This is a genomic window from Comamonas aquatilis, assembly GCF_965139575.1.
Classification (GTDB): domain Bacteria; phylum Pseudomonadota; class Gammaproteobacteria; order Burkholderiales; family Burkholderiaceae_C; genus Comamonas; species Comamonas aquatilis.
This window is the reverse complement of record NZ_CBCSIW010000006.1, coordinates 55,775-110,237: the sequence shown is the minus strand read 5'-3', so window position 1 is coordinate 110,237 and position 54,463 is coordinate 55,775. Positions and strand designations below refer to the sequence as shown.

The 54,463-nt window shown below is 60.7% G+C and carries 63 protein-coding genes (2 of these 63 cut by a window edge); 14 read left to right on the top strand and 49 right to left on the bottom strand.

The annotated features are described in order from the left end of the window. Nucleotides 1-204, top strand: partial view of a TPM domain-containing protein gene (locus ACNAZA_RS10215; RefSeq protein WP_415796482.1) — the 3' end only. 333 nt of this gene lie to the left of the window's left edge; only the last 204 of its 537 coding nucleotides appear in the window; its start codon lies off the left edge, out of view; it ends in the stop codon at nt 202-204. A 55-nt stretch (nt 205-259) separates the two neighbouring features. On the opposite strand, the gene ACNAZA_RS10210 is transcribed toward ACNAZA_RS10215, so the two are convergent. Then, the gene (locus ACNAZA_RS10210; RefSeq protein ID WP_415796481.1) at nt 260-973 is read right to left on the bottom strand and encodes a DUF1294 domain-containing protein; all 714 of its coding nucleotides are present in this window, start codon (nt 971-973) and stop codon (nt 260-262) included. Between the two features lie 166 nt (nt 974-1,139). On the opposite strand from ACNAZA_RS10210, the gene ACNAZA_RS10205 reads away from it, so the two are divergent. Continuing rightward, nucleotides 1,140-1,406: a hypothetical protein gene (locus tag ACNAZA_RS10205; protein WP_120965922.1), complete on the top strand. Its 267-nt coding sequence runs from the start codon at nt 1,140-1,142 to the stop codon at nt 1,404-1,406. A 165-nt stretch (nt 1,407-1,571) separates the two neighbouring features. Here ACNAZA_RS10205 and ACNAZA_RS10200 read toward each other — a convergent pair whose 3' ends face one another. The 9 genes from ACNAZA_RS10200 to ACNAZA_RS10160 all read right to left on the bottom strand — a co-directional run bounded on the left by ACNAZA_RS10200 (nt 1,572) and on the right by ACNAZA_RS10160 (nt 8,713). Further along, nucleotides 1,572-1,988: a F0F1 ATP synthase subunit epsilon gene (locus ACNAZA_RS10200; protein WP_120965920.1), complete on the bottom strand. Its 417-nt coding sequence runs from the start codon at nt 1,986-1,988 to the stop codon at nt 1,572-1,574. Nucleotides 1,989-2,071: 83 nt separating this feature from the next. Further along, nucleotides 2,072-3,481: a F0F1 ATP synthase subunit beta gene (atpD, locus tag ACNAZA_RS10195; RefSeq protein WP_120965918.1), complete on the bottom strand. Its 1,410-nt coding sequence runs from the start codon at nt 3,479-3,481 to the stop codon at nt 2,072-2,074. 34 nt (nt 3,482-3,515) lie between these two features. Beyond that, entirely contained in the window at nt 3,516-4,382 is an 867-nt protein-coding gene (gene atpG, locus ACNAZA_RS10190; RefSeq protein WP_415796480.1) for a F0F1 ATP synthase subunit gamma, read from the bottom strand. Nucleotides 4,383-4,400: 18 nt separating this feature from the next. Beyond that, a complete protein-coding gene (gene atpA, locus ACNAZA_RS10185) occupies nt 4,401-5,960 on the bottom strand; it encodes a F0F1 ATP synthase subunit alpha (protein ID WP_120965914.1) in 1,560 nt (519 codons plus the stop codon). A 46-nt stretch (nt 5,961-6,006) separates the two neighbouring features. Next, on the bottom strand, nt 6,007-6,546 hold the full coding sequence (locus ACNAZA_RS10180) for a F0F1 ATP synthase subunit delta (protein ID WP_120965912.1): 540 nt from the start codon (nt 6,544-6,546) through the stop codon (nt 6,007-6,009). Between the two features lie 12 nt (nt 6,547-6,558). Then, complete coding sequence (locus ACNAZA_RS10175; RefSeq protein WP_120965910.1) at nt 6,559-7,029, bottom strand: F0F1 ATP synthase subunit B; 471 nt, start codon at nt 7,027-7,029, stop codon at nt 6,559-6,561. Nucleotides 7,030-7,064: 35 nt separating this feature from the next. Then, complete coding sequence (gene atpE / locus ACNAZA_RS10170) at nt 7,065-7,316, bottom strand: F0F1 ATP synthase subunit C (protein ID WP_003059376.1); 252 nt, start codon at nt 7,314-7,316, stop codon at nt 7,065-7,067. 45 nt (nt 7,317-7,361) lie between these two features. Next, the gene (gene atpB, locus ACNAZA_RS10165; protein WP_120965908.1) at nt 7,362-8,225 is read right to left on the bottom strand and encodes a F0F1 ATP synthase subunit A; all 864 of its coding nucleotides are present in this window, start codon (nt 8,223-8,225) and stop codon (nt 7,362-7,364) included. Nucleotides 8,226-8,239: 14 nt separating this feature from the next. Next, complete coding sequence (locus ACNAZA_RS10160; protein ID WP_415796557.1) at nt 8,240-8,713, bottom strand: ATP synthase subunit I; 474 nt, start codon at nt 8,711-8,713, stop codon at nt 8,240-8,242. A gap of 376 nt (nt 8,714-9,089) precedes the next feature. Between ACNAZA_RS10160 and ACNAZA_RS10155 the strand changes: the two genes are divergently transcribed. Genes ACNAZA_RS10155 through lipA form a run of 3 tightly spaced genes read left to right on the top strand, consistent with a single transcriptional unit; the run spans nt 9,090 to nt 11,147 of the window. After that, complete coding sequence (locus ACNAZA_RS10155; RefSeq protein WP_120965905.1) at nt 9,090-9,410, top strand: YbeD family protein; 321 nt, start codon at nt 9,090-9,092, stop codon at nt 9,408-9,410. 53 nt (nt 9,411-9,463) lie between these two features. After that, nucleotides 9,464-10,156 (top strand): lipoyl(octanoyl) transferase LipB, encoded by a 693-nt coding sequence (gene lipB, locus ACNAZA_RS10150; protein WP_415796556.1) that lies wholly within the window; start codon nt 9,464-9,466, stop codon nt 10,154-10,156. A gap of 10 nt (nt 10,157-10,166) precedes the next feature. Beyond that, on the top strand, nt 10,167-11,147 hold the full coding sequence (gene lipA, locus ACNAZA_RS10145; protein ID WP_415796479.1) for a lipoyl synthase: 981 nt from the start codon (nt 10,167-10,169) through the stop codon (nt 11,145-11,147). Nucleotides 11,148-11,235: 88 nt separating this feature from the next. Here lipA and ACNAZA_RS10140 read toward each other — a convergent pair whose 3' ends face one another. The 8 genes from ACNAZA_RS10140 to ACNAZA_RS10105 form a co-directional block, all read right to left on the bottom strand. After that, nucleotides 11,236-12,057: an alpha-amylase family protein gene (locus ACNAZA_RS10140; protein WP_415796478.1), complete on the bottom strand. Its 822-nt coding sequence runs from the start codon at nt 12,055-12,057 to the stop codon at nt 11,236-11,238. 12 nt (nt 12,058-12,069) lie between these two features. After that, the gene (locus ACNAZA_RS10135; protein WP_415796477.1) at nt 12,070-14,112 is read right to left on the bottom strand and encodes an NfrA family protein; all 2,043 of its coding nucleotides are present in this window, start codon (nt 14,110-14,112) and stop codon (nt 12,070-12,072) included. Next, a complete protein-coding gene (locus ACNAZA_RS10130) occupies nt 14,109-16,226 on the bottom strand; it encodes a glycosyl transferase family protein (RefSeq protein ID WP_415796555.1) in 2,118 nt (705 codons plus the stop codon). The genes ACNAZA_RS10135 and ACNAZA_RS10130 overlap by 4 nt, the downstream gene beginning before the upstream one ends. An 8-nt stretch (nt 16,227-16,234) precedes the next feature. Then, nucleotides 16,235-17,356, bottom strand: a complete 1,122-nt coding sequence (wecB, locus tag ACNAZA_RS10125) for a non-hydrolyzing UDP-N-acetylglucosamine 2-epimerase (RefSeq protein ID WP_415796476.1) — start codon at nt 17,354-17,356, stop codon at nt 16,235-16,237. A gap of 753 nt (nt 17,357-18,109) precedes the next feature. Continuing rightward, nucleotides 18,110-19,840: a phosphoenolpyruvate--protein phosphotransferase gene (gene ptsP / locus ACNAZA_RS10120; RefSeq protein ID WP_415796475.1), complete on the bottom strand. Its 1,731-nt coding sequence runs from the start codon at nt 19,838-19,840 to the stop codon at nt 18,110-18,112. 151 nt (nt 19,841-19,991) lie between these two features. Further along, nucleotides 19,992-20,261 carry an HPr family phosphocarrier protein gene (locus ACNAZA_RS10115; RefSeq protein ID WP_415796474.1) on the bottom strand — a complete coding sequence of 90 codons (270 nt, stop codon included), beginning with the start codon at nt 20,259-20,261 and terminating at the stop codon, nt 19,992-19,994. Beyond that, entirely contained in the window at nt 20,230-20,685 is a 456-nt protein-coding gene (locus tag ACNAZA_RS10110; protein ID WP_120965889.1) for a PTS sugar transporter subunit IIA, read from the bottom strand. The genes ACNAZA_RS10115 and ACNAZA_RS10110 overlap by 32 nt, the downstream gene beginning before the upstream one ends. A 96-nt stretch (nt 20,686-20,781) precedes the next feature. Continuing rightward, a complete protein-coding gene (locus tag ACNAZA_RS10105; RefSeq protein WP_415796473.1) occupies nt 20,782-21,339 on the bottom strand; it encodes a hypothetical protein in 558 nt (185 codons plus the stop codon). A gap of 191 nt (nt 21,340-21,530) precedes the next feature. Here ACNAZA_RS10105 and ACNAZA_RS10100 point away from each other — a divergent pair, with 191 nt between their 5' ends. Then, nucleotides 21,531-22,043: a TlpA disulfide reductase family protein gene (locus ACNAZA_RS10100; RefSeq protein WP_415796472.1), complete on the top strand. Its 513-nt coding sequence runs from the start codon at nt 21,531-21,533 to the stop codon at nt 22,041-22,043. 146 nt (nt 22,044-22,189) lie between these two features. Here ACNAZA_RS10100 and ACNAZA_RS10095 read toward each other — a convergent pair whose 3' ends face one another. Further along, on the bottom strand, nt 22,190-22,636 hold the full coding sequence (locus ACNAZA_RS10095; protein WP_415796471.1) for a c-type cytochrome: 447 nt from the start codon (nt 22,634-22,636) through the stop codon (nt 22,190-22,192). A gap of 190 nt (nt 22,637-22,826) precedes the next feature. On the opposite strand from ACNAZA_RS10095, the gene ACNAZA_RS10090 reads away from it, so the two are divergent. Both ACNAZA_RS10090 and ACNAZA_RS10085 read left to right on the top strand, forming a co-directional pair. Next, nucleotides 22,827-23,534 (top strand): cytochrome b/b6 domain-containing protein, encoded by a 708-nt coding sequence (locus ACNAZA_RS10090; RefSeq protein ID WP_415796470.1) that lies wholly within the window; start codon nt 22,827-22,829, stop codon nt 23,532-23,534. 90 nt (nt 23,535-23,624) lie between these two features. Beyond that, complete coding sequence (locus ACNAZA_RS10085; RefSeq protein WP_120965879.1) at nt 23,625-24,116, top strand: GNAT family N-acetyltransferase; 492 nt, start codon at nt 23,625-23,627, stop codon at nt 24,114-24,116. A gap of 156 nt (nt 24,117-24,272) precedes the next feature. Here ACNAZA_RS10085 and ACNAZA_RS10080 read toward each other — a convergent pair whose 3' ends face one another. The 21 genes from ACNAZA_RS10080 to ACNAZA_RS09980 all read right to left on the bottom strand — a co-directional run bounded on the left by ACNAZA_RS10080 (nt 24,273) and on the right by ACNAZA_RS09980 (nt 39,136). Continuing rightward, nucleotides 24,273-24,779 (bottom strand): peroxiredoxin, encoded by a 507-nt coding sequence (locus ACNAZA_RS10080; RefSeq protein ID WP_120965877.1) that lies wholly within the window; start codon nt 24,777-24,779, stop codon nt 24,273-24,275. Between the two features lie 117 nt (nt 24,780-24,896). Beyond that, on the bottom strand, nt 24,897-25,166 hold the full coding sequence (gene rpsQ, locus ACNAZA_RS10075) for a 30S ribosomal protein S17 (protein ID WP_003059401.1): 270 nt from the start codon (nt 25,164-25,166) through the stop codon (nt 24,897-24,899). A gap of 9 nt (nt 25,167-25,175) precedes the next feature. Continuing rightward, the gene (rpmC, locus tag ACNAZA_RS10070; protein WP_003059403.1) at nt 25,176-25,373 is read right to left on the bottom strand and encodes a 50S ribosomal protein L29; all 198 of its coding nucleotides are present in this window, start codon (nt 25,371-25,373) and stop codon (nt 25,176-25,178) included. A 10-nt stretch (nt 25,374-25,383) separates the two neighbouring features. Beyond that, nucleotides 25,384-25,800 carry a 50S ribosomal protein L16 gene (rplP, locus tag ACNAZA_RS10065; RefSeq protein ID WP_099739885.1) on the bottom strand — a complete coding sequence of 139 codons (417 nt, stop codon included), beginning with the start codon at nt 25,798-25,800 and terminating at the stop codon, nt 25,384-25,386. A gap of 2 nt (nt 25,801-25,802) precedes the next feature. Next, entirely contained in the window at nt 25,803-26,675 is an 873-nt protein-coding gene (gene rpsC, locus ACNAZA_RS10060; protein WP_120965875.1) for a 30S ribosomal protein S3, read from the bottom strand. Nucleotides 26,676-26,691: 16 nt separating this feature from the next. Beyond that, nucleotides 26,692-27,024, bottom strand: a complete 333-nt coding sequence (gene rplV / locus ACNAZA_RS10055; RefSeq protein ID WP_120965873.1) for a 50S ribosomal protein L22 — start codon at nt 27,022-27,024, stop codon at nt 26,692-26,694. A 10-nt stretch (nt 27,025-27,034) separates the two neighbouring features. Then, nucleotides 27,035-27,310 carry a 30S ribosomal protein S19 gene (rpsS, locus tag ACNAZA_RS10050; RefSeq protein ID WP_120965871.1) on the bottom strand — a complete coding sequence of 92 codons (276 nt, stop codon included), beginning with the start codon at nt 27,308-27,310 and terminating at the stop codon, nt 27,035-27,037. Nucleotides 27,311-27,320: 10 nt separating this feature from the next. Further along, nucleotides 27,321-28,145, bottom strand: a complete 825-nt coding sequence (rplB, locus tag ACNAZA_RS10045) for a 50S ribosomal protein L2 (protein WP_120965869.1) — start codon at nt 28,143-28,145, stop codon at nt 27,321-27,323. Between the two features lie 2 nt (nt 28,146-28,147). Beyond that, nucleotides 28,148-28,462, bottom strand: coding sequence for a 50S ribosomal protein L23 (gene rplW, locus ACNAZA_RS10040; protein WP_066483824.1), 315 nt, complete (start codon nt 28,460-28,462; stop codon nt 28,148-28,150). After that, nucleotides 28,459-29,082 carry a 50S ribosomal protein L4 gene (gene rplD / locus ACNAZA_RS10035; RefSeq protein ID WP_415796469.1) on the bottom strand — a complete coding sequence of 208 codons (624 nt, stop codon included), beginning with the start codon at nt 29,080-29,082 and terminating at the stop codon, nt 28,459-28,461. Before rplD ends, rplW begins: the two co-directional genes overlap by 4 nt. Then, complete coding sequence (rplC, locus tag ACNAZA_RS10030) at nt 29,082-29,756, bottom strand: 50S ribosomal protein L3 (protein ID WP_120965865.1); 675 nt, start codon at nt 29,754-29,756, stop codon at nt 29,082-29,084. Before rplC ends, rplD begins: the two co-directional genes overlap by 1 nt. 203 nt (nt 29,757-29,959) lie before the next feature. Next, entirely contained in the window at nt 29,960-30,271 is a 312-nt protein-coding gene (gene rpsJ, locus ACNAZA_RS10025) for a 30S ribosomal protein S10 (RefSeq protein WP_003059431.1), read from the bottom strand. A gap of 25 nt (nt 30,272-30,296) precedes the next feature. After that, the gene (gene tuf / locus ACNAZA_RS10020) at nt 30,297-31,487 is read right to left on the bottom strand and encodes an elongation factor Tu (RefSeq protein ID WP_415796468.1); all 1,191 of its coding nucleotides are present in this window, start codon (nt 31,485-31,487) and stop codon (nt 30,297-30,299) included. Nucleotides 31,488-31,656: 169 nt separating this feature from the next. Continuing rightward, nucleotides 31,657-33,765, bottom strand: coding sequence for an elongation factor G (gene fusA / locus ACNAZA_RS10015; protein WP_415796467.1), 2,109 nt, complete (start codon nt 33,763-33,765; stop codon nt 31,657-31,659). Between the two features lie 148 nt (nt 33,766-33,913). Continuing rightward, complete coding sequence (gene rpsG, locus ACNAZA_RS10010) at nt 33,914-34,387, bottom strand: 30S ribosomal protein S7 (RefSeq protein ID WP_120965859.1); 474 nt, start codon at nt 34,385-34,387, stop codon at nt 33,914-33,916. Between the two features lie 168 nt (nt 34,388-34,555). Continuing rightward, nucleotides 34,556-34,933 carry a 30S ribosomal protein S12 gene (gene rpsL, locus ACNAZA_RS10005; RefSeq protein WP_012202325.1) on the bottom strand — a complete coding sequence of 126 codons (378 nt, stop codon included), beginning with the start codon at nt 34,931-34,933 and terminating at the stop codon, nt 34,556-34,558. 195 nt (nt 34,934-35,128) lie between these two features. Further along, a complete protein-coding gene (locus ACNAZA_RS10000) occupies nt 35,129-36,301 on the bottom strand; it encodes a D-alanyl-D-alanine carboxypeptidase family protein (protein ID WP_415796466.1) in 1,173 nt (390 codons plus the stop codon). A gap of 178 nt (nt 36,302-36,479) precedes the next feature. Next, nucleotides 36,480-37,115, bottom strand: a complete 636-nt coding sequence (locus ACNAZA_RS09995) for an alpha/beta hydrolase (RefSeq protein ID WP_415796465.1) — start codon at nt 37,113-37,115, stop codon at nt 36,480-36,482. A gap of 78 nt (nt 37,116-37,193) precedes the next feature. Then, a complete protein-coding gene (locus ACNAZA_RS09990) occupies nt 37,194-37,538 on the bottom strand; it encodes a (2Fe-2S) ferredoxin domain-containing protein (protein ID WP_415796464.1) in 345 nt (114 codons plus the stop codon). A gap of 12 nt (nt 37,539-37,550) precedes the next feature. Next, nucleotides 37,551-38,606 (bottom strand): VanZ family protein, encoded by a 1,056-nt coding sequence (locus tag ACNAZA_RS09985; RefSeq protein ID WP_415796554.1) that lies wholly within the window; start codon nt 38,604-38,606, stop codon nt 37,551-37,553. Between the two features lie 113 nt (nt 38,607-38,719). Next, nucleotides 38,720-39,136 carry a CopD family protein gene (locus tag ACNAZA_RS09980; RefSeq protein ID WP_120965851.1) on the bottom strand — a complete coding sequence of 139 codons (417 nt, stop codon included), beginning with the start codon at nt 39,134-39,136 and terminating at the stop codon, nt 38,720-38,722. Between the two features lie 148 nt (nt 39,137-39,284). Here ACNAZA_RS09980 and hemB point away from each other — a divergent pair, with 148 nt between their 5' ends. Both hemB and ACNAZA_RS09970 read left to right on the top strand, forming a co-directional pair. Next, nucleotides 39,285-40,298: a porphobilinogen synthase gene (hemB, locus tag ACNAZA_RS09975; protein WP_415796463.1), complete on the top strand. Its 1,014-nt coding sequence runs from the start codon at nt 39,285-39,287 to the stop codon at nt 40,296-40,298. A 124-nt stretch (nt 40,299-40,422) separates the two neighbouring features. Then, nucleotides 40,423-41,655, top strand: a complete 1,233-nt coding sequence (locus tag ACNAZA_RS09970) for a magnesium transporter CorA family protein (protein WP_415796462.1) — start codon at nt 40,423-40,425, stop codon at nt 41,653-41,655. A gap of 70 nt (nt 41,656-41,725) precedes the next feature. On the opposite strand, the gene ACNAZA_RS09965 is transcribed toward ACNAZA_RS09970, so the two are convergent. After that, the gene (locus ACNAZA_RS09965) at nt 41,726-42,418 is read right to left on the bottom strand and encodes a dienelactone hydrolase family protein (RefSeq protein WP_415796461.1); all 693 of its coding nucleotides are present in this window, start codon (nt 42,416-42,418) and stop codon (nt 41,726-41,728) included. 135 nt (nt 42,419-42,553) lie between these two features. Between ACNAZA_RS09965 and ACNAZA_RS09960 the strand changes: the two genes are divergently transcribed. Then, nucleotides 42,554-43,321, top strand: coding sequence for an SDR family oxidoreductase (locus ACNAZA_RS09960; protein WP_415796460.1), 768 nt, complete (start codon nt 42,554-42,556; stop codon nt 43,319-43,321). After that, nucleotides 43,321-43,968 carry a MarC family protein gene (locus ACNAZA_RS09955; protein ID WP_120965843.1) on the top strand — a complete coding sequence of 216 codons (648 nt, stop codon included), beginning with the start codon at nt 43,321-43,323 and terminating at the stop codon, nt 43,966-43,968. The genes ACNAZA_RS09960 and ACNAZA_RS09955 overlap by 1 nt, the downstream gene beginning before the upstream one ends. A 36-nt stretch (nt 43,969-44,004) precedes the next feature. On the opposite strand, the gene ACNAZA_RS09950 is transcribed toward ACNAZA_RS09955, so the two are convergent. From ACNAZA_RS09950 to ACNAZA_RS09930, 5 genes are all read right to left on the bottom strand, one after another. Beyond that, nucleotides 44,005-44,502: a hemerythrin domain-containing protein gene (locus ACNAZA_RS09950; RefSeq protein WP_415796459.1), complete on the bottom strand. Its 498-nt coding sequence runs from the start codon at nt 44,500-44,502 to the stop codon at nt 44,005-44,007. A gap of 154 nt (nt 44,503-44,656) precedes the next feature. Continuing rightward, nucleotides 44,657-45,346, bottom strand: coding sequence for an ABC-type transport auxiliary lipoprotein family protein (locus tag ACNAZA_RS09945; RefSeq protein WP_415796458.1), 690 nt, complete (start codon nt 45,344-45,346; stop codon nt 44,657-44,659). Nucleotides 45,347-45,366: 20 nt separating this feature from the next. Further along, a complete protein-coding gene (locus tag ACNAZA_RS09940; protein ID WP_415796457.1) occupies nt 45,367-46,320 on the bottom strand; it encodes an MlaD family protein in 954 nt (317 codons plus the stop codon). Continuing rightward, nucleotides 46,320-47,180: an ABC transporter ATP-binding protein gene (locus ACNAZA_RS09935; protein ID WP_415796553.1), complete on the bottom strand. Its 861-nt coding sequence runs from the start codon at nt 47,178-47,180 to the stop codon at nt 46,320-46,322. Before ACNAZA_RS09935 ends, ACNAZA_RS09940 begins: the two co-directional genes overlap by 1 nt. A 12-nt stretch (nt 47,181-47,192) precedes the next feature. Further along, a complete protein-coding gene (locus ACNAZA_RS09930; protein ID WP_415796456.1) occupies nt 47,193-48,320 on the bottom strand; it encodes an MlaE family ABC transporter permease in 1,128 nt (375 codons plus the stop codon). A 322-nt stretch (nt 48,321-48,642) separates the two neighbouring features. Here ACNAZA_RS09930 and ACNAZA_RS09925 point away from each other — a divergent pair, with 322 nt between their 5' ends. Next, nucleotides 48,643-50,364: a GMC family oxidoreductase gene (locus ACNAZA_RS09925; protein ID WP_415796455.1), complete on the top strand. Its 1,722-nt coding sequence runs from the start codon at nt 48,643-48,645 to the stop codon at nt 50,362-50,364. A gap of 480 nt (nt 50,365-50,844) precedes the next feature. Next, nucleotides 50,845-51,603 (top strand): sulfite exporter TauE/SafE family protein, encoded by a 759-nt coding sequence (locus ACNAZA_RS09920; RefSeq protein WP_415796454.1) that lies wholly within the window; start codon nt 50,845-50,847, stop codon nt 51,601-51,603. 33 nt (nt 51,604-51,636) lie between these two features. Here ACNAZA_RS09920 and mrdA read toward each other — a convergent pair whose 3' ends face one another. The 3 genes in view from mrdA to mreC are tightly spaced (at most 26 nt apart) and all read right to left on the bottom strand, a layout consistent with a single transcriptional unit that may run on beyond the window. After that, a complete protein-coding gene (gene mrdA / locus ACNAZA_RS09915) occupies nt 51,637-53,589 on the bottom strand; it encodes a penicillin-binding protein 2 (protein WP_415796453.1) in 1,953 nt (650 codons plus the stop codon). A gap of 26 nt (nt 53,590-53,615) precedes the next feature. Next, nucleotides 53,616-54,134 (bottom strand): rod shape-determining protein MreD, encoded by a 519-nt coding sequence (gene mreD / locus ACNAZA_RS09910; RefSeq protein ID WP_415796452.1) that lies wholly within the window; start codon nt 54,132-54,134, stop codon nt 53,616-53,618. Further along, nucleotides 54,131-54,463: the final stretch of a rod shape-determining protein MreC gene (mreC, locus tag ACNAZA_RS09905; protein WP_415796451.1), read on the bottom strand. The gene runs 678 nt beyond the window's last position; only the last 333 of its 1,011 coding nucleotides appear in the window; its start codon lies off the right edge, out of view; it ends in the stop codon at nt 54,131-54,133. Before mreC ends, mreD begins: the two co-directional genes overlap by 4 nt.

Below are 54,463 nucleotides of genomic sequence, written 5' to 3'. Positions count from 1 at the left end.
ATGGGCCAGGAGCAGTGGCAAACGCTGATCAGCGATATGCGCTCGGCCTTCCAGGGCGGTCACTATGCCGCGGGCCTGCGAGGCGCACTGGAGCGCGTCAGCCGCCAGCTCGAAGAACGCTTTCCCCGTCTGCCGGGCAGCAGCACTGCAGCACAGGATGGACTGCCCGACAGGCCCGTGGTCGAGCGCCATCTACCAGGCTAACAAGTTATCAAATTCAATAGCTGCCAGCGCAATACACACAATGGCTTCAGGCCATTCAAGCCTGAAACAAGCCCAGCAGATGGCGTCCGTAAGGCGAGCATAGCCACAGCACGGCCGCCACATTGATCAGCACCACCAGCCAGAACAAGGCCTGAAAGCGGGCCTTGCTGGATTTGTGTCGCAGCCATTGCTGGGCCAGCACGGCACCTGGCCAGCCACAGGCCAGGGCCAGGGTCTGCAAGGTTTTTTCCGGCGTGCGCCAGCGGCCTTGCTGCGCCGCCCATTTGTCCTGCCAGTAAGCCATGAAGGTCAGCAGGCTCATGCCGCCATAGGCCAGCCAGATCAGGCGCGGAACGCCCCATTGCACAGCGGCCAACAGCATCAGCCCCAGCCAGAGCAGCAAAGCGCCATAGCTCCAGCGGCTGGGTATGCGCAAGGTGCCCGCAGCTGCGGCCTGGCGCGAGCTGTTGCGTTCAGCGGCGCGCTGCGCACGCTGACGAGACGGGGTTGGGCTGGCGAAGGTGGTGCGGCTACCTGCACGAGCGCCCGATGCATTCAAGCGCCAGAGCACCTGCTGCGCCCGCTTTTTGCCGGCATCCATTCCCACGCCAAACAGCAGACGCTGGCCTGTTTGCGGGCGCTGGTCGGCCGGCGGACGCGGCTCAAAAGCGCTGATGTGCACAAAGACGCGCTCGCCACCCTCATCGGCCTCTATCCAGCCAAAGCCGCGCTCGTCATTCCATTGCGCCAAGGTTCCGCTGTAGCGCATGCACGCACTCCACTGGTTCAAAGCGCCGGATTGTCGCAAATCAACGACCAGCTGCCAATCCAGCCACCGCCCTCGGCGGCTTGCGCCACAATTCGTGGTTTGCTCCGAACACCGGCCGACTGTGATAGCGTCGTGGCGGCAACGATTTACCGACGAAAGCACCAACATGAAGAAATCTCTGTTCTCTCTCGCCATCATCGGCTCGGCTCTGGCACTGAGCGCTTGCTCGTCCATCAGCCCCCGGGGCGCTGCAACGCCCGAGGAATACGACTACGCTTTGAGCTGCAAGCTCAAGGTCGATGATCCCAAGAAGTGCGAAGCCCAGATCCGCAATCTGTGCCCCGCTCCCGCCAAGGCCGTGACGCACAAGTCACGCACGGTCGATCCGATCGACAATTCCGTGGTCTATGTGTACCAGGCCAGCTGCAACTGAGCTGCCAAACAGCTAAACCCAAGGGCTTGAAGGAGAAACACCTTCAAGCCCTTTTCTTTTGTGCATCAACAGCTATTTAATCAATAGCAGTACAAGCATAAAAAAAGCCACCAGAGCTGGTGGCTTTTTGGCATCCGCACAAAGCCGAGCCTTGTGCGAAAGCAATCAACGCTTTTGGCGGAACTTGCGCAGAGCAGCGATCTGAGCAGCCATGACGGCCAGCTCGGATTGGGCCTTGGCCAGATCCAGCTCGCTCTTGGCGTTCTTCAGGGCTTCCTCGGCAGCAGCCTTGGCCTTTTGCGCCTTTTCGTCGTCCAGATCCTTGCCGCGGATGGCGGTGTCGGACAGCACGGTCACGCAGTTGGGTTGCACTTCCAGAATGCCGCCGGCAACGAAGACAAACTCTTCCTTGCCATCGGGCATCTCGATGCGAACCGAACCCGGCTTGATGCGGGTGATCAGCGGTGTGTGGCGGGGATAAATGCCCAACTCGCCCGCTTCACCGGGCAAGGCGACAAAGCGCGCTTCACCGGAGAAGATGGACTCTTCGGCACTGACCACATCAACGTGGATGGTGTTCATCTTGGCTCCTTGGAAAAGGTGGGAATCTGGGCTTCAGGTGTACAGGCAGGAGACGCTTGCGCGCCTCTTGCCCGTGTTTCACCTTAGGCGGCCAGCTTCTTGGCCTTCTCGAAGGCTTCGTCGATGGTACCAACCATGTAGAAGGCCTGCTCGGGCAGGTGATCGGCTTCGCCGGCGCAGATCATCTTGAAACCACGGATGGTTTCGGCCAGAGCCACGTACTTACCAGGAGCGCCAGTGAACACTTCGGCCACATGGAAAGGCTGCGACAGGAAACGCTGGATCTTGCGAGCGCGGGACACGGTGAGCTTGTCTTCAGGAGCCAGCTCGTCCATGCCCAGAATCGCGATGATGTCACGCAGTTCCTTGTAGCGCTGCAGCGTGCCCTGCACTTGGCGGGCCACGGTGTAGTGCTCTTCGCCCACCACTTGGGGATCCAGCTGGCGGCTGGTGGAGTCCAGAGGATCCACAGCGGGGTAGATACCCAGCGAAGCGATGTCACGGGACAGCACGACGGTGGAGTCCAAGTGAGCGAACGTCGTAGCAGGCGAAGGATCGGTCAAGTCATCGGCAGGCACGTAAACGGCTTGGATGGAAGTGATCGAACCGACCTTGGTGGACGTAATACGCTCTTGCAGCTTGCCCATTTCTTCAGCCAGGGTAGGCTGATAGCCCACGGCGGAAGGCATACGGCCCAGCAGAGCGGACACTTCGGTACCGGCCAGTGTGTAGCGGTAGATGTTGTCCACGAAGAACAGCACGTCCTTGCCTTCGTCACGGAAAGCTTCAGCCATGGTCAGGCCGGTCAGCGCAACGCGCAGACGGTTTCCTGGGGGCTCGTTCATCTGACCGTACACCATGGCAACCTTGGAGTCGCCCAGCGACTCTTGGTTCACCACGCCGGCGTCCGACATTTCGTGATAGAAGTCGTTACCTTCACGGGTACGCTCGCCCACACCAGCAAACACCGACAGACCACCGTGGCCCTTGGCAATGTTGTTGATGAGTTCCATCATGTTCACGGTCTTGCCCACACCGGCGCCACCGAACAGGCCCACCTTGCCGCCCTTGGCGAAAGGAGAGATCAAGTCGATCACCTTGATGCCGGTTTCCAGCAGTTCTTGCGAAGGCGACAGTTCGTCGTACGCAGGAGCCTTGCGGTGGATAGGGGCCGTCAGGGTCTGGTCCACGTCGCCACGTTCGTCGATGGGGTTACCCAGCACGTCCATGATACGACCGAGAGTCGCCTTGCCCACGGGCACGGTGATGGGGTTGCCGGTGTTGGTCACCATCAGACCGCGCTTGATGCCGTCCGAAGAACCCAGGGCAATGGTACGCACCACGCCGTCGCCCAGCTGTTGCTGAACTTCCAGGGTCAGGGCCGAACCTTCCAGCTTCAAGGCGTCATACACCTTGGGCACCTGGCCGTGAGCGAACTCCACGTCCACCACGGCGCCGATACATTGAACAATCTTGCCTTGTACTTGAGCCATTCTTTGCTCCAATCTGTTTGTTTGTTAAAGCCGTTTACACAGCGGCGGCGCCTGCCACGATTTCCGACAATTCGGTCGTAATCGCTGCCTGACGCGTCTTGTTGTAGACCAGCTTCAACTCACCAATGACACTGCCAGCGTTGTCGGTTGCGGCCTTCATGGCCACCATGCGCGCCGATTGCTCGGACGCCATGTTTTCCGCCACTGCCTGGTACACGAGGGATTCCACGTAACGAACCAGCAGTTCGTCAATGACGCTTTGGGCGTCAGGCTCGTAGATGTATTCCCAGGTTGCACCCGTCTTCTCGGCTTGCAATTTTTCGGACGACAGTGGAAGCAATTGCTCCACCACCGACTCTTGCTTCATGGTGTTGATGAACTTGGTGTACGAGAGGTACACAGCGTTCAGCTTGCCTTCAGCGTATTGATCCAGCAGCACCTTGACCGGCCCGATCAGCTTGTCGAGATGGGGCGTGTCACCCAGGCCTGTAGCGTGGGAGACCACCTTGGCACCGACGCGGTTCAGGAAACCCAGTCCCTTGCCGCCGATGGCCACTGCTTCTGTCGAAACACCCGCATCCTGCAGCTCGCGCAACTTGGTCGTGACGACACGCAACACGTTTGTGTTCATGCCGCCGCACAAGCCCTTGTCGGTCGTCACTACGATGACGCCGGCCTTCTTGGCATCGTTCACTTGCATGAACGGATGCACATATTCAGGGTTGGCTTGACCAAGGTTGGCTGCAATGTTGCGGATTTTTTCGCTGTATGGACGGGCAGCCAGCATCCGTTCCTGCGCCTTGCGCATTTTGGATGCAGCCACCATTTCCATGGCTTTGGTGATCTTCTTGGTGTTTTCCACCGATTTGATCTTGCCGCGTATTTCCTTACCTGCTGCCATGATGGCTCCTCGTCCGGATTAAGCGAACGACTTCTTGAACGCAGCAACAGCCGCGGTCAATTCAGCTTCGTCCTTGCCTTCCTTGTCGAAAGCACGTTTTTCGTTCAGGCGGTCCAGCAGGGCACCGTGGCTGGTCTTCAGGAACTGGTGCAGACCAGCTTCGAAGGCCAACACTTGCTTGACTTCGATGTCGTCCATGAAACCCTTGTTCACGGCAAACAGCGATGTACCCATCAAGGCGGTAGACAGAGGGCTGTACTGAGCTTGCTTGAGCAATTCAGTCACGCGGGCACCACGGTCCAGTTGCTTGCGGGTTGCTTCGTCCAGATCGGAAGCGAACTGCGCGAACGCAGCCAGTTCACGGTACTGAGCCAAGTCGGTACGGATACCGCCGGACAGGCCCTTGACCAGCTTGGTCTGAGCAGCACCACCCACGCGCGACACCGAGATACCGGCGTTGATAGCGGGACGGATACCGGCGTTGAACAGGCTGGTTTCCAGGAAGATCTGACCGTCGGTGATCGAAATCACGTTGGTAGGCACGAAGGCAGACACGTCACCGGCTTGGGTTTCGATGATAGGCAGAGCGGTCAGAGAACCGGTCTTGCCCTTCACGGCGCCCTTGGTGAAGGCTTCCACGTAGTCGGCGTTCACGCGAGCGGCGCGTTCGAGCAGACGGCTGTGGAGATAGAACACGTCGCCGGGGAAAGCTTCGCGGCCTGGTGGGCGGCGCAGCAGCAGCGATACTTGACGGTAAGCCACGGCTTGCTTGGACAGATCGTCATAAACGATCAGTGCGTCTTCGCCACGGTCACGGAAGTATTCGCCCATCGTGCAGCCGGAGTAGGCAGACACGTACTGCATGGCAGCAGATTCGGAGGCGGTAGCAGCCACGACGATGGTGTATTCCATCGCGCCAGCTTGCTCCAGAGCGCGCACCACGTTCTTGACCGAAGAAGCCTTTTGGCCGATCGCAACGTAGATACAGGTAACGCCCTGACCCTTTTGGTTGATGATGGCGTCGATAGCCACGGCAGTCTTGCCGGTCTGACGGTCACCAATGATCAGTTCGCGCTGACCACGGCCCACGGGCACCATGGAGTCGATGGACTTGATACCGGTTTGCAGAGGCTGATCCACGGATTGACGTGCGATCACACCAGGCGCAACCTTTTCGATCACGTCGGTCATCTTGGCGTTGATGGGACCCTTGCCGTCGATAGGCTGACCCAGAGCATTCACCACACGGCCGACCAGTTCGGGGCCCACGGGCACTTCCAGAATACGGCCCGTGCACTTGACGGTAGCGCCTTCGGAGATGTGCTCGTAAGCACCCAGGATCACGGCGCCAACGGAGTCGCGTTCCAGATTCAGAGCCAGACCATAGGAAGGTTGGCCATCGGCGCCTGCGGGGAATTCCAGCATTTCGCCAGCCATCACGTCGGACAGGCCGTGCACGCGCACGATACCGTCGGTAACCGACACTACAGTGCCTTGATTACGGACGTCAGTGCTTGCAGCCAGCCCTTCGATGCGGCTCTTGATCAATTCAGAAATTTCTGCGGGATTGAGTTGCATGACTCTTTCCTTCTTTCTTGTGTTTAGCCGAGACCTCAAGCGCGCATTACGCGGTGAGGGCCGCTTTCATTTGTTCCAGACGGGCTTTGACGGAAGTGTCCAGCACTTCGTCGCCCACCACGACGCGAACGCCACCGATCAGCGATTCTTCCAGCTTCACAGTGAGGTTCAGCTTGCGGCCAAAGCGCTTTTCCAGCGAAGCGCCCAGCTCGGCCAGCGCTGCATCCTCAATGGGGAAAGCGCTGAACACCACGGCGTCCGAAGAGCCGCTCTTGCTGTTCACGAGGCTGCGGAACTGAGCTGCCACTTCAGGCAGCACGTCCAGACGGCCGTTTTCGAGAACTACGCGCAGGAAATTGTGCGCAGTCTCGGGCAATGCCGACTTGGCGACACCCGCGATGACATCGAACACCTGAGTCTTCGACACATTGGGGCTGTCAGCCAGTTGGCGCAATTGCGGATTGGCGGCAATCGCCGCCAATTCCTCCACCCAGGCGACAGTGCTGCTCAAGTCTGCGCCCTTGTCGGCGCAGGCTTTGAACAATGCTTCGGCGTAAGGGCGGGCAATGGTGGCGAGTTCGGCCATTTTTGCGGTTCCTTACAGCTCTGTCTTCAGGCGGTTCAGCAGATCAGCGTGGATGCCGGCATTCACTTCCTTGCGGAGGATTTGCTCGGCGCCCTTCACAGCCAATGCAGCCACTTGCTCACGCAGGGCTTCACGGGCAGCAATGGCTTGCTGTTCAGCTTCGGCGCGGGCAGCAGCAACAATCTTGTTGCCTTCTTCTGACGCACGGGCCTTGGCCTCTTCGATGATGGCCTGGGCGCGGCGCTCGGCGTCCGCAAGCCGCGATGCTGTTTCGTTGCGCGTCTGGCTCAGTTCCTGCTCGACACGCTTGTTAACAGCGGTCAGCTCGGACTTAGCCTTGTCGGCAGCAGCGAGGCCATCGGCGATTTTCTGGGCTCGCTCATCCAGTGCCTTCGCAATCGGGGGCCACACGAACTTCATCGTGAACAGCACCAGGATCAGGAAAACAATGGCCTGAACGAACAGGGTCGCGTTGATACTCACGGCAACACCTTTCTATTTAGGGCGTTGAACGGAGCTTAGGCCACCAGTTGGAAGGGGTTGGCAAAAGCGAACAGCAGAGCGATAGCCACGCCGATCAGGAAGGCGGCGTCGATCAGACCAGCCAAGATGAACATCTTGGTTTGCAGTTCGTTGATCAGCTCAGGCTGACGTGCCGAGGATTCCAGGAACTTGCCACCCATCAGGGCGATACCGATAGAAGCGCCGATAGCGCCCAGACCAACAATCAGACCGCAAGCCAGAGCGACGAGACCGAGAACGTTTTCCATGATGACTCCTAGAGATGAAGGGAAAGTGAAAGTGAAAGGGAAAGGTCAGTGAGCTTCATGTGCTTGGCCGAGATAAATCAGCGTCAGCATCATGAAAATGAAGGCTTGCAGGGTAATCACCAAGATGTGGAAGATCGCCCAGATCGTGCCTGCAATGATGTGCCCCACGGGGAGCAACACACCAGAGAGCGACATAGCCGCCGCACCACCCATCAGGGCAATCAGCATGAACACCAGCTCACCAGCGTACATGTTGCCGAACAGTCGCATACCGTGCGAAACCGTCTTGGCAACGTATTCAATAATCTGCATCAGCAGATTGACCACGCCCAGGATCAGGGCGAAGACAGGATTCTTGGAGGTGCCGAACGGTGCGGACACCAGTTCGTGCGCCCAGCCGCCCAGGCCCTTGATCTTGACGCTGTAGTACAGGCACAGGATCAGCACGGCAGTCGACAGGCCCAGCGTGGTGGACAGGTCGGCCGTAGGCACGACACGCAGATAAGCGTGAGAGTCAGCAGTAGCGCCTTGCCACAGCACAGGCAGCAGGTCCACGGGCAGCATGTCCATGGCGTTCATCAGGAAAATCCAGACAAACACGGTCAGCGCCAGAGGAGCGATGAATTTGCGAGATTCGGCGTTGTGGATATTGGCCTTGGCTTGGTTATCCACCATTTCAACCAGCATTTCCACGGCAGCCTGGAAGCGGCCAGGAACACCGGAAGTCGCCTTGCGGGCAGCCAGCCAGAGCACAAAAATGCCCAGCAGACCCAGAATGCCAGCTACTGCGATGGAGTCGTAGTTGATAACTGAGAAATCGATGACGGACTTCTGCTTGATGTTTTGCAGGTGTTGCAAGTGGTGAACGATGTATTCACTTGCAGTTGGGGCGTGCGCATCAGCGGCCATCGTCAACTCTTTTCTTAAGCTTCAGTTTTTCGAACACCGGATCGCACCAACAGCGCAATCCAATACGTTTTCATTACAACAATCAAGCCGGCCAGCAAAGCCAACCAGCTCAGGTTGGGAACCAACTTGGGCGCTGCAGCCAACATGGCAATGCAGAGCACCAGCTTGACCAGTTCCCAGCCAAAAATTCTGACCATGGCGCTTCCGGCGTCTCCCGGACGCTGGCGGGCCATGCCTCTCGCAAACAATGCTGCCGGGATCACCACGGCCAGCGCGCCATAAGCCGCCGACCAACCCACGGAAGCACGCCCTGTCACCAGCCACGCGATCAACGCCACCACAGCGCCGACCACCGCCTGAACCCAGACGATGCGCCACACCGAGACCTGCGGGAAGCGCTGGCGCCATGCCGAGGCTTCTTGTGCAGTCAGGGGCTTGAAATCGTCGACTTCAACCTCATCCTGTAGCTCAGTGGCGCTATTTTTCATTGATTTCTCTGGTGCCACCAAGCTGCAAGAACCGGACTAGACTTTTTAACAAAGCCTCTGATTATAAGTAAAAACCCCTGCCGAGCGATAGGGGTTGTTACTGTCATGCATAAAAGCATACATACACCGCGTTTCGTGTCGCTGATGACCAACAAATGTCGCCAGCGGCGTCTAAACGGGCGCAAGTGTGCACTGAAATGCATTACGGATTGCCCTGAAATTCCGGCAAATTTCAAGGGCTTTTGGCCGTTGACGACCGTCAATAGGCGCACACAGCGCAGGCTACAGGGGCAGCAAGCACAATGGACGCCAATATTTTTGTCCTGCGCAGCGCTTGCCTTGCGCCATACAGATAACAACTCACGGAATCCATCCTATGAGCGACACCACACCGAACACCCCGACTCCCGCTGCCGGCGAGAGCGTTGAAGACTCCCGCAAGGACTCGCTGATCGAGTACCCGTCCCAGTTCCCCATCAAGGTCATGGGCCTCAAGGACGAGCACTACGTAGGCGAGATCACCAAGATTGCCGAGCAGTTCGATCCTGACTTCGATGCCAGCAGCATTGAGCTGCGCCCCAGCGCCGGCGGCAAATACCTGGGCGTGACCATCACCGTCACGGCCACCAGCCGCGAACAGCTGGACAACCTCTACCGCGCACTCACCTCTCACCCGCTGGTGAAGGTGGTGCTGTGATCGACGCGGCAGTCGCTCACAGCACACCCGCCGACCTCAGCCCCCCCGAGCCCATGGATCTGCGCATCCTGGGCCGCACGGGCTATGAAAGCACGGTCGCAGCCATGCAGGAATTCACGCGCACGCGCAATGCGGCTACGCGTGATGAGCTATGGATTTGTGAGCATACTCCGCACTTCACTCAAGGGCTTGCAGGCAAAGTCGACCATTTGCTGCAGCCCGGAGACATTCCCGTAGTGGCCACCAATCGTGGCGGGCAGGTGACTTATCACGGCCCGGGCCAGGTGGTGGCCTATCCGCTGCTGGATCTGCAGCGCACCGGCTATTTCGTCAAGGAATACGTGTACCGCCTGGAAGATGCCGTGATCCGCACCCTGGATCACTTTGGCGTGACCGGCCACCGCGTGGCGGGAGCTCCCGGCATTTATGTGCGCCTGGATGACCCGCGCAGCCATGCCATCCTGGAGCAGCGCCCGCAACACCGCGAGCCGGGCAGCCCTGCACCCGAGCCGCATTTCGAGGGCCTGGGCAAGATTGCAGCCCTGGGCATCAAAGTGAGCCGCCACAGCACCTACCACGGAGTGGCCTTCAATGTCGACATGGATTTGGAACCTTATTTGCGAATCAACCCTTGCGGATATGCAGGACTGAAGACAGTGGACCTTTCTACAATCGGCATCAAGACAACCTGGGATGAGGCCGCGCACGTGCTTGGCCACCAGCTGCAAAAACGGCTATCCCCGTAGAGGCAAGATCATGAGCACCAACGAAGTCGTGCGCGAAGCGCAGTCCGCCGAAAACTACAACCCGCTGGCCAAGCAAAAGGCTGCCGCCAAGCTGGCGCGCATCCCCGTGAAGGTGGAGCAGGCTGAAGTTCTCAAGAAACCCGAGTGGATCCGCGTCAAGGCGGGCAGCCCCAGCACGCGTTTTTACGAAATCAAGGACATTCTGCGCAAGAACAATCTGCACACCGTGTGCGAGGAAGCCAGCTGCCCCAACATCGGCGAATGCTTTGGCAAGGGCACGGCCACCTTCATGATCATGGGTGACAAGTGCACGCGCCGCTGCCCGTTCTGCGACGTGGGCCACGGCCGTCCCGATCCGCTGGATGTGAACGAGCCGTTGAATCTGGCGCGCACCATTGCTGCGCTGCGCCTGAAATACGTGGTGATCACCAGCGTGGACCGCGACGACCTGCGCGACGGTGGCTCCGGCCACTTTGTGGAATGCATCAAGAACATCCGCGAACTCTCTCCCACCACGCAGATCGAGATTCTGGTGCCCGATTTCCGCGGCCGCGACGATCGTGCGCTTGAGATTCTCAAGTCGGCTCCACCCGATGTAATGAACCACAACCTGGAAACCGCGCCCCGTCTGTACAAGGAAGCGCGTCCCGGCTCGGACTACCAGTTCTCGCTGAACCTCTTGAAGAAGTTCAAGGAACTGCACCCCGATGTGCCCACCAAGAGCGGCATCATGGTCGGCCTGGGTGAAACCGACGAAGAAATCCTGCAAGTGATGCGCGATATGCGTGCCCACAACATCGACATGCTGACCATCGGCCAGTATCTGTCGCCCACCAACAGCCATCTGCCGGTGCGCCGCTATGTGCACCCGGACACCTTCAAGATGTTCGAAGAAGAGGCCTACAAAATGGGCTTTTCCCACGCGGCCGTGGGCGCCATGGTGCGCTCCAGCTACCACGCCGACCAGCAGGCCCATGCCGCTGGCGTGTGATTGCAGACGCTCCATAAAAAAGCAGCCCACGCGGCTGCTTTTTTATTGCCAGATCGGCTGCTATCGCTTAATGCACAAGCGCAAGCAGCTATGGTTTTGATTGCACTAGCGCTTCCACCAGCGCCGGCGTCAAATAATGCGGCCCGTCAAACACCAGCACCGGCCAGCCCGCATAAAACGAGAGCTGGGCGCGCAGCTCCTGCGCCGTGGCACTGCGGAAATGCCCGGCGCCATCGGGCCTGAAGGCCTCTGCAATCACCTTCAGCCGCTGCCAGCCCACGGCATCAGCCAGCGCCAGCGCATAGCGCGCCGCCGTGGCAGCACTGCGGGTGTGCAGACCCACGCCATCCTGAAAGAACAGCCCCACATCCGGCGGCAGCCAACGCTTGACCCAGCGGGCAAAAGCCTTGGGCCCCAGATTGCTGTTGTCGTATGCGCTGACCCACAGCGGGCGCGGCAGATTCTGCAGGCTCTCGGCCAGGCGACTCACCTCCTTCCAGCTGGGGTCAGACTCCACCGGAAAATACCAGCCCACTGGCTGAAAAGGCAGGGCTTCCTTGGCCAGCCGGGCCGAAGCCTGCGCCAGCAGCTCTACCCGGCGGCGCGCACGCGGCTCGTCGTAATCTCCGACTAGGCCGGCAATAATGCTTTGCGCCCAGGGCTGGCCGGGCAGGCTCTCCAGCGCGGGCGTGCGCCACAGCTTGCCGCTGCCATCATCGGTAGCCAGCCACTGGATCAGCAGCGTTTGAATACCCAGGCGCTGCCACTCGCCCTTGGGCCTGGACGTGGCGTTATCGGGCTGCCAGACCATGCCTGAAACCTTGACCGGCGGCATGGGCGGCGCTCTCTGGGCTATGCCTAGGCTGGGCAGCAGCAAGGCAGCAGAGACTGCGGTTCTACGTGTGTACAAGTGAGGGCCTTCTCAGTAATACCAGGAGGCACGGGCGACCAGCCCGCTGGCTCTGTCATCGCCCCCCATGCGCACACGATACTGCACGGTGAAATCCACCCAGGAGCGACCCGCATGTGTGCGGTCTTCACGCAACCAGCGCCTCAGGCTCACGCCCACACCGACGCTGCCGGCCCCGGTGCGCCTGTAGCTGCTGTTGTACTCGGCAGCCGCCACGCCATAACCCCACAGCCCCCAGTTGCCAGAATCCGAACCACGCAGCCGCCACTGCGGGCCGTAACGCAGCTCGCCCGTGGCGTATTTTTCGCCCGATTGCAGATAGCGCCCGGCCTCCAGATACAGATCGCCAGTCATCCAGCGCTCGCGGTTCACCGGGCCATACATGTCCTTGGTGTAGGAGTACGCGGCGCGCAACAGCCAGTCATTGCGGCTGGCTGCACCCAGCTTTTGCCAGCGCTCCGCCGCCACGATCAGGTTCTGGCTGCCAAAAGGCTTGGCGCGAATCCCCAGCGCCAGCTGCGATGACTCAGGCCCCGTAGCCTCTTGCGGTGCAGCACGCAGATTGCCCATGTAACGGCCATACAGATCGACAAACGTGCCGTCGCCACGCAGTTGCTGCGGCCGCCAGAACACCTCGCCCACGGTCTGCAGGCTGCGATAGCCGCTCGAACCGCTTTGCCCACCCGGCAAGGTGCTGCCGCGGCTGCTGAAAACCCCGGCCGAGCTGCCCCACTGCCGATCCAGATCGCCCACGGCAAGGCGCACATCCTGACGCTGCTGGGACGTGAAGCGGATCTGCCCGGTATCGGCGCTGTCGAGAGCCGCCACATGGCGGCGTACGGCGGCACGGCTGTCGCCCACATGCTCGGCGGCAAATGCCGCATCTTCAAGTTGAGCCGCTGGCAGCGCATGCCCCTGCTCGGCCGCGGTGTAGAAATCGGCTTCGGCCTGCTTGTCGCCCGCAGTATGGGCGATCTGGGCCAGTTCGGCAGGCTTCAAGCCGGAGTCCTGGCCCGCCATGGCCTGCAAGGCCTGCTGCGCCTGGGTGCGAGCCACATCGCCCTGCCCCTGGCCTTGCAGCGCCGCAATCAGCAGCTGCCAGCAAGCGCCTTTGGCGGGCTGCAGCTTCAGCAATGTCTGGGACAAGCTCTGCACCTGCGGCCACTGCTGCAGCCGCGCCGCCGCATAAGCAGCATTGGCCAAGCCGTTTTCAATATCAAATGCATAGCTGGCTGTGCAGACTGCCTCTGCATTGCAGCTCAAATCGGGCGCTGGCATGGACAGTTGGAAAGAGAGGCCAGATTGCAAGAGCTGCAGGCGCACTGCCGCGTCTTGGGCCGCATTCTCGGCAGACATAGTCTGCAATTGCCGGGCCCACTCACGTCCTTGTGCCAGCTGCCCGGCTGCCAGTGCCGTATCCGCCCCCTGGCGCAACAGGCCGGCCCGCGCATCGGCACTCAGACCGGAAGCGCTGCTCAGCGTCTGATCAAGCACCTGCAGCGCCTGCACGTCCTGGCCTTGCTGCAACAATGCATAGGCTTTGGCTTGCAGCAGAGCGGACTGATTTGGATGGATTTGCAGGCCTGCATCCACCTCGCTCCAGCGCTGAGCGCTCAACAGCAAGCGGGCCTGCAGCACATGCCAGGGCAAGGGCTGGGGATTGAGCTGCAAAGCCTGACGGATGAGAGCGACCGCCGCATCCACTTGCTCAGGCTGCTGCGCCTTGGCATATGCCTGCTGGGCCAGGGCCTGGGCGCGCCGGGCTTTCTCTTGAGCAGCGCTGGCCGCATTGGCGGCATCTACCGTCGCCCGCGCCTGCTCTTCCAACGCCTGCAGACGTGGCACATCGGGGCGCAGGCGGCGTGCGGCCCGAGCCTCTTGCAAGGCATGGACATAGTCGCCCTTGGCATAGGCCTTGTAGGCACGGTCGGCATGCTGCCAGGCCGCGCCCGTGAGAGCGCGTTCCTGCGCCTGCACGCCGGCCGCGCTGCCTAACAGAGCGACAAAAATGGCCGACATCAGCGCCGGCATAGGTCCGCGAGTTCTCTCTGTCATTCACCCTCCTCCTCAGACGGTTTGAGTCGCGCTCTTTGCTGCTCCAGCAAAGCCTTGTCGAGCTGCTCTGGCGTCACCAAACCCTGGAGCACCAGATGGCCACCCAGGCGCCCATGGCGGGCTGCGTCATAAGAGTCCAAAACCTGGTCCAGTGCCTCGCGGCTGAGATCCCCCTGATAGATCAGGCAGTCGCCCAGCAAAGCGGCCGACGCACCGCCCTCTTCCTCGGCCATCCCGCTCAACTGGCGCAAACCTGCGGCAATGTCGCCCTCACGTACCACCAGCTGACGCAAGGGGCGCTTCAAGCGCGCTTGCAGCTGCGCCTGTACGGTCTCGGGCAAGACCGAGGCCACCGCCACATGCAGGGCGCTTTCATCGCTGCTGGCCAGCGGCAACATGCGCCAGCGAATCATGTCTCGCGCCGGCAGCAGACTCAGGTCGATACGCTCCTGGCCATCGGTCAGATGCAGTCGCGGCAGATCGGCCTGATAGGCCCGGGCTTCCGCCAGCAGGTCCTCATCCACCCAGCCGTTCTGGAGCAGCACCTGGCCCAGCAGCGTACCGCCGGTCTGGGCCTGCTGCTCCAGAGCAGCATCCAGCGTTTCGGCATCAATCGCCTGCCAGCTTTTGAGCAGATCGCCCAGATGCTGTTTCTGCTCTGCCAGCTGCTCCACCGTGGGGAAGTCGTGCATGGTCTTGTCCCAGACCAGCTTGCTGCCAAAGAGCTTGTGGCTCAGATACTGCTTCCAGGCGCGGCCTGCGGCTGCGGCATTGATGAAGTTGCCCACCACCATGCGCGGAATGGACAGCAGCGCATGCACGCCGCCATAGATACGGCCCACAAAATAAGCGCGCTGCGCCATGCGCAACAGTAAGGCCATGAAGTTCAGCGCAATCACCACCTGCACCCAGTGCGCCAGCGACTGGATGGGAGGCAGGCCGTCACTCCACCAGCCCATGACACCCAACAGCGCCAGCAACATGTAATTGAAAAAAATCAGATACGCAGCAATCGCCACAAAGGCCGTGATCAGGCCTTTGCGGTCCCGGAACAACAGGTATTTGACGGCGGCATTGCCCTGCCAGCCCACCTGCTCCCAGCCTTGCAGACCTATGCCCAGCGTCCAGCGCGCTTTTTGTCTGTAGGCCGTGCGAAAAGTATTGGGAAAGAACTCGCGCACGCCCAGCGGCATGGTGATCTCGATCTGCTTTTCCTTGCCCGTCCAGCCTTTGCGCTTGACACGGTACTGCACCGGGAACTTGCCAAAAATCTGCCGCATGCCCATGCGCGCCAGACGCGTGCCCACGTCGTAATCCTCGGTCAGCGTATCGGGGTTGAAGGGTTGGCCATCCGTTTCGGCAATCAGCGCCAGCATGGCTTTGCGCGAGAAACAAGTGCCGACGCCGGCCGAAGGCACCATGCCACTCATGCTCTCGCGCACCACCAGATCCTTGGCGTGCCATTCGGCAAACTCATCCATGTAAACGCCGGCCACCCATTCATTCCAGTTGCGCTCCAGCGAGGTCACGGGCAGCTGGATGAAGTCGATGCGCGGCAGCAGGTAGTTGAAGTATTTGAGTTCCAGCGGGTGCAGCACATCCTCGCTGTCATGCAGCACCATGCCGGCAAACTCTATGCCGCGCTTGTGCGCGGTCTGCTCAATGCTTTGCACAATCGAGTTCAGGCAATCGGCCTTGCAGGTGGGGCCGTCATGCGGCACCTGCACCCGTACCAGCTGCTTGTAGCGGCGGCGCATGCGCTCCACCTCGTCGATCGTGCGCTGGTCGTTGGGGTAAGTACCCACAAAGACCATGAACTCCCGATATTCCAGCGTGGCCACCATGTTCTCGATCATGGAGGCGATGACGTCGTGCTCCTGCCAGGCCGGCACCATGATGGCAATGGGCTTTTCGGGCACGGAGCGCAGCTGCGCAGGCGTGAGCGCCGTGTGCAAAGGCTTGACGCGCAGATGGCGCCAGATTTCGCGAATCCAGTACCTGGCGTCAATGAACAGATCGTCGATGCTGGAGATCAGCACCACCACGGCGACAAAGGCCGTGGCGATCTCCAAAGCACGGTAGTTGGCGCTGAAAAAGTCGGAAAACGGCTGCATCTCCACCATCACGCGGCCTTCGCCTTCAGCAGGATCTGCACGATCTTCTCGCTGGCGTCGCCGTGGCCGTAAGGATGGGCGGCACGGGTCATGCGCTCATAGGCGACACTGTCGTGCAGCAGCTCACGGACGGCCGTCACAATGCGCTGCCTGTCGGTACCCACCAGCTTGACCACACCGGCCTCCACCACCGAAGGGCGCTCGGTCACATCACGCAGCAGCAACACGGGCTTGCCCAGCGCTGGAGCTTCTTCCTGAACGCCTCCGGAATCGGTCAGCACCAGGAATGCACGCTGCATCAGGCGCACAAAACCCAGATAGTCCTGCGGCTCGATCAGATGCACGCCAGTCACCCGGCCCAGGCGCTGCTGCACCACATCCAGCACCAGCGGATTGAGGTGGACAGGGTAGACCACCTCCACCTCGCCACCGGCCACCAGCTCGACCACCGCATCGCAGATCTGGCCCAGGCCATCGCCATGGTTTTCGCGGCGGTGGCTGGTCAGCAGCACCATGCGTTTGCCTTCGGTCAGCTGCGGCAGGCGCGCATCCACGCTCTCGCGCAGGGCCGCATCGTTTTCAAAGCGCCGCGCCACCCACTGCAGGGCATCGATCACGGTATTGCCGACCACATGAATTTCGCCCTGCAGGTTTTCGGCCAGCAGATTGGCCTTGGCTTTTTCGGTGGGGGCAAACATCAGCTCGGCCATCACATCGATCACGCGGCGGTTCATTTCCTCGGGCCATGGCTCGGCCAGCGAACCGGTACGCAGCCCGGCCTCCACATGCACCACGGGGATATGACGGTGAAACGCTGCCATGGCGGCGGCCATGGCCGTGGTGGTATCGCCGTGCACCAGCACGCGATCCGGCTTGAGCTGCACCAGCAGCTCGTCCATACCTTGCAGAATGCGGGCCGAGAGGCTGTTGAGCGTCTGGCCTTGCGCCATCACCGACAGATCATGCTGGGGCTGGATGTCGAACAGCTCCAGCACCTGCTCGAGCATGTGGCGGTGCTGGCCGGTCACACAGACCACGGAGTCCATACAGGGGGTGGCGGCGAGCAAACGCACCACGGGGGCCATCTTGATGGCTTCGGGGCGGGTCCCGATTACAGAAAGAAGCTTCATGCATGCCTTTCAGGCCTGCCGGTGAGTCGCAACACCGGTGCGGCCATCTAGCGCTTGCGTGTGAGCTGGTAGACGCGTGTTGGCGACTGTTTGCGCTACCAGAAATCCAAGGGCCTGAGCTTTTGACAGGTGTGCATCACACGAAAGTTTGCGCACACTCCACAGACCCAACGACTATAAAAAAGTTCTGCAACGTGAGCAGTTGTTACGACCAAGTCCATGTAATTACTGCATCAACTGGACAGCCAAGACGATTGAGACTATCGACTTGTCGATTCTGAAATGCAAAAAAGCGGAGCAGCTACCGCTATCTCCGCTTGAATTTCAATCAATTTTTAATCAATAAACCAGAGCCAGCACACGCTGGCAGCTATCAATATTGAATATCCAGAGTCATCGCAAAAAAAGCCTGGCTAACCGGCAAACCGCTGGCTGGCAAAAACGACTGCAGGCTGAACTGGCCTGGCGAGTCGCCCCACGATGAAACTGAGCTGTGTAGCGCATGAACCCCACCAGAGTGATTCGCTACAAGCTGGATGCAACTATAACAGCAAATGAGAATCAATCGCAATTAAATTTGTAAATGCGCGTTTCGACCGCTGAGGGCCTGAACTCGGGCCGTCATGTTGCCGCCAGGCAACGCCACATCGTCAAGCATTGCAAACAATTCCAGGCCATGGCTTCCCGGCCTCCGAAGCACGAAGGCCGCCAGCCGCCCTGTGCACCTTGTGGCGGCGTGCCAGCCATTGCGGGCTAGGGTGCCAGCAGTTCCGCCGGGTCTTCGCTATTCATCACTTGCTGCGCCCAGGGAGCCAGTTTTTGCGTATCGGCTCGCAGGATTTCCTGCTTGACGGCCAGGATCTGGGCGGGATGCATGGAGAAACTGCGCAAACCCAAGCCCAGGAGCAGCCGGGTCATGCTTACGTCGCCGGCCATTTCGCCACAGACACAGACTGGCTTGCCGGCCGCATCGGCCGCGGCAATCACTTCGGACACCAGGCGCAGCACCGCCGGGTGCATGGGGTCGTAGAGATGGGCCACGGTTTCATCGGCACGATCAATGGCCAGCGTGTACTGGATCAGGTCATTGGTGCCTATGGAGAGAAAGTCAAAGTACTTGAGGAAGGTACGCACCACCAGCGCAGCAGCCGGTATCTCGATCATGGCTCCCAACTTGACCGGGCCATAAGGCAGACCACGCATATCCAGCTCGCTTTGCGCCTGGCGCAGCTGGGCCAGGGTCTGCTCGATCTCGCTGCGGTGGGCCAGCATGGGAAACAGCAGGTGAATCTGCCCGTACGCCGCCGCACGCAAAATGGCACGCAGCTGGGTGCGGAACATGGCGGTATCCGCCAGGCTCCAGCGAATGGCGCGCAGACCCAGAGCGGGGTTCAGGTAATAGTCCTTGGGCTGTGCTTTGTCCAGCGGCTTGTCGGCGCCCACATCCAGCGTGCGTATGGTGACCGGCATGCCTTGCATGCCGTCAATGGCTTCGCGGTAGGCGCGGTATTGCTCTTCCTCGCCGGGCAGATTGCCGCCCCGTCCCATGAACAGGAACTCGGTGCGAAACAGCCCCACGCCCACGGCCCCGGCATGCACGGCAGCCGGGCCATCGCCGGGCTGCTCGATATTGGCCAGCAACTCCACTTTTTGTCCGTCCATGGTGAGCGAGGGCGTGAAGCGCAGGCGCGACAAACGCTCGCGCTCCAGCTCGTTCTGGCGTTGCCTGAAACCGTACTCGGCCAGAATGATGGGCGAGGGATCGACGATGACCACGCCTTCGTTGCCGTCGATGATGACCCAGTCGTCCTGGCGGATCAGCTGGCTGGCCGCGCGCGCGCCCACCACCGCTGGAATGTCCATGCTGCGCGCCACGATGGCGGTATGGCTGGTCTTGCCGCCCACGGCGGTGATGAAACCGGCAAACACCTTGCTCTTGAACTGCAACATGTCGGCAGGCGAAAGATCCTGGGCCACCAGCACCAGCGGCGATTCATGGACGCCATCCTGGGGGGCAACCTGAGGCGCACCGACCGGATTGGGCACGCCTTTCATATGGCGCAAAATCCTGTCCACCACCTGTTCCAGGTCGGCCTTGCGCTCACGCAGATACTCGTCATCCATCTCGTCAAACTGACGCGAGACGATCTCCAACTGCGTAGTCAATGCCCATTCGGCGTTGTACAGGCGGTCCGATATCCAGTGACGTATGGCTTCTGCCAGTGCATCGTCCTGCAGCAGCATCAGGTGCACGTCCAGCAAAGCATCCAGCTCGCCGGGTGCATCCTTGGGCATTTCTTCCTGCAGACGCCTCAACTCGTCGATGACCGAGTTGCGCGCACTGCGTGCCCGCGCGATTTCAGACTCGATCTGCTCCGGGTGAATGAAGTAGTGCACCACCTCCATGCGGCTGGAGGCCACCACCACCGCACGCCCAATCGCAATACCCCGTGACACGGCCAGGCCGTGGATTGCAAATGTCATAGCGACTGCCCTTTCGCGAATGACGCGATTGTTTTTGCTTGCTCCGGATCGCCAGGCGGCCATTCGCCTGCTGCATCGAAATGCAACAAGTGTCCCGCCCCGCGCCCAGAAGCTCCCCCGTCACACTGTGGCGGCAAAGCGATCTTGCTACTTACTGGCCTTCGCCAAATTTGTCATTGATCAAGGCGACCAAGGCATCCAGGGCTTCCTGCTCGCGTTCGCCATCGGTCTCCAGCTCCACCGCGGAGCCAATGCCTGCAGCCAACATCATCACGCCCATGATACTTTTGGCGTTGATGCGACGCTCACCCTTTGTCAGCCAAACTTCGCAAGGGAAACTGCCGGCGAGTTTGGTGAGCTTGGCCGAGGCGCGGGCGTGCAGGCCCAGCTTATTGCTGATGGTGATATGAGTCTTGATCATGAGAAGGTCGTGCGCTTTGATTTTGCAATGAACTGCTGGCCACCTGCATGACGCCCTGGCTGCCGCCCACCATGGCACGCGACACCAGCGCATCCAGCGCTTCCTGCCTATAGCCTATGGAGCGCAACAGCATGGGCAGGTTCACCCCGGCCACCAGCCGCGCGGGCAGCTGCGCCACCAGACGCTGAGCCACGTTGCAAGGCGTGGCGCCGAAGAGATCGGTCAGCACCAATGTGGGCAGAGACATACCTCCATGCGCTTCCAACATCTCCCGAGCCCGCTGCAGCGTGCTTTCCGGCGGCTCCTGAGCCGGCACATCCAGTGCCAGCACATCGTCGGCGCTGTCGGCAAACACGTGCAGCGCGCATTCGCGCAGCGCGGAGGCCAGCGGGGCGTGGGTGAGCAAAAGAATGCGCGTGGTCATGTAGTCACAGTTCTTGATGGCAAATTATGGCGCGCCGGCGGGAGATCTTGCACATTGGCGCGTACAGCATGGTGAATATGGGGACGATGACGGCCGCTACTGCAGCTGCAGCCCCGCAAAAAAAACCTGCGCAGCTTCCGGCCTGGGTTTGTCGGCATAGATCACGGCATGGTAGATGCGCACCCCTTTGTCATCCTCCAGCCGCGCAAACCATGCGCCGTGGCCTATGAGTTTTTGGCCCTGTGGCCCCACGCCCTCCAGCCTGCTGCGTATGGATTGCGGCAAATTCAGCGCGCCTTTGGGCACAAATACAGCATCACCTCCGGCCTGCAACGGCTTTGATGCATGCAACTGGGCCAAGACGGCCTCCTGCCAGCGCGCCAAGGTCTCGGCAGCCTGCGCAGGCTCTTTGAGCAGAAAGTGAGACACCGCATAAGTGGCATGATCCGCCTCGCAGCCCACCATGGCCATGGATACCTGCTCGCCCCCCATGGGCACATCGCGGCTGGCGGTTTGCGCGTCGCAGGGCAACAGAATTTGTAGCGGTGCATTCTTGAGCTGCACGGTGCGCCAGTTGAGCGCCGGGCTGCAGCCAGACAGCACTATGGTCAGCGCAAGCCAGCGCGCAGCAGTGCCCGCCCTGGTCTTCAACATATGCCCGTCCATGCCTGTTGTGTCATGTCTGCATTATCTGGAGCCGCCATGCCCGCCCCAGCCGCCAACGCCTAGGGATGACCCGTAGAGAAAAGTCTTTCTCCCACTCGCAGGCTGAACTTTTGCGCCAGCACAGGCTCCAATGACCTAGAACAGCAATGTGCTTAATTTCTAGGCACAATCAAGATCTTATGGCAAGCAAAACTTGGATCGCAGGCCTGGCGGCCGCAGCCGTCATCGGCGTCGGGGCATGGGTGTATACCGGGGCCGGCCAATCTGCGGCACCTCAGTCTACTTTTGTGCTGCTCGACGGCAGCCAGAAGACGACATCCGACCTCAAAGGCCAGGTCACGCTGGTGAACTTCTGGGCCACCAGCTGCACGACCTGCGTGGCAGAAATGCCCGAGATCATCAGCACCTACAACAAGTACAAGGACAAGGGTTTCAACACCCTGGCCGTCGCCATGAGCTACGACCCGCCCAGCTATGTGGTGAACTTTGTCGAGTCGCGCAAGGTTCCTTTCCAAGTGGCGCTGGACAACACGGGCAACGTGGCCAAGGCCTGGGGCGACGTCAAGCTCACGCCCTCCACCTTTATCGTCAACAAGCGCGGCGAGATTGTGAAGAGCTATATCGGTGCGCCTGACTTTGCCGAACTGCACAAGCTGATCGAAAAACTACTGGCAGAACCCGCAAGCGCCTAAGCCTTATCAAAATCAATAGCTGCCAACGCTTTATCTGCATTGGATTCAAGGCAAAACAGCCTGAAATCCAAGTCCAGCAAGCGCAGGCACTGTAAAAAACAAAAACCGGCAATTTGCCGGTTTTTTCATGCCTGCCCCCTCAGAGATCATTTGTTTCTGAAGCTGTCGTGGCAGCTCTTGCAGCTGTTGGCCGCAGGACCAAAGGCGGCTTTGAGGTTGTCCAGATTGCCGGTCTTGGCCGCCGCATTGAGCTTGACGGTTTCCGCCTCCATCTTGCCGCTCAGATCATGAAACTTGGCCTGCTCCTTCCAGATCTCGGGCTTGGCCTTGCCGCCATCGGTGCCGGTACCAAAACCCGACCAAGGCAACTTGGCCATGAAAGCCACGATCTCGGCGCTTTCCTGCGCACTCTTGGCATCAAAAGGGATCTTGCCATTGGCCATGGCACCCAGGCGGCCGAAGTGCGTGCCCATGACACTCAGGGCACTTTGACGGTATTTGATGGCATCTTCGGGTTTGGAAAATTGCGCCGAAGCCGGCAGGGCCACGGTGGCGATCACGGCAGCCAGAGCCAAGGTAGAGAAAGCTTTCATCGGGGTATCCTTTCTTTTGAAACAACAATCTACCGTCGGTAGCGGCCAGCGCAGTATCGCAGAGGAGACTCACAAGGCAGGAGCTCCAAATCCAGGCATGGACGCGCCAGACAAGCCCTGGACACTCCTCACGGCACAATGCAGACAGTCGCAATCCACATTTCTCAATCCACCCGGATGGAGCACCTCCATGAATGAGCCTGCCAAGCACACTCTCAGCCATAGCTCTCACACCGTTCGAATCTGGGATTTGCCCACGCGTCTTTTTCACTGGCTGCTGGCCCTGTGCATTGTGGCCCTGGTGGTGACGGCCAAGCTGGGCGGCAATGCGATGAACTGGCATTTGAGCCTGGGGCATGCCGTGCTGGCCCTGCTGATTTTTCGCCTGCTCTGGGGTCTGGTCGGAGGTTACTGGTCGCGCTTCGGTAATTTCTTCCATTCACCTGCTGCACTGCTGCGCCATGTGCGCGGCAAAGGCCGTGTGCAGGACAGCGCCGGCCACAGCCCGCTGGGCGCCTTGTCGGTTTTTGCCATGCTGCTGGTCTTGATTGCACAGGTTGCCAGCGGCTTGCTCAGCGACGACGAAATTGCCTTCAGCGGCTCGCTGACCCGCTTTGTCTCAGGCGACACGGTTTCTCTGGCCACCAACTACCACGTCCACTGGGGCCAGTACCTGATTTACGCATTGCTGGGCCTGCACCTGGTGGCCGTGGCTTACTACAGCCACAAAAAACGCGGTCTGGTCACGGCCATGGTGACCGGTGACAAAACCCTGGCATTGCCCGTCCCCAGCACCCGCGATACAGCAGCCAGACGCCTGCTGGCCGCAGCACTGGCCGTGCTGGCATCCGGCCTGGCCTGGTGGGTGAACCAGCTGGGTCAAAGTGCAGGATTTTGAACCCGGTCAGGGCAGAGTTGTCAGCCAGGCTTTAACCATGCAAGGCGCTTGCCGCTACACTGACTCTTCTTTCATCATTGCCAAGTTGCCGTGGACAAGCCTGCCGTGGACTTGCTGAATCCCACTCAACCGGAAGAAATGCACCAGGTGCGCCAGATCTTCCGAGAGTATGCGGACAGCCTGAGTATCGACCTGGAATTTCAAGGATTCGAGTCAGAAATCGCCGATCTGCCCGGTGAATATGCCAGCCCTCGTGGCCAGCTTCTGCTGGCATGTGTGGACGGAGCCCTTGCTGGCTGCTGTGGCCTGCGCCCGCTTGACGACTGCGACTACCCCAATGCGGCAGAAATGAAGCGCCTTTTTGTACGCAAGCCCTTCAGAGGTTTTGGCTTGGGCCGTCAGCTGGCAGAGGCCATGCTGGATGCCGCCAGACAAGCGGGATACGACCATGTGCTGCTCGACACGCTGGACGAGATGGAATCCGCGCGTGCCCTCTACGTGGATCTGGGCTTCGAGCCCATCGAGCCTTACTATCACAATCCCTTGCAGGGCGCACACTACCTCAAGGTCGCTTTGTACTGAACGCACCTATCCGTCCGATTAGACCCCGCACCAGCAAAAACGCCCAGACCATAGGTCCGGGCGTTCTGCATTTCGGCACCAGCTCCGCTGCATGACAGCGAGGCTTTGTGGCAACCGGAGCCGGCCTCAGAGGGGCGCGAACTCCGGCAAGCCGCGTTAAGCCTTGACTTGTTGCAGCAGTGTGTCGGCGTCGCTGACTTCAAACTTACCAGGACCTTCCACGTTCAGCGAAACCAGCTTGCCATCCTTGACCAGCATGGAGAAGCGATTGGCGCGCAGGCCCAGGCCCTTGCCGTTCAGATCCAGCGTCAGGCCCACGGCCTTGGCGAAAGCAGCATCGCCGTCGGCAATCATGCGCACCTTGCCGGCCACCTTCTGGTCGCGACCCCAGGCACCCATCACGAAAGCGTCGTTCACGGACAGGCACCAGATTTCGTCCACGCCTGCAGCCTTGAATTCCTCGGCCTTGGCCACGTAGCCAGGCAAATGCTGTGCGGAGCAGGTGGGCGTGAAAGCACCGGGCAGTGCAAACAATGCAATGGTCTTGCCGGCCAGCGCTTCAGGCAGCTTGACGGGGTTGGGGCCAATGCTGCAGCCATTGCCTTCCACTTCCACATATTCCATCAAGGTCACTGCGGGCAGGGAGTCTCCAACTTTGATCATTACTATCTCCTTTTGGGTGCAAAACAGGCCCACCGAAATGGCGGGTCCGGAAACGAAAAAACGACCCACATTGTGGGTCGTTTTCTAGGGCTTTGCAGCCGGCGGGCCTAGTTAGGCTTACACCAGAGCAGCCTTTTGTACCAAGCGGGTAGCAACCCAGTTCTTGGTCTTGGAGAGAGGACGGCTCTCGGTGATTTCAACCACGTCACCCAGCTTGTACTCACCTTGCTCGTCGTGAGCGTGGTACTTGCTCGACTTGATCATGATCTTGTCGTAGATAGGGTGCTTGACGCGGCGTTCAACCAGAACGGTCACAGTCTTGGCACGCTTGTCGCTGACCACCTTGCCAATCAAGGTGCGCTTGAGGGATGTTTTAGCTTCCGTCATGTCGGCTCCTTACTTAGCGGCTTGCTTTTCAGCAAGGATGGTCTTGGCACGAGCGATGTCACGGCGTGTAGCCTTGATAGTCGCAGTGTTGCCCAGTTGTTGCGTGGCTTTTTGCATGCGCAGACCAAAGTGAGCCTTTTGCAAGGACTTCACTTCAGCTTCCAGACCGGCCACGTCTTTTTGGCGGAGTTCAGCAGATTTTGTCATGTTGATCTCCTTAAGCACCAATGTGACGAGACACGAAGGTCGTACGCAGAGGCAGCTTTGCAGCAGCCAGGCGGAACGCTTCACGAGCCAGCTCTTCAGGCACACCTACGATTTCGTAGATCACCTTGCCGGGCTGAATTTCGGCCACGTAGTACTCGGGGTTGCCCTTACCGTTACCCATACGCACTTCTGCGGGCTTGGTAGAGATTGGCTTGTCCGGGAACACGCGGATCCAGATACGACCACCACGCTTGACGTGACGGGAAATTGCACGACGTGCAGCTTCGATCTGGCGGGCCGTCAGACGGCCGCGGTCAGTGGACTTCAGGCCGAAGTCACCGAAAGCAACGGAGTTACCACGCGTTGCGATACCGGTGTTGCGACCCTTTTGCTCCTTGCGGTATTTGCGGCGAGCAGGTTGCAGCATCTTTATTCTCCTTTACCGTCCGCTGCAGCTGCAGCGGGCGCGTCAGTCTTGCGAACGCGCTTAACGGAATCAGCACCAGCGCCGGCAGGCTTATCGCTGCCATCGGCAGGAGCCGCATTGGTGCCAGCGGGACGACGACCACCACGGCCAGCGCCGTCGCGGCTATCACGACGACCATCGCGACGGGGGCCGCGAGGACGGCGTTCGTCGTCAGGACGAGGCGTTTCCACAGCGGGCAGGTCGTTACGGCCCAAGGTATCACCCTTGTAGACCCAGACCTTCACACCAATGATGCCGTACGTCGTCTTGGCTTCGGAGAAGCCGTAGTCGATGTCAGCACGCAGTGTGTGCAGTGGCACGCGGCCTTCACGGTACCACTCAGTACGAGCGATTTCGATACCGTTCAGACGGCCAGAAGACATGATCTTGATGCCTTGAGCACCCAGACGCATGGCGTTCTGCATGGCGCGCTTCATGGCGCGACGGAACATGATGCGCTTTTCCAGCTGCTGAGTGATCGAGTCAGCGATCAGCTTGGCATCGATTTCGGGCTTGCGCACTTCTTCGATGTTCACAGCAACAGGCACGCCCAGGCGAGTAGCGAGTTCCTTCTTCAGGGCCTCGATGTCTTCACCCTTCTTGCCGATCACCACGCCCGGACGAGCCGAGAAAATGGTGATGCGGGCGTTCTTGGCAGGACGCTCGATCAGAATGCGCGAAACGGCAGCATTCTTCAGCTTGGCCTTCAGGTACTCACGAACCTTGATGTCTTCGGCCAGCATGCCGGCGAAATCACGGTTGCTTGCGTACCAACGGCTTGCCCAGTTGCGGCTCACCGCCAGACGGAAGCCGGTAGGATGGATTTTCTGTCCCATATTCTTCCTTTAGGCCTCAGTTACCCACTGTCACATAGATGTGGCAGGTAGGCTTGCTGATGCGGTTGCCACGGCCTTTGGCGCGAGCAGTAAAACGCTTGAGCGTGGTGCCTTGCTCGACGTAGATGGTCGTAACCTTCAGTTCGTCGATGTCAGCGCCGTCATTGTGCTCAGCGTTAGCGATAGCGGATTCCAGAACCTTCTTCAGGATCACAGCAGCTTTTTTCTGTGTGAATTGGAGAATGTTCAAGGCTTGATCCACCTTCTTGCCACGGATCAGATCCGCGACGAGGCGACCCTTGTCAACCGACAAGCGGACGCCACGGAGAACAGCACGTGTTTCAGACATGTTCTATTCCTTACTTCTTGGCTTTCTTGTCCGCTGGGTGTCCCTTGAAGGTACGAGTCAGCGCGAATTCACCCAGCTTGTGGCCAACCATCTGGTCAGTCACATAAACCGGCACGTGTTGCTTGCCGTTGTGCACAGCAATGGTCAGACCGATGAAATCGGGCAGGACCATGGAACGACGCGACCAGGTCTTCACTGGCCTTTTGTCCTTGGTGGCAACGGCCTTTTCGACCTTGGCCAGCAAGTGATGGTCAACAAACGGGCCCTTTTTGAGAGAACGAGTCATTTGCTACCCCTTACTTCTTACGACGCGAAACAATCATCGATTGAGTGCGCTTGTTGTTACGGGTGCGGTAGCCCTTCGTCAGGTTACCCCATGGGTCAACTGCGTGACGGCCTTCACCGGTCTTGCCTTCACCACCACCGTGCGGGTGATCCACAGGGTTCATCACCACACCGCGAACGGTAGGACGAATACCCATCCAACGCTTCACACCGGCCTTGCCCAAACGGCGCAGGCTGTGTTCTTCGTTGGCAACTTCACCGATCGTGGCACGGCACTCGATGTGCACCTTGCGGACTTCGCCCGAACGCATACGTACTTGAGCGTAGATGCCTTCGCGAGCCAGCAGAGTGGCAGAAGTACCAGCCGAACGGGCGATCTGAGCACCAGCACCGATCTTCAGTTCGATACAGTGAATGGTCGAACCCACGGGGATGTTGCGGATAGGCAAAGTGTTGCCCACGCGGATAGGAGCTTCGGAGCCGCTAACGATAGTGGCGCCCACTTCCAGGTTGCGAGGAGCAATGATGTAGCGACGCTCACCGTCTGCATAGCACACCAGAGCGATGTGAGCAGTACGGTTTGGATCGTATTCAATGCGCTCGACCTTGGCGGGAATACCGTCCTTGTCGCGCTTGAAGTCCACCACGCGGTAGTGGTGCTTGTGACCACCGCCCTTATGGCGAACCGTGATGTGACCGTTGTTGTTACGACCGGCCTTTTGGAACTGAGGTTCCAGCAGAGCGGCGAAACCTGCACCCTTGTGCAGATGGTCACGTGTAACCTTTACCGCGCCACGTTGGCCGGGGGTCGTAGGTTTGAGCTTGATAACAGCCATGATTACGCTGCCTCCCCAGACAGGTTCAGCTCTTGACCGGGCTTGAGCATCACGTAAGCCTTGCGCACATTGTCGCGACGGCCAACGGTCTTGCCGAAGCGCTTGGTCTTGCCCTTGGTGTTCACCACGGAAACGCCAGCCACTTCAACCTTGAACATCAATTCCACAGCGGCCTTGATTTCGGGCTTGGTAGCGTTCTGCAGCACCTTGAATGTCACAGCATTGGACTTTTCAGCAACCAGAGTGGCCTTTTCGGACACGATGGGAGCGACCAGCACTTGCATCAGACGACCTTCGTCAAACTTGAGTGTGCTCATGCGAACATCTCCTTGAGTTTGTCGATCGCACCCTTGGTGATGAGCACTTTCTTGTAGTGCACCAGCGACACGGGGTCTGCATAGCGCGGCTCAACCACGAACACGTTCTTCAGATTGCGGGATGCCAGGTACAGGTTTTCGTCGATTTCGTCGGCGATCACCATGACCGAAGACTCCAGGTTCATGGCCTTGAACTTGTCGGCCAGCACCTTAGTCTTGGGTGTATCCAGCGTCAGCGATTCCACGACTGCCAGACGGCCTTCACGGGCCAGCTGCGACAGAATGGCTGTCATACCAGCGCGGTACATCTTCTTGTTGATCTTCTGCGTGAAGTTTTCTTCAGGCAGATTAGGGAAGATGCGACCGCCGCCACGCCACAGAGGCGAGGAGGACATACCAGCACGTGCACGACCAGTACCCTTTTGTTTAAAAGGCTTGGCAGTGGTGTGACGGACTTGTTCACGATCCTTCTGGGCGCGAGTGCCTTGACGTGCGTTGGCACGGTAGGCGATCACCAGCTGGTGGACCAGGTCTTCGTTGAATTCACGACCGAACACGGTCTCGGGTGCATCGAACTTCGATGCAGCCTGGCCTTGTTCATTCAGGAGTTCGAGCTGCATTAGTTCGCTCCTTTAGAAGCTGTAGCCTTGATGGCGGGACGCACTGTCACAAAGCCACCCTTGGAGCCAGGAACAGCGCCCTTGATCAAGAGCAGTTGGCGTGCTTCGTCGATACGAACCACGTCGAGGTTTTGTGTAGTAACGGTTTCGTCGCCCATGTGGCCGGTCATACGCTTACCGGGGAACACGCGACCTGGGTCTTGTGCCATACCGATAGAGCCGGGGACATTGTGCGAACGGCTGTTACCGTGCGAAGCGCGCTGCGAACTGAAGTTGTGACGCTTGATGGTACCGGCGTAGCCCTTACCAATGGAAGTGCCTTGCACGTCCACCTTTTGGCCAACGCTGAACAGTTCTGCCACGGGCAGAACAGCACCAGCGGCGTACTTGCCAGCAGTTTCGGCAGTCACTTGGAATTCGCGGGTCACTTCACCGGCTTCCACACCTGCCTTAGCAAGGTGGCCGGCTTGAGGCTTGGTCACGCGAGAGGCCTTGCGTGTACCGAATGTGACCTGCAGGGCCACATAGCCATCGTTCTCTTGGGTTTTGACCTGAGTCACGCGGTTGTTAGATACATCCACCACTGTGACAGGCACTGCGTCCCCATCATCAGTGAACAGACGCATCATGCCCACCTTGCGACCCAGCAACCCCAGGGAGTTGCTCAGACTCATTTGTTTGCTCCAAAACTTCCGCCGCTGAAACTGCAATTGGCCCAGCGTTGCGCTCCGCTGCTCAGAGCAACTTGCGCACGAAAGAAGGTTAATAAAACTTCGCATCAAAGGCGAAGCCCTAAAGTTTAACGCGAACTGCTTTTTCAAGCAAGTTCGCGTTAAGTAAAGACCCTTAAAAGCCCCCTAGAGGGCCTTCAAAACTCTTATTGCAGTTTGATCTCGACGTCCACACCTGCGGGCAGGTCCAGCTTCATCAGAGCGTCAACCGTCTTGTCAGTCGGATCAACGATATCCATCAGACGCTGGTGCGTACGGATTTCGAACTGGTCGCGGCTGGTCTTATTGACGTGAGGCGAACGCAGGATGTCGAAACGCTTCATGCGTGTCGGCAGGGGCACGGGACCCTTGACGATAGCGCCGGTACGCTTGGCGGTGTCAACGATTTCAGCTGCAGACTGGTCGATCAACTTGTAATCGAAAGCCTTCAGGCGGATGCGGATTTTTTGCTTGGACATTGTTAATTCCCAGTGTTTCTAAGAATTAGGCAATGACCTTGGCAACCACGCCAGCGCCCACGGTACGGCCACCTTCGCGGATAGCAAAGCGCAGACCTTCTTCCATGGCGATGGGGTTGATCAGCTTCACAGTGATCGACACGTTGTCACCAGGCATAACCATTTCCTTGCCTTCTGGCAGCTCGATGGAGCCGGTCACGTCAGTCGTACGGAAGTAGAACTGAGGACGGTAGTTGTTGAAGAAAGGAGTGTGGCGACCGCCTTCGTCCTTGGACAACACATACACTTCAGCGGTGAAGTGGGTGTGGGGCTTGATGGAGCCGGGCTTGGCCAGAACTTGGCCACGTTCCACGTCTTCACGCTTGGTGCCGCGCAGCAGCAGACCCACGTTGTCACCAGCTTGACCTTGGTCCAGCAGCTTGCGGAACATTTCCACGCCGGTAACGATGGTCTTGACGGTGTCCTTGATACCGACGATTTCGATTTCTTCGCCGACCTTGACGATACCGCGCTCGATACGGCCAGTCACCACGGTACCACGACCGGAGATCGAGAACACATCTTCCACGGGCATCACGAAGGCGCCGTCGATAGCACGCTCGGGAGTGGGGATGTAGGTATCCAGAGCTTCAGCCAGGCGCAGGATAGCGGGCTCACCCTTGTCGGATTGGTCGCCTTCCAGGGCCAGCTTAGCGGAGCCGCGGATGATGGGGGTGTCGTCGCCGGGGAAGTCGTACTTGGACAGCAGCTCGCGCACTTCCATTTCGACCAGTTCCAGCAGTTCTTCGTCGTCCACCATGTCAGCCTTGTTCAGGAAGACGATGATGTAAGGCACGCCAACTTGACGCGACAGCAGGATGTGTTCGCGAGTTTGGGGCATGGGGCCGTCAGCGGCCGAGCACACCAAGATAGCGCCGTCCATTTGAGCAGCGCCGGTAATCATGTTCTTCACATAGTCAGCGTGACCGGGGCAGTCAACGTGAGCGTAGTGGCGATTAGCGGTTTCGTACTCAACGTGCGAAGTGTTGATCGTGATACCACGGGCCTTTTCTTCAGGCGCGTTGTCGATCTGGGAGTAATCCTTGGCTTCGCCGCCGAAGTGCTTGGACAGCACGGTGGCGATAGCAGCTGTCAGAGTGGTCTTACCATGGTCCACGTGACCGATGGTGCCAACGTTGACGTGGGGCTTTGTCCGTTCGAACTTTTCTTTTGCCATTGCAATTTCTCCAAATAAAAGAGCAAACCTGTGTGATGTTTAAGGTCTGCACCGCATTGCTGTTTCGCCCCGCACAGGCAACAGGACGGCATGCGATCGCAGACCGGCAACTAAAACCCGAAAACCGGCATGCGGTTTTCGGGTGAACTTCGGATTATGACCGAAATGCTTACTTAGCGCGAGCGGCCACAATGGCTTCCGCCACGTTACGAGGAGCTTCAGCGTAGTGCTTGAACTCCATCGTGTAGCTGGCGCGGCCTTGCGTCATCGAACGCAGCGTAGTGGCGTAGCCGAACATTTCCGACAAAGGCACTTCTGCCTTGATGGCCTTACCGCCACCAACCATGTCGTCCATGCCCTGCACCATGCCGCGACGGGAAGACAAGTCACCCATCACGGTACCGGCGTAGTCTTCAGGCGTTTCCACTTCCACAGCCATCATAGGCTCGAGGATGACGGGGCTGGCCTTGCGAGCAGCTTCCTTGAAACCGAAGATAGCGGCCATCTTGAACGCCATTTCGTTCGAGTCCACATCGTGGTACGAACCGAAAGTCAGCGTGACCTTCACGTCCACCACGGGGTAGCCAGCCAGCACGCCGGAAGTCAGGGCTTCGATCACGCCCTTTTCCACCGCAGGGATGTATTCGCGAGGAACCACACCGCCCTTGATGGCGTCCACGAACTCAAAGCCCTTACCGGCTTCTTGAGGTTCGACAGTGAACACCACGTGACCGTACTGACCCTTACCGCCGGACTGACGAACGAACTTGCCGTCCACGTCAACAACCTTCTGGCGAATGGTTTCGCGGTAGGCAACCTGGGGCTTGCCCACGTTGGCTTCCACGTTGAATTCGCGCTTCATGCGGTCAACAATAATTTCCAGGTGCAGCTCGCCCATACCGGCGATGATGGTCTGACCGGATTCTTCGTCGGTACGCACGCGGAAGGAAGGATCTTCGGCTGCCAGGCGCGACAGGGCGATACCCATCTTTTCCTGGTCAGTCTTGGTCTTGGGTTCCACAGCCTGTGCAATCACGGGCTCGGGGAAGACCATGCGTTCCAGCACGATAGGAGCATCCAGAGCACACAGCGTTTCGCCGGTGGTCACGTCCTTCAGACCCACGCAGGCAGCGATGTCGCCGGCGCGAATTTCTTCGACTTCCACGCGGTCATTCGCCATCATCTGCACGATACGGCCGATACGTTCCTTCTTGCCCTTGACCGAGTTCAGCACGGTTTCACCCTTGCTCAGAACGCCGGAGTACACGCGCACGAAAGTCAGCTGGCCCACGAAGGGGTCGGTCATCAGCTTGAATGCCAGTGCCGAGAACTTCTCTGCATCGTCAGCCTTGCGCGACAGCTTCTTCTCTTCGTCATCGGGATCGGTACCGGTAACGTCAGGAATGTCCACAGGAGCGGGCAGATAGTCGATCACGGCGTCCAGCATGCGCTGAACACCCTTGTTCTTGAACGCGGTGCCGCACAGCATGGGCTGAATTTCGGTGGCCAGGGTACGGGTACGCACGCCGAGCTTCACTTCTTCTTCAGTCAGAGTACCTTCTTCCAGGTACTTGTTCATCAGCTCTTCGCTGGCTTCAGCAGCGGCTTCAACCAGGTTTTCACGCCACTTGTTGGCGGTTTCCACCAGCTCAGCGGGAATCTCTTGGTATTCGAACTTCATGCCCTGGGAAGCTTCATCCCAGATGATGGCCTTCATCTTGACCAGGTCGATCACGCCCTTGAAGTTGTCTTCAGCGCCGATTGGGATCACCACGGGCACGGGGTTGGCGTTCAGACGAGTCTTCATGCCTTCATAGACCTTGAAGAAGTTGGCACCGGTACGGTCCATCTTGTTCACGAAGGCCAGACGAGGCACCTTGTACTTGTTGGCCTGACGCCACACAGTCTCGGATTGGGGCTGCACGCCACCCACGGCGCAGTACACCATGCAAGCACCGTCCAGCACGCGCATGGAACGCTCCACTTCAATCGTGAAGTCCACGTGGCCGGGGGTGTCGATGATGTTGAAGCGGTGCTCGGGGTAGGACAGGTCCATGCCCTTCCAGAAGCAGGTCACTGCAGCGGAAGTGATGGTGATACCACGCTCTTGCTCTTGCTCCATCCAGTCGGTGGTAGCAGCGCCGTCGTGCACTTCGCCCAGCTTGTGAGTCACGCCGGTATAGAACAGGATACGTTCGGTGGTAGTTGTCTTACCTGCGTCAATGTGAGCAGAAATACCGATGTTGCGGTAGCGCTCAATGGGAGTCTTGCGAGCCATGATGATCCTTGATTGATCGAGGAGAAAGTTTGCTACCACTAGCCTCTTGGGCATGCAGCGCAGCAACTTAAATGGGGATGCTCTTAATCGAGACAAGGCCGCAAGCAAACATTGCGTGCGGCCTGTCAGCTTATCGAGCGAAGGTCGATTAGAAGCGGAAGTGGCTGAATGCCTTGTTGGCTTCGGCCATACGGTGCACTTCGTCACGCTTCTTCATGGCGCCGCCACGGCCTTCGGTTGCTTCCAGCAACTCGTTGGCCAGACGTTGAGCCATGGACTTTTCACCGCGCTTGCGGGAGGCTTCCTTGATCCAGCGCATGGACAGAGCCAGACGACGGACGGGGCGCACTTCAACGGGCACTTGGTAGTTAGCACCACCAACGCGGCGGGACTTCACTTCGACCATGGGCTTGACGTTGTTGATAGCAACCACGAAGGCTTCCAGAGGATCCTTATCGGGGTGCTTCTTGGCGATCAGGTCCAGAGCACCGTAAATGATGCGCTCTGCAACAGCCTTCTTGCCGCCTTCCATGATCACGTTCATGAATTTGGACAGCTCGACATTGCCGAACTTTGGATCCGGCAGAATTTCACGTTTGGGGACTTCGCGACGACGTGGCATTTTTTACCTCTATCTTTGCTTCAGTTGGCGTTGTTTCCAACACCGCGAGAGCCAATCAAGGACTCCCACTTACTCGACCCACGCAAAACACTTGCGTTTGGGGTCACTTCGCTGAATCTCGCGCCACGCGGGATACAGCACCTGTTTTTTTGTTCAAAGGAACAGTGCTTACTTAGCCTTAGGCTTCTTGGCACCGTACTTCGAACGGGATTGCTTACGGTCCTTGACGCCTTGCAGGTCAAGCGAACCGCGCACGATGTGGTAACGCACACCGGGCAAATCCTTCACACGGCCGCCGCGCACGAGCACAACGCTGTGTTCTTGCAGGTTGTGGCCTTCACCGCCGATGTACGAAATAACTTCGAAACCGTTGGTCAGACGAACCTTGGCCACCTTACGCAGAGCCGAGTTAGGCTTCTTAGGCGTGGTGGTGTACACACGGGTGCACACGCCACGGCGTTGGGGGCAGTTTTCCATAGCAGGGCTCTTGGATTTAACAACTTCTACCGTGCGGCCCTGACGCACGAGTTGGTTAATGGTTGGCATTAAATAACGTCCCTAAACGTGAATTTGCTTCGTGAAAAGCGAAAACGTGAATCCCTTCGGAAATTCCGAAAAGCCCTCGAATGTACCAGCTTGCGAAACCTAGCACAAGCACTAGCTTGCGATAGCCTCAGCTTGCGCAAGCTTTAGAGCCCAAGCCCGCCGACCCAGAGGCCGCGCGGGCGCGGGCTCTGTGAATTACTTGATCCAAAGGCGGATGGTGTCCCACAGGCGGCCGAAGAAACCGGCTTGCTCCACCGCCTCCAGCGCCACCAGTGGCACTTCCGCCACAGTGTCGGTACCGATCTTCACCTTGAGCGTACCCATGGACTGACCCTTGGCAATGGGCGCAATCAGCGGGTCCTGGCGCACCACTTCGGTGCTCAGCTTGCCGCCGCTGCCCGAAGGCACGGTGACGACAATCGGGCCGCCGGCACGGCCGATCTTGACCGTATTGGCGGCGCCCTTCCAGACGGCAGGCGTTGCCACGGGCTGGTCGCCATCGAACAGTTTGACGGCGTCATAGGCGGTATAGCCCCAGTTCAACAGCTTCTGGCTTTCGTTGGCGCGCGCCTTCTCGCTGGCCGTGCCCAGCACGATGGACAGCAGACGGCGCTGACCCACGTTGGGCAGATCGCGCTTGGCCGTGGCCACCAGGCAGTAACCGGCCGCATTGGTGTGACCGGTCTTCAGGCCGTCCACGGTCGGATCGCGGAACAGCAGCGAATTGCGGTTGCTGCCGTTGGAGGCTGGCGTGCCCGGATAGGCGTAGTGCTTGGTCGCGTAGTAGTGCATGTACTCGGGGAAGTCATGCATCAGGCGCTGCGCCAGGATGGACAGGTCGCGTGCAGTGGTCAGGTGACCAGGCTCCGTCAGACCTTCGGGATTCTTGTAGCTGGTGTTCTTCATGCCCAGGGCCTTGGCCTGGTCATTCATCATCCTGACGAAGTTCTCCGCCGTGCCGCCCACGGCTTCGGCCAGAGCCATGGTCGCGTCATTGCCCGACTGGATGATCATGCCGCTGACCAGATCGTTCACCGGCACCTGCATCTTGGGGTCGATGAACATGCGCGAGCCAGGCATCTTCCAGGCGCGCTCGCTCACGGGCATGGTCTGCTCCAGCGTGATCTTCTTGGCACGCAGGGCGTCAAACACCACATAGGCGCTCATGAGCTTGGTCAGCGAGGCTTGCTCGACAGGCGCGTCAATGTCCTTGGCACCCAGCACCTGACCGGCGGTCACGTCCACCAGCAGATAGTTGCGGGCGGCAATTTCGGGAGGAATGGGAGCGGCCACCTGGGCCATGGCGAACACGGGAGCGACTGCGGCAGCAACCGCCAGCACGCGCAGTGTGGAATAGATGGGCTTCATAAAGAAAACTCTCGCTAAAGCAAAGGTATACGCGGTCAATCACCGGCAAAAATGGCTGAAGCTCAATGGGTAATTGGACTCAGCGCTATGAAAATACAGGGACCGAATACCGAAGGCGTTTCACGGACTCAGCCCCTGCTTGGGCGCCTGCAACGCGGGCGACCAGGGCAATTGCTGTTTACGAGTTCAGATGGCGAACCACCAGATTCTTGAGCAGCGGCAATTGTCCGTGAAAGAAATGACCGACCTGGGGGATGACGGTAACAGGCAGTATCTGCGGGCCCGCCCAGCCCATGACGGCAGACAGGGCCACCGTGTCATCGGCCTCGCCGTGGATGACCAGGGTGCGGTCGTGGGCCTCGGGCGGCACCGGGGCCACATCGAAGCGACTGGCGGCTGTGCCGACAAACACAGCTTTTTCCACCCGACCCTCGGCCCAGAGAGCAGCCAGGGTGTGGCTCATGACGAAGGCACCAAACGAGAAGCCGGCCAGAGCGATCTGGCCTTCAGGCGCAACCTGGCGCACCACGGCCAGCATGTCCTCGAACTCGCCGCGCCCGGCATCATGCTCACCAGCGCTGGCGCCCACGCCACGGAAATTGAAGCGCACCGCCGTATAGCCGCATTGCACAAAAGCACGTGCCAGGGTCTGCACCACCTTGTTATCCATGGTGCCGCCAAACAGCGGATGGGGATGGGCAATGATGGCCACGCCGCGCGAGCTCTGGCCAGGGGCCAGTGCAGGCGCATCGCGCAGGGCTTCGATGGCTCCGGCGGCGCCGGTCAGCATGAGTCGTTCGGTTTGCGAATTCAATTTGCTATCCTGGTTGTAGCACTTGGCGTCTGCATTTATTGGATAGAGGCATCAAACAACCTCAAGTTCCTTGAAAATTCAGCGTCCCACGCTATCAGGAAGTTGAAGGCGCTCCACCACCTTGCCGTTCTTGAGGTGGGATTCGACGATCTCGTCGATATCGCTGTTGTCTATGAAGGTGTACCAGACCCCCTCGGGGTAGACCACGGCCACCGGGCCGCCGGCGCAGCGATCGAGACAGCCGGCCTTGTTCACCCGCACCTGGCCCTTGCCCGCCAGGCCTTCTTGCTTGACGCGCTGCTTGCAGTGGTCAAAACCCTCTTTGGCGCCGTGCAGGGCGCAGCAATCCTCGCCGTTGAGGCGCTCGTTGAGGCAAAAGAAGATGTGGCGCTGGTAGTAGCCAGAGTTTGGGGTGTCGCTCATAGTGCGGCCATTCTAGGCAGAGCGTTCGGGCCTTGACACGTTCACCACCACATATGCAAGCGTCACGTAAGGCCAGAGCCAGCCCAGCCACTGACCCAACCCGTAAAAGCGGATAAAGCGGCCCTGCTCCCAGGCCTGCAATGTCTGTGAGAAATAGGCATTGGTGGGCGCCTGATTGAGGATGCTCAGATGCAGCACCAGCACCAGCAGCAGCAACACGCCGCAGATGCGTCGCGGTAGCGGCAGCGCCACCAGCGCCAGACCCAGCCCGCCCCAGGTGCCCAGGCGCACGGGCAGATCCACCCACTCCCAGGCATGGGCAGGCCCCCAGCTGAGTGCGGCAGACAAGGCCGTGGCCGCAACGCCGGCACTCATCAACACGGCGGCGGCCAGTGCCCGCCGTCCCATATGGCGCATGGCGCAATAGGCCAGCAGACAGGGAATCCACAGCCCCAGCGTGACGCAGAGCATCTCGGTCACCAGGGACAGCGGCATCGCCGGCGTCATGTTCAGCGGCAACCAGACTTCGAACGGCGTGCCCAGCAGCAAATCCTGCACCCAGTCATCGAGCCGCTCCAGCACCTGACCCAGGCTGAAAGGCACGGCTGCCGGAAACAGCAGGGCAAACGGCCACAGCGCCAGCAACACCAGCACGCCGGCCCCGCCCTCGCCCACCCAGCGGGCACGAAACGCGCTCCAGCGCGAAAGCGCACCCAGTTTCTCCAGCAGCATGGCCACCAAGGCACCTATCAACGTACCGGCCGCGTTGAGCAGCAAATCCATGTTCGAGGGCACGCGCCTGGGCAGATAAATCTGCAAAAACTCCATGCACAGCGACAGCAGCGTGCCCGCGACAAACGCCAGCGGTACCGCCGTCCTTGGCTTGCCCGAACGCATCAGCGCCAGCGCCAGGAAAAAGCCCAGCGGCGCGTAGCCTACGATGTTGGTATTGACGTCAAACCAGGTCCAGTACGGCGGCGGCACCTTGGCCAGCAAGAACACCTGCGGCTCAATTCCCTGGGCGCGCCAGCCCTCGAACGGAAACAGGCTGGCAAACACGATCAGCATGGCATACACCGCCGCCAGCGGCCAGGCCGTGGTGTTGCGAATGGAGATAACCGGCACCGACGGTACGGACTGTGCGCTCTCAGACACGATAAGCCCCAGCTTTCAGCAAGCCATCAAAACGGTTTGACCACCACCAGAATCACCGCCGCCACCAGCAGCAGCACCGGCACCTCGTTGTAGAAGCGGAACCAGCGATGGCTTTTGTGGCAGGTATTGGCCTGCAACTTGCGCAGCAGCACAAAGCAGCTGTGGTGATAGCCAATGACCAGCAGCACCACGGCCAGCTTGGCATGCAGCCAGCCGCCGGCAAAGCCCCAGCCCAGCCATAACCACAGACCCAGGCCCAAAGCGGGCACGGCCAGCATGGTGGTAAAGCGCAGCAGCTTGCGCGCCATCAACAGCAGGCGCTCGCGCTCGGCAACCGACTGCGGCGCCACCATGGCCAGATTGACGAAGATGCGTGGCAGATAGAACAAGCCGGCGAACCAGCTGGCGACAAATACGATGTGAAAGGCTTTGACCCAGAGCATGAGGCCCAGTGTAAGCCGCTGCCAGCGCCTGTGCGAGAGATGCGCCATCTGTGCGCCTAGTCCAAACAGCCGTCGCCAACGTCATTGCCGACCGGGTTACGCGGCAGGCAAAAAGTCGCAGGGCTGCGAATGGGGCACAATTTTCGCCATGCATCTGTCTAGCCCCACTCCTTTTCCGCACAACCGTCCGCGCCGCCTGCGCCGCGATGCCTTCACCCGCAATCTGGTTCGCGAGAACGTGCTGACGTCCCACGACTTCATCTACCCGGTGTTCGTGCACGAAGGCACGAACCGCCGCGAGGCCGTGCCCTCCATGCCCGGCGTGGACCGCCTGAGCCTGGATTTGCTGCTGCCCGTGGCCGAAGAATGCGTGAAGCTGGAGATTCCCTATCTGGCCCTGTTCCCCGCCATCGACGCCAGCCTGAAGACGCCCGACGGCCGGGAAGCCCTGAACCCCGACGGCCTGATCCCCCGCGTGGTGCGCGCTCTCAAAAAGGAATTCCCCCAGCTGGGCGTGATGACCGATGTGGCGCTGGACCCCTACACCAGCCACGGCCAGGACGGCATCCTGGACGAGAGCGGCTACATCATCAACGATGACACTGTGGAAGTGCTGGTGGGCCAGGCGCTGAACCACGCCGAAGCCGGCGTGGACATGGTCGCCCCCAGCGACATGATGGACGGCCGCATTGGCGCCATCCGCGAAGCGCTGGAGCTGCAAGGCCATATTCACACCCGCATCATGGCCTACAGCGCCAAGTACGCCAGCGCCTTCTACGGCCCCTTCCGCGATGCCGTGGGCACGCGCGGCGCCCTGGGCAAGGCCGACAAGAACGTCTACCAGATGGACCCCGCCAACACCGACGAAGCCCTGCGCGAAGTGGCGCTGGACATCGCCGAAGGCGCGGACATGGTGATGGTCAAGCCCGGCATGCCGTACCTGGACGTGGTGCGCCGCGTCAAGGACGAGTTCAAGGTCCCCACCTTCGCCTACCAGGTGTCGGGCGAGTACGCCATGATCAAGGCCGCTGCGGCCAACGGCTGGCTGGATCACGACGCCGTGATGATGGAAGCCCTGCTGGCTTTCAAGCGCGCTGGCGCCGACGGCATCCTGACCTATTTCGCCATCGATGCAGCCAAGAAGCTGCGCGGCGGCCAATGAAATTGATAGCTGCAAGCGCAGGCTGAATTTGCACTTGAAGCCAATTCAGGCATGATTTCACGGCCCGGGAACGCCTTCCGGGCCGTTTTGTTTTGAATTCACGTTGACACCAAGGTCGCCCTCCATGCGCGTGCTGCACATCACTCCCCAACAAGCCCGGCCTCTGGATGCGCTGCCGCAAGCAGCGCCCGAGACCGGCTTTTACTGGGTCTCCTGCACACGCGCCCAGCTGGAGGCACAGCTGCCTCAGGTTCAAGCCATGCTCGGCCACGTGGGCGGTGCGCCGCTGGTGGATCTGCATGTCTCGGACTTGCTCAACCCCCAGCTGCCGTCGAATTACGACTACACCTCGGCCTACGACATCCTGGTGTTCCGCCGCCTGGCCACGGCGCATCTGCCGCCGCTGACGGCCGTGGGCAAGGCCGTCCCTGCCGCAGCACCGGCTGCCGTAGCTCCCGTCACTCCGCCTGTTTCCGTGCAGCCGGCGACGGCAGACGGCAAGCCGGCCCAGGCTGCACCTGCCTCGCACCGCCCTGCCCACCACAGCACGGGTAGCGCCGGCAGCCGCGACACCGCCGTGCTGCAGCGCGTGGAAACCCAGCCCGTGGGCTTTGCGCTGTACGACAGGGTCCTGCTGTCGGTGCACCCGGATGAATGCTTTTTGCGTGAAAGCTACTGGCAACGACTGGAGTCCGGTTCCGCCAAGGGCGACGGACGCACCAGCAATACCAAGATGCCGGTGGAGCCTGCGGATCTGATGCTGCGCATGGTCAACACCATGGTCGACGGCTATCTGGATCTGCGCCGCAGCCTGACCCGCCAGATTGATCACTGGCAACTGGCCCTGCTGCGCCCCAACAAGCGCTTCACCAGCTGGAACAGCGTGCTCGACGTGCGCCTGGCCTTGCACCAGCTCGATGAAATCTGCGAAGACCAGCGCGCCAGCGTGCAGGACTGGACCGAGGCGCTGGAAGGCTGGCCGCCTGAAAGCACACCCGCCCGCCAGCACGAGCGCGAACTGCTGCGCGTGCGCTCACGCGACGTGCTCGAGCACATAGAGCGTGTGACCCACCACATTCACCGCATGGAGCAAAGCGCCGAGACCGCTGTGCAGATGCACTTCTCGGCCCAGAGCAACCGCGCCAACGACATCATGCGCACGCTGACCACGGTGACGGCCATTTTCCTGCCACTGAACCTGATTGCCGGCATCTTCGGCATGAACTTCGAGTTCATCCCGCTGGTGCACAAAAAAGACGGCTTCATCTGGGCCCTGATTTCCATGCTCGTGATCTCGGTGGTCCTGATTGCCTACTTCTGGCGTCGCCGCTACCTGGAAAGCGAAGACAAGGAATAAAAAATAGCGCCAAGCCCATATCCATGATGGGCAAGGCGCTATGGTTGTTACCAGCTATGGCCGGCTGGCATCAGCCCAGGTGCCGGGCAAAAAAGGCCAGCGTACGCTCCTTGGCCTGGGCGGCGGCAGCGGCGTTGTAGGAACCGCGTAGATCGCAATTGAAACCATGATCGGCCTCGTAGACATGGACCTCTACCTTGGGCTGGGCTTGCTTGAAAGCTTGCACCGACTCCAGGGAGATGTAGTGGTCCAGCGTGCCGAAGTGGGCCAGCACCGGGCACAGCGCCTGGCGGCTGGCTTCCAGCTCGCTCGTCATGCCGCCGCCGTAATAGCAGACCGCCGCCGAGATGCTGGCGAGCTCGCAGGCCGAGCGCCAGGTCATCAGACCGCCCCAGCAAAAACCCACCACGCCAATCTTGCCGCCAGGCACCAGCGTGGCCGCATGGGCCACAGCCGCTTCCACATCGCGCAGTACGCCGGGAGCGGGCAAGGCCTCCACCGCACCCTTGAGGGCAAAGCCCTGCTGCATATCGGCTTCGGTGTAGCCCAGGTCCACATCGGCTTGCACACGGGCAAACATGGCGGGCGCCACAGCAACATAGCCCTCGGCGGCATAGCGGTCGGCCACCGAGCGGATATGGCTGTTCACGCCAAAAATCTCTTGCAGCACAACGATGGCGCCACGCGGCTGGCCTTCCGGCAGAGCCACGTAAGCCGGCGTTTTTGCGCCATCCACGGCTGTCAATTCCACAAAACTACCCATATCAAGCTCCTCTTTTCGTTGCACAAGTCGCACGCCCGGCGTGCGTTCGCAGCCTGTTTCACCCATGTCGGCAAGCTGGGTGCTGTAATGGCTGCTGCACGCCGGCGATCCGGCCATTTTTTCACAGGAGTGTTCATGGAGAGCAAAGCCTCCCGACGAAAAGTTGCCCTCATCACCGGCGGCAGCCGCGGCATAGGAGCGGCCACCGCCTTGCTGGCCGCAGCACAAGGCTGGGATGTGCTGATCAGCTACCAGAGCCAGCAGGCGGCGGCCGAGGCCGTGGTGGCCCAGGCGCGTGCACTGGGCGCCAACGCCCATGCCGTGCAGGCCGATGTGGGCGAGGAGGCCCAGGTGCTCAAGCTGTTTGGCGCACTCGACGAACGTTTTGACAGCCTTGACGCCCTGGTCAACAACGCCGGCGTGGTGGATGTGGCCCAGACCGTGGCCGAGTACAGCCTGCAGCGGCTGGAGCGCATGTTCCGCGTCAACACCGTGGGCGCTTTTGTCTGCGCCCGCGAGGCCGTGCTGCGCATGAGCATCCGGCGCGGCGGCCGTGGGGGGGCCATCGTCAACGTCTCCAGCATTGCGGCGCGCCTGGGTGCGCCAGGCCAGTACGTGGACTACGCTGCCTCCAAGGGTGCGGTAGATGTGCTGACCCTGGGCCTGGCCAAGGAGGTGGCCGCCGAAGGCATACGCGTGAACGCCGTGCGCCCGGGGCTGATAGAGACCGACATCCACGCCAGTGGCGGCCAGCCGGATCGCGTGCAGCGCCTGGCCCCGAATATTCCCATGCAACGCGGCGGCACCGCCCAGGAGGTGGCCGATGCGATCGTGTGGCTGATGGGCGATGGCTCACACTACACCACAGGCAGTCTGATCGAAATTTCCGGAGGCAATCTCTAATGGATCTCAAGCCGCTGATTACGCTGGTCGCCATCATCAACCCGCTGGCCATTGTTCCGTTCTTCATCCACTACACCGAGGGCCTGAGTCCGCAGCAGCGCCGGCAGACCATTCGCACCGCCGCCTTTGCCGCGTTTTGCGTGATTGCCGTCTGCGCCTTGCTGGGTCTGCAAATCCTGCAGTTCTTCAATATCTCGCTGCAAAGCTTTCAGGTGGGCGGCGGCCTGCTGCTGCTGCTCAGCGCCATGAATATGCTCAACGCGCGCCCGGCCGAAGAGCGGCCGAACAACTCCACGCTGGAGGCCGGCGTGGAAAAAGCCGCCATGGGCAACAGCATTGCCGTCGTGCCGCTGACCATTCCGCTACTGACCGGACCGGCCGCCATGTCCACGGTGGTGATCTATGCCGACCAGGCCCGCACCGTCTGGCAGCATATCTCGCTGGTGGGCTATGGCGTGGTGGTGGCGCTGGCCGTGGTGATCTGCTTTTCGCTGGCCGACCCGATTGCCCGCGTGCTGGGCAAGACCGGCATCAACGTGATGACCCGACTGATGGGCCTGATTCTGGCCGCCCTGGCGATCGAGGTGATGGCCGGCGGCCTGATCAAGATCTTCCCCATCCTGGCCTCACCGGCGATCTACCCCTGAGCTGCTACACCGCCTCCTGCAAGGGGGCGTGCTTGTTTATGCGGTATGCGCTGCCTGGCGTTCTGCGCTGCCGCAGGCTCCGCCACAGCCGGTGATCGGTTCCGCAGGCAGGGCTTCAGGCGTCAACAGCTGTCCCGTGACGGGATCAAAGCCCGTGCTGCGCATATGCAGGGCCAGGGCCGCATCCATGTTTTGCGCATGATGGCTGAACCAGGGGCCCAGCTCGGCCGCCATGTGGCGGATGCTTGCCAGATCGCCTTGCGCGCCCTTGACCGCGCCTTCGCGCATGACGGCCAGCACCACCTTGTGCTGCTGGCTATGGCAGTTGCCCGTGGCAAAGCCCGTGGTCTGCATCCAGCGGTCTTCCTGATCGAAGTGGTGCTGGGTATGCGCGATCAGCGCCTCCCACAGCGCCGGCAGCCGCGCATCGTCGACCGCCTCCACCTGCGCCAGCAAGGTCACGAACTCCTCATGCACGGCATCCATGACAGGCAGGTCCAAAACGAGAGCGGGCGTCCATTCCAGGCTGGCCATAGCGATTCCTTTGCGTTGCGGTTGGCAGTTCATCGCAGCTTAGGAAATACCGGCCCGGCGGCCATTGACCCACATCAGCAAAGCCGCGCGCCGTGACCGAAACGAATCAAAAAAGCCCTGCATGGCAGGGCTTGATCGAAAAGTACGATGCCGCTCAGCGCCCGTAGCCCTGCAACCACCGGCTGACCTGGGCGGTGACATCGTCCACGCTGCGGGCCATGGCCTGGGCGCCGCCCGCTGCATCGTTGGAGGCGGCCGGCGTCTGGGCCGTAAAAACCTTCTGGCCCAGCAAGGCATTGCCCGCGCCGCCGCTGGTCCGGCCTATCAGGCTGGCACGCAAGCGCACCACGGCCTGGCTGGTCTGCGCACTGTCGAACACCTGGCTGAACTCATCGATCTCCACGCGCAGCACGCCAATCGTGCGCTTGTCGCTCACCGTGGCGCTGACATTGTCTTTTTCGGTGAGGATGGGGCGCTCCTGACCCAGACGCATGCGTAGGCGCTGCTCCATCATCTGGGCCGGTGACAGGCCCCAACGCGCATTCTGATAGGCGCGCAGTTGCTGGCTGTCCGCATAGTTCAGGCGGTAGAACATGGCCGTCGTGCCGTCGGGCAAGCCCGGAGTCTGGACCTCTGCCAGCACCAGCGGCGTCAGCGCCGTCGCGGGTGCGGCCGCACTGGCAGGCTGCTGAGCGCCCAGATCGGCCAGCCCCAGGTCGTAGCGCACGGGCTGGATGGGAGCCGTGGGCAGGCCGGAGCAGGCGGCCAGCGCCAGCACCAGACCAGCCGCGCCGAAAGCGCCCAGCATCCGACGACCGAAGATTGAAGTGTTTTGCAATGCCATCACGATTCCTTGTTCCTGATTCAGCGGCTGGCGGCTGGTGCAGCAAAGCCGGGCTCGCCGGGTCCGGGCATGCCAGCGCCGGCGCCGTAGATCACGGCTTGCGGGTTGTCGTTGAAGCGGCTGGCCACATTGCTGATATTGCGGGCGGCGCGGGAGACTTCGTCTGCAGCATTGTTCACCCGTGGCAGCGTGCCCCGACCCATGCTCTCGGCAGCCTGTGTCAGCGCCTGCGTGCCCTGGGCGATCTGCTGCAGCGGCCCGTCAGGCGCATTGACCCTGCGCACCGTCTGCTGCAGCTCGGTGGCCACGCCGGTGGCCGCATCGCTGGCCTTGCTCAGGGATTGCAGCGTCTGGTGCGCGTCGGCGGTGATTTGCGGAAAGCCTGCAGCGGCCTTGTTCAGAGTGGTCGCCAGCTCCGTGACGCCGCCCGCCGCTGTGGCGATATTCTCCAGTGCCGCGCTCACGCGCTGCTGGTTGTCTTCGCCCAACATGGAGTTCAGGCGGCGTGAAATCTCATCCACCCGCTCAAGCAGCACCGGCCCCTGGTCGGCCAGCATATTGAGTGGCGAAGAGCGCATGAACAGGCGCGGCAAGCCGCTGGGGCCGGGCTTGAGCGCATGCGCCGAGGGTTTGCCGTCGTCGAGCTGGATATGGGCCAGCCCCGTCACGCCTTGATAGCCCAGCTGGGCGAAGGTATTGGGAGTGACCGGCGTGTTTTCGCCCACCGCAATGCGTATCAGCACATTGCCGGGAATCTGCGGGTCAAAGCCGATGCGCACCACCTTGCCCACGGGCACGCCTTTGTAGCGCACCGTGGCCTGGGGCTGCAGGCCGCTGACGCCGTCCTTGGTCGTCAGCTCGTAGAGCTGGTATTCGCGGTTGTCGCGCGTGAGCCAGACCGCCAGTCCGGCCAGCAAAGCGGCGACCAGCAGCACAAAAATGCCGGCCGCCATGGCATGAGATTTGTTTTCCATCAGCTTTCCTCTGCGGCCACGCCGCCTTGCACCGGGGCCATGGCGCGTCGGCCGCGATCGCCCTGGAAGAAGTGTTCGATAAACGGGTGTTCGACTTCGGCCACATCGCGTGGCGCACCGGTGAACAGCACTTTTTTCTCGGCCAGCACCGCCACACGGGTGGACAGGGCAAACAGCGTGTCCAGATCGTGGGTGACCATGATCACCGTCAGGCCCAGCTCGCGATGAATGTCGAGCAGCAGCTCGCAGAACTCGTCCGAGCCGTTCGGGTCCAGCCCAGCCGTGGGCTCGTCCAGCAGCAGCAGCGGAGGGTCCATCATCAGTGCCCGCGCCAGGGCCACGCGCTTGATCATGCCGCCGGACAGATCCGAGGGCATGCGTGCAGCGTGCTCGGGCTTCAGGCCCACCATCTGCAGCTTGACCAGGGCGGCATCGCGCACCACTTCGTCAGGCAGCGTGCCGCGCTCGCGCAGCGCAAACGCAATATTGTCCAGCACGTTGAAGGCCGAATACAGCGCGCCTTGCTGGAACAGCATGCCCACATGGCTGGCTGCCAGCTCGCCGCTGATGACTTCGCGCGAAGGCCGACCATCGATGGTCACCGTGCCCCGGGAAGGCGTGAGCAAGCCCAGGATCTGACGCAGCAGCACGGTCTTGCCCGTGCCCGAGCCGCCCACCAGGGTCAGGATTTCGCCGGGGTAGACGTTCAGATTCAGGTCCTGATGCACGGCAAAGCGCGACTCGCCAGAGCCGAACTCGGTCCACAGATCCCTGGCCTGCACCAACGGCTGTTGGTCTTCCGGGGGTCTGTAGCCGCCCACAGCGCCATCGACCGACGGCTTCTGGATAGAGGAGGTCATGTCGCTCATGGCTCAGAACCCCACGTTGCGGAACAGGATGGCAAAAATCGCGTCCACGATGATGACCATGGTGATGGACGACACCACCGAAGCCGTGGTGCCGCGGCCCAGGCTCTGGGTGTTGGGTTCCACCTGCAGCCCCCAGTGGCAGCCTATCAGCGCGATCATCACGCCAAACACCACCGACTTGCCCATGGCCAGCACCAGATTGCCGATCTTGACGGCCGCAGGCAGGCTTTCGAAGAAATAGGAGGGCGTGATGCCCATGGTCAGGTCTGCGGCCACCATGCCGCCGGCCAGAGCGGCAAGAATAGTCCACAGCGCCACCAGCGGCATGGACACGGCCAGCGCCAGCGCCCGCGGCATGACCAGTCGGTAGCCCTGGGAGATGCCCATGACCTGCATGGCATCGAGCTCCTCCGTCACCCGCATCACGCCGATCTGCGCGGTGATGGCCGAGCCGCTGCGACCCGCCACCAGAATGGCGGCCAGCAGCGGCCCCAGTTCGCGGATCAGCGAAATGCCCAGAATATTGACGATGAAAGACTCGGCGCCGAACTGGCGCAGCTGCAAAGCCATCAGATAGGCCAGCACCACGCCGATCAAAAAGCCCACCAGTGCCGTGATGGGCAAGGCCGTAGCCCCCGTGGCATAGAGGTGACCCGAAATATCACGCCAGGGGCCGCGCAACGGGCTGCGCAGCAGGCGCAGCACATCGAGCAGCAACTGGCCGATCAAACGAACCAGGCTGACAAAATGGTCGCACGCATGCATGACCAAGCGGCCCAGACAGTCCACCTGCGTCATCAGTCCGCCAGGCTGGGGCTTGGGCGCAGGCACATCACTGAAATGCGCCACCCGCTCCAGCATGGTGCGCTGCTTGTCCGTGGTCTGCAGCTTCTCGGGCCAGCGCTTGCCCCATTGCTCCCACAGCAGCTGGGCGCCCACATGGTCCAGCCATTGCAGCTGGCGCAAATCCCAGCCGACCTGGGGCGGCACAGTCTTGATCTGCGCCTGCAAACGCTGCCAATGCTTGCGGTCGCCGAGCTCTGCGGCGCTCCAGCGGCCCTGCGGCGTGGCCCAGGACGCGTTGTCGAGCGTCTGTACAAGGCATTGGGGTGATGAGTCGGAGCTGGGCAAAGAGTGAAATCCTCGGTCAAAAACACAACCCGCAGCGGGGCTTGAGACCCGCAGGATAACGCGGGCCGGTGACAGGCGCCAGTTTCGCGCCCAGGGACGGCGCCCATAGCCCTTGCGTCGCAGTCATGGAGAGAAACGCGGAAGAACGTGAAATTTTTATCAAAAAAGGCTGAGAGAGCACATATGCTTTGCATCTAACGCTTCCAAATAGATAGCACATCACGCTTTCCCTATCGACAGATGGATGCTGCTTTGCACAATCGATCCGCACCAAGGCAATGTTTATTCCAGGCCGGGCCAGCGGCAAGCCTGCATTTGTTTCATGAGCGACACCACGTTTGACTACATCGTCATTGGCGGCGGCACGGCAGGCGCCCTGCTCTGCAACCGCCTGACCCGCGAATCACGCTGCCGTGTGCTGCTGATCGAAGCCGGCCGCAAGGACGACTACCACTGGATCCACATTCCCGTGGGCTATCTGTACTGCATAGGCAATCCGCGCACGGACTGGCTCTATCAGACCGAGCCCGACCCCGGCCTCAACGGCCGCAGCCTGCGCTATCCGCGCGGCAAGACGCTGGGCGGCTGCTCCAGCATCAACGGCATGATTTATATGCGTGGCCAGGCCCGCGACTACGAGCAGTGGGCCGAGCTGACAGGCGATGAGGGCTGGCGCTGGGATCAGGTGCTGCCGGCCTTCAAGCAGCATGAAAGCCATTGGCGGCTGGACCCGGACCAGCTCAAAAACGAGCCGGTCAGCGAGGAGTTCCGACAGCTGCACGGCAATCCGAGCACGGGCAGCAGCGGCGAATGGCGGGTGGAAAAACAGCGCCTGCGCTGGGACATCCTGGATGCCTTCTCCGAAGCTGCCCAGCAGGCCGATATCCCCGCCACCGATGACTTCAACCGAGGCAGCAACGAAGGCGTGGGTTACTTCGAGGTCAACCAGAAAGCCGGCTGGCGCTGGAACACGGCCAAGGCTTTTTTGCGCCCCACCTGCTATGGCCGCCCCAATTTCGAGATGTGGACCACGGCCCAGGTCAGCCGCCTGCTGCTGGAAGATCTGCCCGACGGCAGCCAGCGCTGCACGGGTGCCCAAGTCTGGACCGGCAATGAGATGGTCACCGTCCATGCCGAGCGCGAAGTGCTGCTTTGCGCCGGCGCCGTCAACTCGCCGCAAATCCTGCAGCTCTCGGGCATAGGCCCGGGCGAGCTGCTGCAGCAGCAAGGCATTGCCGTGCGCCGCGATCTGCCCGGCGTGGGTGCCAATCTGCAAGACCATCTGCAGATTCGCTCGGTGTACAAGATCCAGGGTGCCAAAACGCTGAACACCATGGCCGGCAGCATGATGGGCAAGGCCGGTATCGGGCTCGAGTACCTGCTGCGCCGCAGCGGCCCCATGAGCATGGCCCCCTCCCAACTGGGTGCGTTCACTCGCAGCAGAGCCGGCCTGCTCTACCCCAACCTCGAATACCACGTCCAGCCTTTGTCGCTCAACGCCTTTGGCGAGCCGCTGCACGACTTTCCCGCCTTCACGGCCAGCGTCTGCAATCTCAACCCCAGCAGCCGGGGCACGGTACGCATCCAGAGTGCCGACTTTCACCAGGCACCGGCCATTGCACCCAATTACCTCTCCACCCCCGAAGACCGGCAGGTCGCGGCCGACAGCCTGCGCGTCACCCGCCGCATCGTGGCCCAGCCCGCCCTGGCTCGCTACGCACCCGAGGAATGGAAGCCCGGCCTGCAATACCAGAGCGATGAGGAGCTGGCGCGGCTGGCCGGCGACATTGCCACCACCATCTTTCACCCCGTGGGCACCACCAAGATGGGCCGCATGGACGACCCCATGGCCGTGCTCGACAGCCGCTTCAAGGTACGCGGCGTGCAAGGCCTGCGCGTAGTGGATGCCGGCGCCATGCCACGCATCACCAGCGGCAACACCAACAGCCCCACACTGATGATGGCCGAGAAAGCCGCCACCTGGATCCGGGAGGAGTGGCGCAGCAAGACCGTCGTGACCCAGGAAGAGGTTCCGGCTCTCTGACGCTTAGAATTTATGAGAAAACAAGATCAATCCCTTTATTTAAAAGCAGAGTACGCTATTGATTTGATTGCAAAAACAAAACAAAAAGCGCCGACCACTTTCAGTTCAGCGAGCTGTCGGAATTTTTTCCATTAACCCAAGGGAATTCCCCGATGCACCAGCGCGGTGCAGCCCTTACATTCTTGTCACTCTCGCTGCTCCATGAAGTAGCAAGGAGGGGCCGAGGAGACAACTCGACTCAGAACAGATCAATATATATAAAAGCATCAAAGATGCATTCAAAAGCGCCTGAAAAGGCGCTTTTTTTATGTCTCTGCAGAGTGTGCGCGGCGGTGCGACAATCGCCGCTTTCCCGTAACCCGGATACCGGCGCTGCCCGGCTGACTCCGTACTCACGGGCTTTTGTTTGCGCAATTTTGGTGCAGCGGCTTGCTCCCCTGTCATTTGCGCAAGCCCTGCATCACTGGCGAGCGCACACTCATGGACTGGATCATTGTTTCACTGGCATCCGCTTTGGCGGGTTTTATTGACGCCATCGTCGGCGGCGGCGGCCTGATCCTGCTGCCGGCTCTGTTTGCCACCTTCCCCTCGGCCCCGCCGGCCACGCTGCTGGGCACCAACAAGAGTGCTTCCGTCTGGGGCACGGCCATGTCCACCTGGCAATACGGCCGCAAGGTTCAGCTTCCCTGGCGCGCCATGATGCCTGCGGCCATCGTGGGTGCCGTGGGTTCCTTTGTCGGCGCCTGGGCCGTCACCCAGATCTCACCCGACTTTCTGCGCAAATTCCTGCCCGTGGTGCTGATCGGCGTGCTGGCCTATACGCTGGCCCGCAAGGACATGGGCCGCACCCATGCACCGCAGTTCAGCGGCCGTACCGAAACCCTGGTGGCCTGCGCCATCGGTCTGGTGATCGGCGTGTACGACGGCTTCTTCGGCCCCGGCACCGGCAGCTTTTTTGTGTTCCTGTTCGTGCGCCTCATGGGCTATGACTTCCTGAACGCTTCGGCCAGTGCCAAGCTGCTCAATCTGGCAACCAATCTGGCCGCTCTCAGCCTGTTTGCCATGAAGGGCCACATCTGGTGGCATCTGGCCGTGCCCATGGCCGTGGCCAATGTGCTGGGCGCCATGCTGGGCACCCACATGGCCTTGCGCCACGGCACGGGCTTTGTGCGTGGCATCTTCATCTTTGTGGTGAGCGTGCTGATTCTGAAAACCGGCTACGACGCCTTCCTGCGTTAGGCCCTGGCCGCCCTGATCACCAAGGCATAGCCATCAGGGCGTAGGCACCTCGTCGGGCAGCACCGAGATATCGCTGGCCCGGCGCGGCGTACCGATAGGCGGACCGGCCTTGCCCACGCGCATGGCCGCCATATCGGCCTCGCTGGGGTAGTCGCCCATCAGCCAGTAATCGATGATGCGGCGCGCAATCGGGGCCGCGGATGCGGCACCGAAGCCGGCGTTCTCCACGATCACCGCCACGGCAATCTTGGGATCGTCTGCGGGAGCAAAGGCGATATAGAGGGCATGGTCGCGCTGGCGCTCGGCCAGACGGGCTGCGTTGTACTTCTCTTTCTGGCCCACGGAAACAGCCTGGGCCGTACCCGTCTTGCCGCCCGAAAGGTATTTGGCGCTACCGAACACGCCCCGTCCCGTGCCACCCGTCACCACCGACACCATGCCGCGCTTGACGGCATCGATATTGGCCTGCTTGTAGCCCAGGTTGACCGGAGCCGGCAACTCCACCTTGGTGCGCTTTCCCGTCACCGCGTCGATCAGCTCCTTGCCCACATGCGGCGTATTGCTCACGCCGTTGTTCACCAGGGTGGCGAGGGCATGGCCCAGCTGCAGAATGGTGAAGTTGTTATAGCCCTGGCCAATGCCCAGGGAAATCGTCTCGCCGCCAAACCACTGCTGCTGGGCGGCGCGCTTGTAGGTGTTGCGCTTCCACTCCTTGCTGGGCAGCACGCCGCGCACTTCGCCGGGCAGGTCGATGCCGGTGATCTGGCCAAAGCCCAGCGGCTTCATGAAATCGTGAATCGCATCCACGCCCATCTCGTTGGCCAGGGTGTAGAAGTACACGTTGCTGGAGTGCTGGATGGCGCGGTTCAGATCGACCGGGCCCAGAGCGTGGCCCGAGCGGAAGGTGTGGCCGCCAAACGTCCAGGAGCCGCCGTCCTGAATGATGGTGGCAGGCGTGCGCTTGCCGGTCTCCAGCCCCGCCAGCCCCATGAAAGGCTTGTAGGTGGAGCCCGTGGGATAGGTGCCGCGCAGCGCCCGGTTCAGCAAGGGGCGGTCTATGGATTCGTTGAGCGCCTTCCAGCTTTCCTGGTCGATGCCGTCCACAAACAGATTGGGATCGAAGGTGGGCTTGCTCACCATGGCCAGCAGCTCGCCGCTGCGCGGATCCATGGCAATGGCCACGCCACGGCGATCGCCGTAGAGGTCTTCCACCATCTTCTGCAGCTTGATGTCGATGGACAGCTGCAGGCTGTTGCCCGGCGTAGCGGCACGGCTGCCCAGTCTGCGCACGGCATGGCCGCCGGCCGAGGTTTCCATCTCCTCCCAGCCGGTCTGGCCGTGCAGTTGCTGCTCGTAGCTTTTCTCGGCTCCCAGCTTGCCAATCACTTCCGTGCCGCGGTAGTTGGCCGCGTCTTCTCCGTCCTCGATGTCTTCCTTTTCCTTGGCATTGATACGACCGATATAGCCGATGACGTGGCTGGCCGTCTCCTTCAGCGGATAGGAGCGAAACAGTCTGGCCTTGATGTCCACACCCGGGAAACGGTAGCGCTGGGCGGCAAACCGGGCCACTTCTTCATCCGTCAGACGCGAGCGCAGGGGAATGGATTCAAAGCTCTTGGAGTCTTCCATCAGCCGCTTGAACTTGCGGCGGTCGCGCGCAGTGATTTCCACGATCTCCGACAGCTCGTCTATGCTCTCTTCCAGATCCTCCACCTTGGAGCGCGTGATCTCCAGCGTATAGGCCGAGTAGTTGGTGGCCAGCACCACGCCGTTGCGGTCCAGAATCTGGCCCCGGTTGGGCACGATGGGCACCACTGCCGTGCGGTTGTTCTCGGCGCGCTCGGCCAGCTCTTCGTGGCGCTCGATCTGCAACACCATCAGACGCATGACCAGCAGACCAAAGGCCAGCAGCACCACCACGCTCATCACCACGGTGCGCAGCTTAAAGCGTTGCAGCTCGGCTTCGGTGTTGCGGACTTCCATCATGGGCGTGCTCTTACCGTGTCAGGCCATTACAGCGGGCGGTTCTCGTCGCTGTCGGGTGCGCGGCGCTGCGGCGCCAGCAGCAGGCCGCTGATCAGCGGCCACAATGCGGCTTCAATCAGCGGTGCCACCAGAAACAGGGGACCGGGGAAGATGCCGCCGGCAATCACCCGCATCAACACCTGAATGCCGTGCACGGCCGCAAACAGCGGCAGCAGATGCAGAGCCTGAATCCAGCTGGAAAACCAGGACATACGCCGGCTGGACGCACCCACCACAAACATGAGCAAGGTATAGGCCAGCGCATGCTGGCCCAACAGGGAACCGCGATCCACATCCATCAGCAGGCCCAACGCAAACCCCAGGCCCATGCCCACTCTCTGCGGCTGGTTCAGCCCCCAGAAAGCCAGCAGCACCATCAGCACATCCGGCAGCCAGACAATGCGCCCCAGCGGCAGCATGTCGATGGCCAGCGCGATCAACAGAGTGACGACAATGAACAGAGGATTGACCGGCAGCAACAGCTGCTGGCCGCGCGGCATGATCATGTGGGGTCCTTGGGAGTGGCCGCAGCCGGCTTGGCCGCATCGGCCTTGTCAGCGGCAGCCTTTTCGCGCTTGCCGCGCGCCCGGGCAGCCTTGTCCGCCTTCTCGGCTTCGGCCTGAGCGGCCATATTGGCGGCCTCGGGGTGGGCCACGCGGTCTTGCGGCTTGAGCACCATCACATGGCGCACGCCCTGCACACGGCCCACGGGCTCACAGTAAATACGGGTAAAGGCCGAATCGGCGCGGCGATCCACGGTCACCACCTTGGCCACGGGCAGACCCGGCGGGTACAGACCATCGACACCGCTGGTGGTCAGCAAATCGCCCACCTG

Coding starts and splice junctions, on each gene's coding strand:
- ACNAZA_RS10210 (WP_415796481.1), bottom strand. CDS start 973: ATGCGCTACAGCGGAACCTTGGCGCAATGGAATGACGAGCGCGGCTTT.
- ACNAZA_RS10205 (WP_120965922.1), top strand. CDS start 1,140: ATGAAGAAATCTCTGTTCTCTCTCGCCATCATCGGCTCGGCTCTGGCA.
- ACNAZA_RS10200 (WP_120965920.1), bottom strand. CDS start 1,988: ATGAACACCATCCACGTTGATGTGGTCAGTGCCGAAGAGTCCATCTTC.
- atpD (WP_120965918.1), bottom strand. CDS start 3,481: ATGGCTCAAGTACAAGGCAAGATTGTTCAATGTATCGGCGCCGTGGTG.
- atpG (WP_415796480.1), bottom strand. CDS start 4,382: ATGGCAGCAGGTAAGGAAATACGCGGCAAGATCAAATCGGTGGAAAAC.
- atpA (WP_120965914.1), bottom strand. CDS start 5,960: ATGCAACTCAATCCCGCAGAAATTTCTGAATTGATCAAGAGCCGCATC.
- ACNAZA_RS10180 (WP_120965912.1), bottom strand. CDS start 6,546: ATGGCCGAACTCGCCACCATTGCCCGCCCTTACGCCGAAGCATTGTTC.
- atpE (WP_003059376.1), bottom strand. CDS start 7,316: ATGGAAAACGTTCTCGGTCTCGTCGCTCTGGCTTGCGGTCTGATTGTT.
- atpB (WP_120965908.1), bottom strand. CDS start 8,225: ATGGCCGCTGATGCGCACGCCCCAACTGCAAGTGAATACATCGTTCAC.
- ACNAZA_RS10160 (WP_415796557.1), bottom strand. CDS start 8,713: ATGAAAAATAGCGCCACTGAGCTACAGGATGAGGTTGAAGTCGACGAT.
- ACNAZA_RS10155 (WP_120965905.1), top strand. CDS start 9,090: ATGAGCGACACCACACCGAACACCCCGACTCCCGCTGCCGGCGAGAGC.
- lipB (WP_415796556.1), top strand. CDS start 9,464: ATGGATCTGCGCATCCTGGGCCGCACGGGCTATGAAAGCACGGTCGCA.
- lipA (WP_415796479.1), top strand. CDS start 10,167: ATGAGCACCAACGAAGTCGTGCGCGAAGCGCAGTCCGCCGAAAACTAC.
- ACNAZA_RS10135 (WP_415796477.1), bottom strand. CDS start 14,112: ATGACAGAGAGAACTCGCGGACCTATGCCGGCGCTGATGTCGGCCATT.
- ACNAZA_RS10130 (WP_415796555.1), bottom strand. CDS start 16,226: ATGCAGCCGTTTTCCGACTTTTTCAGCGCCAACTACCGTGCTTTGGAG.
- wecB (WP_415796476.1), bottom strand. CDS start 17,356: ATGAAGCTTCTTTCTGTAATCGGGACCCGCCCCGAAGCCATCAAGATG.
- ptsP (WP_415796475.1), bottom strand. CDS start 19,840: ATGACATTTGCAATCCACGGCCTGGCCGTGTCACGGGGTATTGCGATT.
- ACNAZA_RS10115 (WP_415796474.1), bottom strand. CDS start 20,261: ATGATCAAGACTCATATCACCATCAGCAATAAGCTGGGCCTGCACGCC.
- ACNAZA_RS10110 (WP_120965889.1), bottom strand. CDS start 20,685: ATGACCACGCGCATTCTTTTGCTCACCCACGCCCCGCTGGCCTCCGCG.
- ACNAZA_RS10105 (WP_415796473.1), bottom strand. CDS start 21,339: ATGTTGAAGACCAGGGCGGGCACTGCTGCGCGCTGGCTTGCGCTGACC.
- ACNAZA_RS10100 (WP_415796472.1), top strand. CDS start 21,531: ATGGCAAGCAAAACTTGGATCGCAGGCCTGGCGGCCGCAGCCGTCATC.
- ACNAZA_RS10095 (WP_415796471.1), bottom strand. CDS start 22,636: ATGAAAGCTTTCTCTACCTTGGCTCTGGCTGCCGTGATCGCCACCGTG.
- ACNAZA_RS10090 (WP_415796470.1), top strand. CDS start 22,827: ATGAATGAGCCTGCCAAGCACACTCTCAGCCATAGCTCTCACACCGTT.
- ACNAZA_RS10080 (WP_120965877.1), bottom strand. CDS start 24,779: ATGATCAAAGTTGGAGACTCCCTGCCCGCAGTGACCTTGATGGAATAT.
- rpsQ (WP_003059401.1), bottom strand. CDS start 25,166: ATGACGGAAGCTAAAACATCCCTCAAGCGCACCTTGATTGGCAAGGTG.
- rpmC (WP_003059403.1), bottom strand. CDS start 25,373: ATGACAAAATCTGCTGAACTCCGCCAAAAAGACGTGGCCGGTCTGGAA.
- rplP (WP_099739885.1), bottom strand. CDS start 25,800: ATGCTGCAACCTGCTCGCCGCAAATACCGCAAGGAGCAAAAGGGTCGC.
- rpsC (WP_120965875.1), bottom strand. CDS start 26,675: ATGGGACAGAAAATCCATCCTACCGGCTTCCGTCTGGCGGTGAGCCGC.
- rplV (WP_120965873.1), bottom strand. CDS start 27,024: ATGTCTGAAACACGTGCTGTTCTCCGTGGCGTCCGCTTGTCGGTTGAC.
- rpsS (WP_120965871.1), bottom strand. CDS start 27,310: ATGACTCGTTCTCTCAAAAAGGGCCCGTTTGTTGACCATCACTTGCTG.
- rplB (WP_120965869.1), bottom strand. CDS start 28,145: ATGGCTGTTATCAAGCTCAAACCTACGACCCCCGGCCAACGTGGCGCG.
- rplW (WP_066483824.1), bottom strand. CDS start 28,462: ATGAGCACACTCAAGTTTGACGAAGGTCGTCTGATGCAAGTGCTGGTC.
- rplD (WP_415796469.1), bottom strand. CDS start 29,082: ATGCAGCTCGAACTCCTGAATGAACAAGGCCAGGCTGCATCGAAGTTC.
- rplC (WP_120965865.1), bottom strand. CDS start 29,756: ATGAGTCTGAGCAACTCCCTGGGGTTGCTGGGTCGCAAGGTGGGCATG.
- rpsJ (WP_003059431.1), bottom strand. CDS start 30,271: ATGTCCAAGCAAAAAATCCGCATCCGCCTGAAGGCTTTCGATTACAAG.
- tuf (WP_415796468.1), bottom strand. CDS start 31,487: ATGGCAAAAGAAAAGTTCGAACGGACAAAGCCCCACGTCAACGTTGGC.
- fusA (WP_415796467.1), bottom strand. CDS start 33,765: ATGGCTCGCAAGACTCCCATTGAGCGCTACCGCAACATCGGTATTTCT.
- rpsG (WP_120965859.1), bottom strand. CDS start 34,387: ATGCCACGTCGTCGCGAAGTCCCCAAACGTGAAATTCTGCCGGATCCA.
- rpsL (WP_012202325.1), bottom strand. CDS start 34,933: ATGCCAACCATTAACCAACTCGTGCGTCAGGGCCGCACGGTAGAAGTT.
- ACNAZA_RS10000 (WP_415796466.1), bottom strand. CDS start 36,301: ATGAAGCCCATCTATTCCACACTGCGCGTGCTGGCGGTTGCTGCCGCA.
- ACNAZA_RS09990 (WP_415796464.1), bottom strand. CDS start 37,538: ATGAGCGACACCCCAAACTCTGGCTACTACCAGCGCCACATCTTCTTT.
- ACNAZA_RS09985 (WP_415796554.1), bottom strand. CDS start 38,606: ATGCTGATCGTGTTTGCCAGCCTGTTTCCGTTCGAGGGCTGGCGCGCC.
- ACNAZA_RS09980 (WP_120965851.1), bottom strand. CDS start 39,136: ATGCTCTGGGTCAAAGCCTTTCACATCGTATTTGTCGCCAGCTGGTTC.
- hemB (WP_415796463.1), top strand. CDS start 39,285: ATGCATCTGTCTAGCCCCACTCCTTTTCCGCACAACCGTCCGCGCCGC.
- ACNAZA_RS09970 (WP_415796462.1), top strand. CDS start 40,423: ATGCGCGTGCTGCACATCACTCCCCAACAAGCCCGGCCTCTGGATGCG.
- ACNAZA_RS09965 (WP_415796461.1), bottom strand. CDS start 42,418: ATGGGTAGTTTTGTGGAATTGACAGCCGTGGATGGCGCAAAAACGCCG.
- ACNAZA_RS09960 (WP_415796460.1), top strand. CDS start 42,554: ATGGAGAGCAAAGCCTCCCGACGAAAAGTTGCCCTCATCACCGGCGGC.
- ACNAZA_RS09955 (WP_120965843.1), top strand. CDS start 43,321: ATGGATCTCAAGCCGCTGATTACGCTGGTCGCCATCATCAACCCGCTG.
- ACNAZA_RS09950 (WP_415796459.1), bottom strand. CDS start 44,502: ATGGCCAGCCTGGAATGGACGCCCGCTCTCGTTTTGGACCTGCCTGTC.
- ACNAZA_RS09945 (WP_415796458.1), bottom strand. CDS start 45,346: ATGGCATTGCAAAACACTTCAATCTTCGGTCGTCGGATGCTGGGCGCT.
- ACNAZA_RS09940 (WP_415796457.1), bottom strand. CDS start 46,320: ATGGAAAACAAATCTCATGCCATGGCGGCCGGCATTTTTGTGCTGCTG.
- ACNAZA_RS09935 (WP_415796553.1), bottom strand. CDS start 47,180: ATGACCTCCTCTATCCAGAAGCCGTCGGTCGATGGCGCTGTGGGCGGC.
- ACNAZA_RS09925 (WP_415796455.1), top strand. CDS start 48,643: ATGAGCGACACCACGTTTGACTACATCGTCATTGGCGGCGGCACGGCA.
- ACNAZA_RS09920 (WP_415796454.1), top strand. CDS start 50,845: ATGGACTGGATCATTGTTTCACTGGCATCCGCTTTGGCGGGTTTTATT.
- mrdA (WP_415796453.1), bottom strand. CDS start 53,589: ATGATGGAAGTCCGCAACACCGAAGCCGAGCTGCAACGCTTTAAGCTG.
- mreD (WP_415796452.1), bottom strand. CDS start 54,134: ATGATCATGCCGCGCGGCCAGCAGCTGTTGCTGCCGGTCAATCCTCTG.